Genomic DNA, 57,174 nt, shown 5'->3' with positions numbered 1-57,174 from the left:
CCGCGAGGTTATCGGCTCGGACGCCGCCTATCACCTGCCGTCGAAAGAGAACGGCTTCGGCCTGTTGAAGGTCGGCCCGCGCGACCTGGACCCGTTCCGCTGCTTCTACCTGTCGGCGCCGTTCGTCGTCCCCAAGCGCAAGTCGTCGACGGGCAAGACCCTCGACATGACCTTGACCAAGCCGCGGCTCTACACCTGGCAGTACCAGCCGCTGGACGAGGCGGACGCCCAAGCGCTGCAGGATATGTCGGCCACCGACGCCGAACCCGACGAGTTCCTTCTGCACGCCGACGGCTTCAAGAAAAAGAAGATCGTCGACGTGCTGCGCGAGTCCCTGATCGCCGCCGACCGCAAGGCACCGCACCTGCCGTGGCTGCCCCCGTTGGAGATCTCCGAGTCGGTCGATGAGCTGGTGGCTCGCTACCGGGGCAAGCCGTGGGACGTCGACTACGGCCGCAACCCCGGGCTGGTGTGGCCGCTGGCCGTCAAAGACATCCCCGAGGACGCCCAGCAGCTGGTTCACTGCGTCGACGTGTTGCGTAGCAACGTGATGGTGGTCGGCGCCAAGAGCCGCGGCAAGACGACGACGCTGATGACGCTGATGTGTTCGGCGGCGCTGATGTACTCCCCGGCGCGGTTAACGTTCTTCTGCGTCGGCGGCGCCACGCTGGGCTACGCCGAAACCCTGCCGCATGTGGCCGACATCGTCTCACCAGCCGACCGCGAGGGCGTGGAGCGCACCGTTGCGACCATGGCCGCGCTGATCAGCGCCCGCCAAGACACCTTCCGCCGCGACAAGATCGACATCAACGAGTTCCGGGAGCGACGCTTCGGTTCCGGCAGCGATAGCCTCGCGGGCACCGATCCCAATGACCCGTATGGCGACGTGTTCCTGGTCATCGACGACTTCTCCGACCTCTACGCCGCCGACACCATGCTCGGCGACCGGATCATCGCGCTCAGTGGTGTCGGTCCCGAGTACGGCGTGCACCTGATGACCAGTGCTTCCGGCTGGATTCACGGCCAGCGCCAGACGCTGCTGCAGAACTCCGACGTGCGCATCCAGTTGCGGCTGCAGAACCCCGGTGAGAACGAAATGGGCACGGCGTCTCTGGATGCCCGCGATGCCGCCAAGCGCACCGTGAACCGGCCCGGTTTCGGTCTGACCGAGTCGCTGCACGAGATGCTCATCGGGGTGCCGGAGCTGGCCGCCGAGGACGGCGCCCGGATCGGAACCCGAGAACTGGGGGCGCGGGTCGCCGAGGTCGCGGGCGTGACCAAGCACGCCACGCTCAAGCGGCTGCCGCCCGCGGTAGCGCTGTCGGAGATCCTGGCCTACGACGTGGCACAGCGTCCGCCCGCCCAGACCGCCCCGTCGATCGCGTTCATGATCGGCGAGCAGCACGATCTGCTGCCGGTGCCGCTGATGCTGTCCGAACATCCCGGGATGATGATTCTGGGGCGGGCACTATGCGGCAAGAGCGCCACCCTGGCCGCAATCGGTGAAGCGGTGATGGCGCGGTTCAGCCCGCAGGAAGCCCAGATCACCATCGTCGACCCCAAGACCGGACCGCTGCGCGACCTGCAGGGCGCCGGCTACGTCAATGCCTACGCCTACGACCAGGACGAGATCGACGAGGTGCTGACCACGTTGGCTCAGCAGGTTCTGCTGCCCCGGCTGCCTGCCAAGGGCCTGAGCCAGGAGGAGCTGCGCGCGCTCAAGCCCTGGGAAGGGCCGCGCCATTTCGTGTTGGTCGATGACGTGCAGGATCTGCGTCCGGCGCAGATCCATCCGGCCAAGCCCCCGGTGGGCGCGGCGTTGTGGAAGCTGATGGAGCGGGGCCGCCAGATCGGGCTGCACGTGTTCGCCACCAGGAACTCGTCCAACTTCGGCCAGCTGGAGATGGATCCCTGGGTTAAGACGCAACGCGCCGCCAAAGTGCCCACTTTGTTCATGGACAACGACCCACAGAACAAGGTCAATCGGATGGTGCGGGCACAGGCGTTGCCCGCGGGCCGGGGATTACTGGTCAACGATTCCGAAGTGGAAGGTGTGCTGGTCGGAGTGCCCTCGTCGATGATCCACGATTTCGAGCAGCAATAACCGGTATTTACATCATGAAGTGACGGCGGCCCCATATCGGTTTACGATCGACTCCGACCTGCCAACGTCGGCATATCAGCGATGAGGCTGATGAGGCATAGGGGAGGAATTTATGTTCTCTGTAGAACCGGAAGCAGTCCTGGCGTCATCGGGTGTCGAAGCGGGAATCACCGCTGAAACGGAGGCGGCCGCCTCCGCGGCCAGCCCGGCCCTGCTGGGCGTGCTGCCGATGGGTAACGACCCCGACTCCATCGCGTTCCAGGCCGCCCTGCTGGCATCCGGATCCGAATACCTGGGCATCGTCGCCGAGCATTCGGCGCAGCGCGGCCTGTTCTCCGGCGCGCAGGCCACCGCCTCGGGTGTGTACGGCGCCACCGAGGCGCTGCGAGCCGCCACCGTCGCACTCGGCGGCTAATCAGTGGCCGACCCGGGGTGGGCCGCCCGCACACCGGAGACCAACGACATGTTGCTCAGATCCGGCGCGGGCGTAGCGACCATGCTGACCAACGGGGCGGCATGGACGTCGTTGGGTGTGGCCCACCACGCGTCGGGAATCGCCTCGGCGGTCAACACGGCCTTGACGTCGATCGGTTGGATCGGCGCCGGATCGGAGGGATCGGTTCTCAACGCGACCCTGCTGAACGTGGCCCTGCACGGGCTGGCGGGCTGGGTGGATGTCAAGGCGCCGATCGTCGCGGCGGCGGTCGAGGCCTACCAGCTGGCCTACGGCAGCATGCGTACCACTCAGGAGTGCGAGGAGAACCGGGTCGAGACGGCCACCGACTACGGGATCAATCCGTCGGTACTGGGGGCGTTGACGCCGCGCATCACGTCGCTCGAATTCGAGTACTACGGCCTGTTCTGGCCCAATAACGCCGCGGTGGGCGCGTCCTACGGGGCGGTGCTGACCGCGCTCATCTCCAGCCTGACGGTGCCGGCACCGGTGGCCGGGATGGGCGCTTCACCCGCGGCTCCGGCGGCGGCGGCCAGCGCGGTCGGCGAAGCAGCATCGCAGGCTGCGGCCGGCGGTGCCATGCGCGCGGCCTACACCGGTACGTCCACGGCAAGTAATGCCGCCGGCCAGGGCGCCAACGCCGCCCAGGGCATGGGCTCGCAGATGAGTTCGATGCTGGGACCGGTCCAGCAGATCGGCTCGACGCTCATGCAAGCGCCGCAGTCGCTGATGCAGATGCCCCAGTCGATGATGAGCCCGATGCAGTCCCTGATGGGCATGTTCATGAACCCGAGCATGCTGGGCGGCGCTCTCAATCCGGCGGGAGCAGGCGGCATGCCGGCCACGGCGATGCTGGCCAATGCGACGTCCGCCCCCGGCGCGGGGGGCTTCGGGGGCGGCGGAGCGGGCGCGCCGGTATCAGCGTTCACCCGGCCCGTGAGCGCTTTCGAGTCCGGCGGCGGCCGTCCGGTCGGGTTGCGGCCCAGCGGCGCGCTGGGCTCCGTCGAGTCCCAGCGGGTGACGACCACCAGCGCCGGTGGCATGGGTGGCATGCCCATGGCCCACGGCGCGGGGGCAGGCGGAAAAGGCCAGGGCGACCGGTCCTCCGACCGGACCAACACGGTGCGAGTTGTCGACGACCGGGCGTGACCTGGGCGTTTGCTGAATACAGGGTGAATCGACACATCCGAGAGGAGCCAATACACTACCGCCAGCTACATCCCGCCGAACCCGGGGGGGTTGTTCTACAACCGAGGAGGAACCGATGGCAGCCATTGTCGTCACGCCCGAACTGATGCGGAACACCGCGTCGAAGTTGTCGCAGCACATCGAACACGCGCAGGCGATCGCCAACCAGTACCTGGCCGACCACGAGAACATCCTGGGTGCTGGGACGTGGGACGGTGGCGGCTCCAAGGCCTCGTACGCCACCGCCGCGCAGATCCACGAAGACATGCAGAAGGTCCTCACCGGTGGCCACCGCCTGACCGAGGGCCTCAACCAGGCCGCTGCCCTGATGGAGTCTCACGAGTCCCACTCCGAGCACGCCTTCCACTCGCTCTTCGGCGGACAGTCCGCCTAACCCCCGACCCCCGTACTCGAAAGGACAACGATCCCCATGGCAGACAGTGGCGGTATCACTTACAACCCCGGGCCCGTCTCCGACCACGCCCACAGTGTGGTCAGCAGCGCCGGCACCCTCGACCAGATCCACCAGGACTCCCACCAGCTCACCCAGATGCTGACCGAGTACTTCGCCGGCCACGGCGCCACCGGCTTCTTCGAAGCCCAGGCCCAGATGCTGTCCGGCCTGCAGGGCCTGATCGAGACCATCGGACAGCACGGCTCCACCATCGGCTCCGTGCTGGAAGGCGCCATTTCGACCGACCAGACGATCCAGTCGCTTTTCTGATCGACCCCGATCGTCACCGAGGTGGGGTGTCTGCGCGACCGGCGCAGATGCCCCATTTCGTGTGTCAGGCCGACTACCGCAACCACAGGTGAGACGAGGGTGACGTGCTGACTACGACGCTCGACGGGCTGTGGGTGCTGCAGGCGGTCACCGGGATCGAGACGCTCTGTCCCGAACTGGGTCTTCGTCCCCTGCTGCCCCGCCTGGACACCGCCGAGCGGGCGCTGCGGCACCCGATCGCCGAGGAACTCACCGCGATCGGCGTGCTCGATGACCAGGGCGAAGTGGACTCGATGGTCCGGGAATGGCTGACGGTGATCATGCGGCGCGACATCGCGCTGATGCTGAACCTGCATTTCCCCGGCCGTCCCACCGGCGATCCCCAGCACATGACCCGCGTCTCGATCAGCCGGTTCGCCTCCTGGTGGGTGGTGCTCGAACGCCACGACCAAGAGGTGCGGCTCTATCCCGCCGGCAGCGCCACCGACCAGGCGGCCGCGGGCGATCTGCTGGTCGGCCAGATCGAGCGGTTGTGCGGCGTCACCGAGGCCGCCAAGCTGCGACCGGTCACCCTGGACACCAAGGAGCTACTCGAGCGGGTCCGCGACCAGGACAGTCTGCGGAGGTACCTGGCGGCACAGCGGCTCGACATCGACCAGCAGCAGATCGTGGCGCTGGCCGCCGACCCGGAGCTGTCCGGGCAGGCCAACATCGTCGCGATCCAGCCGGGTGCCGGCCCCGAGGAACTGGCGCGGATGGCGATCGCGGACACGGCGGTGCTGATCTCGGACACTCCGTCGGGCCGCGTCTGCGTGGAGAACATCGACAACGGTGGCCGCCGCTACCAGATCGTCTCCCCCGGTACGCGTGCCGACGTCGCCAACGCCATCCTGCGGCTCATCGCTCGACTTCCCGCCGGTGCGGACTGGCATTCACATCGGCGCGTTGTATGACAGTGAATTCACATCTTCACCATTACCGTGCATTACCGTCCCCCATCAGAAACGTTGCAAACACGGAATCAGCAGCCGTGTTAACATCACGCACGTGACGAGCCCATGGAATAGCCAGAATATGCCTGACGAAGGCTCATCCGGGCGATGGGATCCGGCATCCAGCCACCGCTACCGGGATTCCGTATCGGACTCCATGCGCATTTCCGACCTGGCGACACCGCGCAAGATTCCGCCCGGATCGGGCTGGCGGAAACTGATCTATGTCGCGTCGGCGAAAGTTATTAATCCCGGCGAATCCCCGCGCGAACGTCATTACCGTGATTTGCGCAATAGAATTCGTCGGCACATCCGGCGTCAGTACGTGATCACGTTGGTGTCCGGAAAAGGCGGCACTGGTGTGACGACGATGACCGCCGCTATCGGCAGCGTGTTCCGGGAATGCCGACCGGAAAATGTGATCGCGATTGACGCCGTGCCGGGCTTCGGGACCCTGTCCGATCGCATCGACGAGCACCCGCCCGGCGACTACTCGGCCGTTTTGAGCGACACCGACGTGCAGGGATATTCCGATATCCGCGAGCACCTCGGGCAAAACGCCGTCGGCCTGGATGTCCTGGCCGGTAACCGCACCTCGGATCAGCTGCGTCCGCTCGTCCCGGCCATGTTCAGCGGAGTGTTGTCACGACTGCGGCGAACCCACAACGTGATCCTGGTCGACACCTCCTCAGACCTGGAGCACCCGGTCATGAAGCCGGTGTTGGAGAACACCGACACGCTGGTCTTCGTCTCCGGCATCACCGCGGACCAGTCCCGCCCGGTGTTGCGGGCGGTGGACTACCTGGCCTCGCAGGGCTACCACGAGCTGGTGTCGCGGTCCACGGTGATCTTGAACCACTCCGCACCGGGTGAAGACAGCGCCGCGGTGGCCTATCTGACCGAACGGTTCAGCAAAACCGGCGCCACCGTGGAGGTCATGCCGCATGACGCCCATCTGGCAAAGGGCGGAATCATCGACGTCCACAACGAGGTGAAGAAGAAGACCCGGCTGCGGTTATTTGAAATAACCGCCGGTCTGGCCGACAAGTTCGTGCCCGACACCGAAAGGTAAGCACGGTGACTTCTCCGACACCAGCTAAAGTCGCGTTTCCGGCACGCTGTGCGGTGAGTCTCGCCTACGACAAACACCTCGTGTCCCAGGTCTTCCCGGCCGGTATTCCGGTGGAGGAATTCTTCGAGGGAATGGTCGAGCTACTCGACGAGGATCTGCGGCACCACGGTTTCGACGGAGTGGCTCTCCCCCCGGGCAGTTACGAGCTGCACAAGGTCAACGGGGTCCGGCTGGACATCACTCGCAGCCTCGACGACCTGGGCGTACAGGACGGCGACACCCTGGTTCTAGTCCCGGCGGTGGGCGGCGACTCGTTCGAGCCGCAGTACGAGTCGCTGTCGAGCGCGCTGGCCGCGACGGCCCGCCGGCTCGGCGCGCAACCCGAGATCAAGTGCCAGGAGTGTGGGCACAAGGCCGACGAGCAGACCGTGACACGGCTGCTCAACGTCAAAGTCGATCGGATGTTCGCCCCGGTCACCGCGTTGACCGCCGCACACACCGCGCTCGGGCTGATGGCCATGGCGGTGGTCGTACTGTCGACGCTCGCGGTTCGGGCCCGGACGTTCAGCGACAGTTGGCCGCCCGCGGCGGTCCTGGCCGGCCTCGGCGCACTGCTGGCATTGGGTGCCACGGTGATCCGGCGGAATTGGCCGGCACGCGACGACTTGTTCAGCGGATTCGGCTGGCTGGCAGTACTCGCCCTGTCCTGCGCAGCATTGTGCGCGGCACCCGGTGCCCTGGGTGCGCCACACCTGTTGATCGGGGTGACGGTGCTGGCGTTGGGCGCGATCGGGCTGAGCGTGCTGCTGCGTTCGCAGACCGCGGTGGCCACCGCGATCGTCACCGCCGCGGGGGTCGGCGGGGCGGTGGCGGCAGCGCGGATGTGGCATCCGGTATCGCCGCAGGTGATCGGCATCTGCATGCTGTTGGGGCTGCTGATCCTGTTACGCATGTCGCCGACGATCGCGCTGTGGGTTGCCCGGGTGCGGCCGCCGTACTTCGGTTCGATCACCGGGCGGGACCTGTTCGCGCGGCGCGCCAACATGCCGATCGACACGGTCTCCCCGGTCAGTCCGGAGGACGGCGAGGACGACGAGGACGATCTGGTCGACATCTCGGCGCGCGGCGCCGCGATCGCGGCCTCGGCACGGTTGATCAACGCGGTCCAGGTCGGGATGTGTGTCGCGATCGCCACGGCGCTGCCCATCGCGGTCTGGATGGTGTTGGAACCGGGCGGCGCCCGGCCACGTGGTGCGCTAACGCTGTGCGGTCTGGTGGCGGGCCTGTTCATCACCCAGGGCCGCGGGTTCGCCGGCCGCGTCCAAGCGATCGCCCTGGTGGGCGGGGCGTGCGCGGCCGTGCTCACCGGAATCGTCAAATACGCGCTGGCGTACCCCGGCGACACCGCCGGCGGGTTCTTGTGGCCCGCCGCCGCCATCGCGATCTTCACCGGCCTCGGGGTGGCCGCCGGCCTGCTGGTCCCCGAGACCAAGTTCGTGCCCTGGATCCGGCTGGCCGTCGAATGGCTCGAAGTACTGGCGTTCATTGTGGTGGGGGTGCTTGGCGCTTGGCTGGGAGGACTGTTCGTGTGGGTGCGCAACTGAACCCCGTGCGCGCCCGCGGGGCAGCGGTCGCCTTGGTGATGCTGTTGGTGAGCCTGTCGAGCAGCCCGCCGCTGGCGCAGGCCATCGAGCCGCCGTCCGTCGATCCGGCTCTGGTGCCGGCGGACGGGGTGCCCGGGCCGGATCAGCCGATGCGCCGCTCGAATTCGTGCAGTATGCCGATCACCGTCAGCAACCCCGATGTGGCCCAGCTGGCACCGGGATTCGACATGCTGGGGATCGCCGCGGCGTGGCAGTACTCCACCGGCAACGGCGTGCCGGTGGCGGTCATCGACACCGGAGTCACACCCAACCCCCGGCTGCCGGCGATCGCCGGCGGCGACTACATCATGGGCGGCGCGGAGGGCCTGGGCGGTCTGCAGGACTGCGATGCGCACGGCACCATCGCCGCGTCGATCATCGCCGCGGCCCCGCTGGGCGTGCTGCCGATGCCCCGCCCGATGCCGGAAGTCCCGGCGTTCCCCCCGCCGGCCGGTCCGCCGCCAAGCATCGGCGAACCACTGCCGCCGGCCGATGTGCCCGGCCCACCGGCCCCGCCGCCGATCCCGGCTCCGGTGACCATCACCCAGGTGGCACCGCCACCCCCACCGCCGCCGCCCCCACCGCCGGAGGGTGCCGTGGCACCGGCCTCGGGGCCGGCCGATCCGCAGACCGAGGACGAGCCGGCGGTCCCCCCGCCGCCGCCCGGCGCCCCCGACGGTGTCGTCGGGGTGGCCCCGCACGCCACCGTCATCTCGATCCGCCAGTCGTCGCGGGCGTTCGAACCGGTCAACCCGCAACGGTTCAGCTACGACGACGAGCGGGTCAAGGCGGGCACGCTGGCCACGCTGGCCAAGGCCGTCGTCCACGCGGCCGACATGGGCGCCAAGGTCATCAATATCTCGGTGACGTCCTGCGTTCAGGTGGCGGCCGGACTCGACCAGCAGGTGCTGGGGGCGGCTCTCTGGTACGCGGCGACGGTCAAGGACGCGGTGATCGTCGCGGCCGCCGGCAATGTCGGCGAAGCCGGCTGCGCCGATAACCCGATGTTCGACCCGCTGAACCCGAGCGACCCACGTGACTGGAACCAGGTCAAGGTGATCTCGAGCCCGTCGTGGTTCTCCGATTACGTCTTGTCCGTGGGCGGCGTGGACGCCACCGGGGCACCGATCGACAAGAGCATGGCCGGCCCCTGGGTGGGGGTGGCCGCCCCGGCCACCCACGTGATGGGCCTATCCCCGCAGGGCGGTGTGCCGGTCAACGCCTACCCGCCGATTCGAGTGGGCGAGAAGAACATGCCGTTCTGGGGCACCAGCTTCTCGGCCGCCTACGTCAGCGGCGTGGCCGCCCTGGTGCGGGCGAAATACCCTCAGCTCACCGCACATCAGGTCATCAACCGGATCATGCAGACCGCACACAATCCGCCCGCGGGCGTCGACAACCGGGTCGGCTACGGATTAGTCGACCCGGTGGCGGCGCTGACGTTCAACGTGCCGGCGGGTGACCCGCTGGCACCAGGCTCGCAGCAGCGGGTGATCACCCCGGCACCACCGCCGCCGCCGCCGGACCATCGGGCCCGCACCGTTGCCCTGGCATTCCTCGGCGTGATCGCCGCGACCGTTCTGGCCGCCGCGATCACCGCGCGGATCCGGAGGGCCACCAAGTGAGCCAGAACCGGGTCCGGCTGACCGGGTTCCCGCCGTCGAGCAACCGGCGGCTGCTCTGCGCGACGACGGTCGCCCTGTGCGGTCTGGCGGGCTGGGCGCTGGGCGGGCTGATCGGTGTCGCGGTGGCGGTCGTGCTGGCGGTGCTGGTGGTGCTGGTGCCGTGGTGGGGGCAGCCGGCGTGGTCGTGGGCACTGCTGTGGTTGCGACGCCCCGCAAAGGCGGCCTGGAGCGAGCCGATCACGGTGGCCAACAACCGCGCCGGCGGCGGCGTCCGCATCCAGGGCGGTGTGGCGGTGGTGGCAGTCCACCTGCTGGGCCGGGCGCATGCGGCCACCGTGGCCACCGGATCGGTGAACGTGGAGACCGACAACGTCGTGGACGTCGCCGAGCTGCTGCCGATGCTGCGGCACGCACTCGGGTTGGTCCTGGAATCCATGAGCGTGATCAGCATCGGAGCCCGCCGGGCCACCACCGGCGACTACCCCCGGGTCTACGACACCGAGATCGGCACCCCGCCCTACGCCGGTCAGCGGGAGACCTGGCTGCTGCTGAGACTGCGGGTCATCGACAACACCGCGGCGCTGCGGTGGCGCACCACGTTGGGTGCCACCGCGGTCGCCGTCGCGCAACGGATTGCCGGCCTGCTGCGTTGCGAGGGCCTGCGCGCCCGGGTGGCCACCGCCAGCGACCTGGTCGAATTGGATCGGCGCCTCGGCGGTGGTTCGCTGCTGGCCGGCGCCGAGCGCTGGAAGACGCTGCGCACCGAGGGCGGCTGGGTGACGACCTATGCCTATCCGGCCCGCGACATCAGTGCCCAGCTGCTGGCGCAGGCGTGGACCCTGCCGGTCGATGAGGTGATCCAGAATGTCACGGTGTTCCCGGACGGGATGTGTACGGCCACCGTGACCCTGCAGACACCGCAGCCTGCCCCGACTCCCCCGTCGGTGGTGCTGCACCGGCTCAACGGGGAGCAGGCCGCCGCGCTGGAGGCCAACATGTGCGCTCCCCGCCCGCAGCTGCGCGGTCTGCGGCCCGGCCGGTTGCCGGCCAGCCTGCCCATCGAGATCGGTCCGTCGGGAGTCCTGATCGGCAAGCTGGCCAACGGCGACCGGCTGATGGTGCCGCTGACCGACTCCGGCGAGTTGAGCCGCGTCTTCATCGCCGCCGAGGACCTGATCGCCAAGCGCATCGTCATTCGGGCCGCGGGTGCCGGCGAACGGGTCTGCGTGCACACCCGGGACAAGGCCCGCTGGGCCAGCGTCCGAATGCCCGAAGTGGCTGTGGTCGGCGAATCCCGGCCGACGCCGCGCACCACCGTCAGCGTGGTGGACGGGCCGATAGCGCCGTCGCCGCGGCCGGCCACCGTGATCACCGTGGCACCCCCCGGGACACCGCCGCCACCACCGGATGCAGTCGAGGTGAGTATCGAGCAGATCGACCGGAACGCGGTACGGGTTGCGGCCGCCGGGAAATCGTGGCTGGCTACGGTGGAGTTGTTCCGGGCGGAAAACCGGTACTGCAGCCCGGAGGCGCTGGCGCCGATGTCGTCGCGATGACACCGCATCGCATTGGTTGTCAGCCGGAGACCCTGGACGCGCGACAGAGGACGACAGACATTGAGTGACTTGCTGGCGGCCCGTCGACACTTCGACCGGGCCATGGTGAGCATGGACGGGCGCTACGGCTCCCCCGACGCGTTAGCCGACTTCGTCGCCGCTACCGAGGCCGATCCCTCCATGGCCGACGCCTGGCTGGGCCGTATCGCCTGCGGCGACACCGAGCTGGACACGCTCAAGCGTCTCTACGCAAACAGCGACTGGCTGCACAAGGAGACCACCCGGCTGGGCAGGCACCTGGCCGCCCAGATCCCGCTGGGACCGTATCTGTCGATCACGGTGACCGACGCCTCGCACGTGGGTCTGGCCCTGGCATCGGCGCTGACCGTCGCCGGTGAATACGAGCGTGCCGACGCCCTGCTGGCCGACAAAGCCCTGCTCGACAGTTGGATCAACTATCAGTGGCATCAGCTCGGCCGCGCCTACCTGATGTTTGTCACCCAGCGCTGGCCGGATCTGCTGACCGTCGCCGCCGAGGAACTCCCCGACCGGGCGATCGTCATGCCCGCGGTCACCGCATCGGTGTGTGCCCTGGCCGGCTATGCCGCCGCGCACCTGGGCCAGGGCCGGGTGGCACTGGATTGGCTGGACCGCGTCGACATCACCGGGCAGACGCGCTCCTCGGAGCGATTCCCGGCAGGCGTGCTCACCGCGTCGATCAACCCCAGCGAGATCCCGTTGCTGGCTGCGGATCTGGCCTATCTGCGCGGCATGGTGCACCGCCAGCTCGGCGAGGAGGACAAGGCGCAGGTCTGGTTGTCCAAGGCGGCTATCAACGGTGTGCTGACCGAGCCGGCCAAGGCCGCGCTGGCCGAACCGAATCTGCGTCTGGTGGTCACCGAGGAACAGATCATCGACAGTCGCAGCGACCGTTGGGATGCCGGTTCGGCGAAGAGTCGCGCGGAACTCGACGAGCACAACGCGCTGGACCGCCGCGCTGAGCTGTTGGAGCAGGGTCGTGCCGAGCTGGAGAGGCAGGTCGGCCTGGCCGAGGTCAAGCGCGCGGTCAAGGCGTTGGAGGACCAGCTCGAAATCCGTGCCATGCGACTCGAGCACGGCCTTCCCGTGGAAGGCCAGACCAACCACATGCTGCTGGTCGGTCCCCCCGGCACCGGTAAAACCACCACCGCCGAGGCGTTGGGGAAGATCTACGCCGGCATGGGTATCGTGCGCAACCCGGAGATCACCGAGGTCCGCCGTTCGGACTTCTGCGGCGAGCACATCGGATCGTCCGGGCCCAAGACCAATGAGCTGATCGAAAAGGCGTTGGGCGGAATCCTTTTCATGGATGAGTTCTATTCGCTGGTGGAACGTCACCAGGACGGGACTCCGGACATGATCGGCATGGAGGCCGTTAACCAGCTGCTGATCGCGCTGGAGAAGCACCGCTTCGACTTCTGCTTCCTCGCCGCCGGCTACGAAGACCAGGTCGATGAATTCCTGACCGTCAACCCCGGTCTGGCCAGCCGGTTCAACCGCAAGATCCGGTTCGAGTCCTACACCCCCGAAGAGATCGTCGAGATCGGTGAGCGCTACGGTTCCAGTCGCGCCACTGTACTGAATCCCGAAGCACGCCAACGCTTCCTAGCGATGGTAACCACGATCCGCGGCTACGTCAGCCCACGCGGCGAGCACGGCATCAACGTCATGCACAACGGCCGGTTCGCCCGCAACGTGATCGAGGAGGCGGAACTGGCCCGCGACACTCGGGTGGCTGCCCAGAAACGGGCCGGGCAGCCGGTGACGATCGACGACCTCAAGACCATCACCGCCGTCGACATCGACTCGGCGGTGCGCGCCGTGTGCGACACCAAACGTGAGATGGCCGCCCTGAACTGGTAGGACTGCGGCCGCTGTCAGGCCGGGCTGATGCCGTAACGGGTCTCGAAGTCGGACTGGGCTTCCTCGCGCAATGCGGTGAACACCCGATTGAGCCGATCCGCCAACTCGCTGTGGGTGTAATCGCTGACCACGCACGGGTGTAGCGTCAGCTCGAGCAGCCGGCCGTCGGCGTTGGCCACGGCACGAACGTCGCCGAGATCGACACTGTAGGTTGTGTTCTCGGCCTCGGCGACCAGCGCTTCCCACTTCTCGGCGGCCTCACGCAGATCCCGCAACACGGACTCCACGAGGTCCTTGTCGCTGAGTTCCGCGCGGCTCTCCGCCCCCGACATTGGCTAAGTATGTCCAGCCGGTATGAACAGCGTCAATTCATCGATGCCCGTTAAATCTGTGAATCCCACGGGCCCGTGGGCGGTGCGGTGAGCGTCTGAAACCAGCTGTAGTGGTAGTTAGCCGAAACGGTGTCTCCGGTCGCCATACCCTCGGAGGCGGCCAACAGCATGCAGTTCAGCACCAAGGCAATGTCGGAGTCGGGATACTGCGCCAACAGCTGGTAGCGCATGGTGTCCAGATGCACACGCAGCAAGTCGATTTCGGCGTCGACCACCCCGGTTCCGGCGGCGCCTGCCTTCACCAGGGTGTTGGCCATCCGCGGCAGTCCTTCGCGCCAATGCGTGGCCTCGCTGAGTCGCCAGCCGAGATCGTCGATGGGCTCCAGCTCGCGGGGCGCTACCGAGGTCTCGGTGACCGCGAAATCACTGGCCCAACCGAGACGGTCGCCGGGACTGTAGCTGGCCGACTCCGTCGGGTTGCCCAGCATCTCGGTGGCGCTGCCATTGCGGCGGCCGGGTTCGAGCAGTTGCACCCCCTCGGGCAGCTCGATCCCGGACGGGACCCATCCGTGGGCGATGTCGGTGACCAGGCGCGTGGTGCCGTCGGCAAAGGCGCCGATCGCCCAGCGCAGTCCGGGTTCTTGGCGGGCGACGAAGGCCAGTAGGCGCTGGAGTCGCTGCTCGTCGGACTCGGCGACCATCGGCGCGACGGGCGCCGGCGCGACGGGTTCGGGTTCGGGTTCCGGTTCGGGTTCGGGTTGAGCCGCCGCAGGTGGTCGCGGGGCGGGGGGAGCCGGCTCGACCGGCGGCGCCACGACCGGCTCGTCGACCGCTTCGGTCCGGAAGGCGGGCGTGCGCGGCTGCTGGTCCTCGAGGCTGTCGATCACGGTCGGCCACGGGGCGAATAGCTCCGCCAGACGCTCCGGCTCCCATACCTCCGGCGTCGCGGGCACTTCGACGACCTGCGCTGCCTGCGGCGGCGTCTCGGAAGGCTCAGAAGTCACCGCAGCCGGCGGCACAGCCACCGGTGGCGGATCCAGTGGTGCCATCTCAGGCACGCCGGCAGCGCCGGATTTCGGCAGCCGATGCCGGGCCCGCTGGGCGGGTTTCTCCGAAGACTGCTCGGGCGGTTCGGGCGAGCGAGGCGCCGCGACGGGCTCGGCCGGGACCTCGGCGGGCCGCGACACCGGAGCCGGCGCCGGGACCGGGGCCGGAGCCGCGTTGAGACTGATGTACTCGCCGCCGAAGTCCAGGGCTTCCTTGTGGAGTTGGCGCACCGTCGACTCCACCCGGAGGACGGCGAAAGCTCTGGCGACGTTGATAACCCGGGTCTCCGCGGCCTGGCGTGCCGGACCGGTCAGATCTGATCGACTGATGGCGTGGAGCTTCTCGTTGGCCGAATGCGCGATGCGCTGCAGATCGGCATTGAGGTAGTCGGCGAGCGGGGCGGTCTCCGGGGTGATCGTCGCCAGCTCGGCGGGCCACAGTCCGCCGAGCACCCAGGAACTACAGTCGACCGGAGCGCTGAAGGCCGGGATCGTCAGTGATTCCCGGGCCGCGTTCCGGAGGCGCTGGCGCGCCGACCGCCGACCGAAGAGTGCCACCGCGCAAGCGTACCGTTGCCGTCCCGGCACTCTGATCCGAATTCGGCCGTCACCGGGACGCGTCGCCGACGGCACTCGGGCAACCTTCCACAGCCACTGCGCGCGGTGAATTGTCAGCCCCTGGGGCGGTCGGTAGCGTGCAAATCGTGGCTGATGTCGGGTCTCCGAGCACGGGTTGTGCAGCGCAGTTAAGCGAGGTTCTCGCGTTGCTAGAGCGGGCCCGAAAGCTGTTCGGCGACACGGTGGTTGATCCCCCCGCCGACATCGCGCCCAACGCAGATGCTGCCGGAAGGTGGGTGCTTTAGCCGCGGGTGTCCGCGCCTGGGTGCAATTTGTGGGCCAGCAGCCGCTCGGTAGCCAACCGCAGATCGTCAGTGGTGGGCACCGCGGCCGAGGGCACGTGCCCGGTCGTGACGATCTCTCCCCGGATCTCCAACGCCGCCTTGAGAAACGAGACGTCCGCGGCCAGCACGATCGCCTCCGCAAGGCGGTGCACGTCGGTGTCCATCACCGCCTCAGTGAGCACCACACTGTGCAGATAGCCGCCACGGCACGACCGGAAAAGCACATCCCCACTGGGGTGGATCGTGTCGAAAGCCGGATTCGGCTCAGTCATCGGTGCCCATCGGTGAGGTGCCCGAAGGCGTTGGCGGCATCGTCTTCATTCTTGTTCCACATCGCCACCGCACGGTGCAGATTGTCCGAGACAGTCGAATGTTCAGTCGACTGGTCGTCGTAGCAGTCCTTGCGTGCGTCGAGCAGCGAACCGGCCGCCTGGCGAAAATCGCCGTAGATCGGACCAAGCGAATTCAGGGTCGCCTGGATCCCCTCGTGTGAGGCCGCGACGGTGGACAGGTAGTCCGACGCCGCTTGATGGTTCCCAGCCGCGTTGGTCAGAACGTCCTGGTTGACGTGGATCTTCTCGGGCATGTTCCACCTTCCTGGCTAATCGACGATGACGGTTGGCGCCGCCTTTTTCAAGCGCATGAGGCCGCCGAGCGCGGTCGCCGGCCTGGTCGCGACCGGCTCGGCGGGCGGCGCGGGCTCCTGGGCCAGGGACGGCGCGTGCTGCCAACCCAGGAATCCGGGACCGCGCAGGTTCTCGGCCAAATGGACCTGCCCGTCAAGTACCGCCTTGCCGGCGCCCACAGCGAGGGCATGGCGGTCGGTGAATACGCCGATGTCTCCGGGACGCAGGCTGGCCACATCAACCGCTGCCAGCACCGGTGTTCCGGGCGGTGGGACGTGGATCCCTTGGCTGCGGAATGCCTCCACGACCGACTGTCCATCGGCGACGGCCTGCATCGCCGCAGCCAGTTGTGGGTTGGTCACGGTCGTGGTCTCGCCGTCGGGCAGCCGCACAGTGACCGGCCCCCGCTCCCCCGGCGCCTGCTCCGACGTGTCGCCGTCGGCGTCGGCGTCGGCGTCGGCGTCGGCGTCATCGAGAGGCTTGTCCGCCGCCGCTTCCTCGGCCCCGTCGTCATCCTCGGCGGGCAAGTCGCCACTGCCCCATCCGGGCGTCGGCCCGTTGATCGGAAGTCCGGAAGGCATAGCGGCCGGCATGGCCCCGAAGCCCGGACCGTCGGAACCCATGCCCGGGAACATCGGCGTCGCCAACTGCGGCAGCCGTTGCGGTGCCTCCTGGTCGTCCGTCGCGGGCTCATCATCGGCCAGTACATCCGGATAGGGCTCGGTGTCCGGATCCACCGGGAGCGTCTGGTCGTCCGCGGCGGGCGTCGGCTCGTGGCGATCCGATGGCACGCCGAGGTACAGCCCCGCCAACGCGGTGGCGAGCGCCTCCTTGGAGGCGTCGTCATCGTTCGTCTCTTCGACCACCTTGATGATCTGCCCGAGTCTGCCGACCAAGAATCTCTGGAATTCGCGTGCGCCCGCGGCGGTACTCAGGTCCCAGGAACGTGCGGCGCCGGCAATCTCGGCCTCGAGGTCGTCGAGGCGGCGTCGGCCTTCCAGCGTGGTCTTGTGCGCGTGGCGCAGCGCTTCGATGATCTGCCGGTCGAAGTCCGCGGCCGTTGACAGTTGCTGCGCCAGAGCAGCTTCGGCCAGCTTCATGGATTGCGCCGCACGGCCGTGTTGTTGGTCACCGGTCGAGCCCAGGCGGCTTAGCACGTCGTCGTAGCCCGAGGGCGGCAACGGCAGCGTCAGGGCCGCCTGGGCCACGCGGGTAGCCTCGCCCGCGCCGCCGGCCCGTTCAATGCGGTCGATCGCATCGAGCACGTCGTCGCGGGTTGCCATCTGCTCAGCCCAACATCGCTGCGGTGGGCCGACGCTCGGGAGCTGACCGCTTCATGGCCGGTGACTGTACCGAGGCCCACCGATGCCGACAATTCACCCGAGCATCAGGTGGGGACAGTGCGATCACGGCACCGGCCGCCGGATCGCCACATGCGCGCCCAGCGGGCTGATCTGCACGGTTGCGCCGGCGTGCGGGGCTTCGATCACCCGGTTGCCGCCGATCGCCAGCTGAACATGCCCGGTGCTGGGGAAGACCAGGTCGCCGGGTCGAATCTGGGAGCGCGGCACCGGGATTCCTTCGTAGATCTGCGTGTAGGTGGTGCGCGACAGCGGTACGCCGGCCTGGCGATACGCCCACTGAGTCAGCCCCGAGCAATCGAATCGGTCGGGCCCGGTCGCACCCCAGACATAGGGTCTGCCGAGCCGCGACAGTGCGGCGCGGACCGCCAGCCCGCCCCGAGTGTTGGGCAGCCGCAACCGGTCCACGCCCACGGGCCTTCGCCGCGCTCCCCGGTATCGCAGCCGCCGCAACCTTGCGCGGTGGGCCCGCGCGCGATGCTGGGCCGACACCACGTGGGCGTGTTGGGCGCGCAGCCGGGCCACCCGCCGGCGCATCGCTTCCCGATGCGCAAGCGGCGTGCTCGGGGTGAGCGCCGAGTCGGCGCGGGCGGCGGCGACGACACCGTCGGTCTGCTGGCGTGCCCGGGCGTGGTCGGCGACGGCGGCGGCCAGCACCGTGGTGGCCAGCGCATCGGTACGCGCGCTGGCCAGCAACCGATCTCGCTGGGCAAGCACCGCCATCCGGTACCGGTCATGCCCGGAGCCGGTGTCGGCGTTGGCGTTGCGCTGCAACAACTCGGCGTAGTGATCCAGCGCGGACTCCAGTGACGCGGGCCGTGGTTTGCCCGCGAACAGCTCATTGGCACGTGTCAGTAGCTCCAACTCACCGTTGCTCACTGTTATCCCCCTTCGTCGCCACCATCTGTCGCGTCCATGGATCCGTCGGCGAAGGCACGGACTCGGGCCAGCGCGCCGGGCGGGATCACACCCCTGTTGCGGATGTCCCACATCTCTTCGGGGCCGACACCGATCAACGCCGCGATCACCGGTTCGGGCAGCGAAGACTTCGCACACGCCCGGTCGAAGCGAGCGGTCAGACTGCCGGGCATCCGTTGCAGCAGGTCAGTGCGGGTAGCCTCCAGGGCCTGCAGGTGCGCCATCAGTCGGGCAGCGTGATCGGCGCCCGCGTTGACCGCCACCCGCCACGAACTGGCCGCGAGCATCTCCGCCTTCACGCACTGCGTGATCACGGAAAGAATATACGTCTCGTATTCGTCTGATGCTTCCGACGGCAGTCTCGCGATCACCGAACGCAGCGCATCGAGCTGTGCCTCGGCGTATCCCTCCAGCACTTCGGTGTCGCTGTGCCGGTCGACGACGATGGCTCCGGCGGGACGCGCGGCGGGCGCCTGCGGCCCGGTCGCGGAGATCAACTGGGCCAGTTCGGCGTCGGCATCGTCGGCCACCAGGAGCCGAGAATAGGTGCCCGGCGGTAGGCCGAGCCCATTTTCAACCTTCTGAACTGTACCTTTGTGTGGCTTGCGGGCGCCACGCTCGAGGTAGCTCAATCCCATGATGCTGACCCCGGTGGCCGCCGCCAGGTCGGCCAGCGACCAGTCGCGCGCCTCCCGCAATGCCCGAATGGCCGCGCCCGCCGCTTCGCGGCTCATTGTTGCGCCCCGGCCATGGACGGATAGTACACAGCCTGGCCCTTCACTACTTACATATATGTTTTTATCAACTTCTGTTGCGTTCGTCGTATTCGATCGTATACGTTTCCATCTACGTTATCCGATCTGTTCGCGAGGAGGACCTACCGATGGCACCCCCCTGCTCCGCCAATCCCGAACTGTGGTTCGGCTACCCCGACGCCGACGGCGCCGACGGGGCCGCCAAGGCCCGGGCCTACGAACAGTCCTCCACCGAGGCTCGGTTGCAGTGCCTGCGACGCTGCCCACTCGCGCAGCAACGCCGGTGCGCGGCGCTCGCCGTGGAACGCGGCGAGGAGTACGGCGTGTGGGCCGGCGTGAAGCTTCCCGGCGGCCAGTACCGCAAGCGGGCCGAACTCGCGCAGGCGCACACGCTGTTGCGCGCCATCGCCGCCGGCGAGGTCAACACCCGCGAGCTGCCCGACAACCAGACGCTGTTGACCACTCACGAACGCGACCAGCTGCCGGTGACAGCGACGGTTTTTCACCTGCCGACCGGGCGGCTCGGCCCTCGGTCAGCGGCGTGACCTACGCCCGCCGACGGCATCAGTCGGTAGGATCGCCACAGCGGTATGGCGCGCGGCGCGGAGGTGGACAGTTGAGCAACCTGGAGACCACCTCGACTGAATTCGCCTGTGCGGCAACGCCCGAGAATCATGTCGAGGTACTGCAGCCCCGTGAGGTGCCCCTGGGCGGAGCGCGTGCCATCGGAGTCCGGCGCACCTTGCCGCAGCGCGCCCGCTCGCTGATCGGCGCCTGGTGCTTCGTCGACCACTACGGACCGCACGACGTCGCCGACGGTGGCATGGACGTGCCCCCACACCCACACACCGGGCTACAGACGGCGACCTGGCTGTTCAGCGGGCGAGTCGAGCACCGCGACAGCGGCGGCGTGCGGGCGCTGGTGCGCCCCGGTGAGTTGAACTTGATGACCGCCGGCGCGGGAATCTGCCACTCCGAGGTCTCGGTCGACCCACAGTCGGCCCCTGTCCTGCGGGGCGTGCAACTCTGGGTGGCCCTGCCCGACGCCGCCCGACACAGTGCCCGCGACTTCAACCATTTTGCGCCGGAACGGATTTCGCTACCGGGAGCATCGGCGTTGGTGTTCCTCGGCGAACTGGCAGGGTACCGCTCCCCCGTCGCCACCTTCACTCCCCTACTGGGCGCCCAGCTCGACCTGGATCCGCGCACAGAGCTGGCACTGGACGTCGATCCCGCATTCGAACACGGCGTGCTGTGCGACCAGGGTGCCGTCAGCCTGGGCGGCACGGGTCTGGATTTCGGTGCGCTGGGCTATCAAGGCCCCGGTCGCACGGTGCTGCCCCTGCGCAACACCGGCGACTCCCCCGCCCGAATCCTGGTGCTGGGCGGGCTGCCGTTCGGCGAGGAGTTGGTGCTGTGGTGGAACTTCATCGGCCGCAGCCACGACGAGATCGTTGAGTTCCGTCGCCGCTGGCAAGACGGCGACGAGCAGTTCGGCCAGGTCAGCGGCTATCAGGGCCGCCTGCAACGGCTGCCCGCCCCGCCTATGCCCCCGCTGCGGCTACGGCCGCGCCGGCCCCACAGCCGCTAGCCGATCCCGCTCTCAACGGATGGTGCCCGCACCCGGGATCAGCGGCAGGTCCAGTGCCGTGACCCAGCCCGGCGGAAGATCATTGACCGCGGGCACCGCATTCAGCGCACGCATCCCGGTGGCCAGGCAGCCGGCCGTCGCCGCGTCGCGACCCGAACCATCGGTGAAGTGGAACGACGTCTCCTGCGAAATACTCGGCGTCCCTTCGATATCGACGCGGTAGACGTCGTCCTGGGTGCCCGCCGGCCAGTCCGGTGCGGCGTCTCGACCGATCCGGTTAACGTGCTCGAGTTGGATCCGGGTCTCGCCGCGGTAGATGCCGTTGATGGTGAACCGCACCGCCGCGACCTGGCCCGGCGCGATCACCCCCTTGGCGGTCGTGCGCTCGTTCGGCGTCACCCAGGTGTCCCAGGTGGTGGTGATCTCGTCCAGCTCGATCCCGGCGGCGTGGGCGATCATCGGCACGGTGCCACCCCAGGCGAAGATCAGTACCTCGGGGATCTTGAGCACGGGCTGGAAGTCGGGGTCCCGGCCGATGCCCATCTCGTTCTCATAGTCACCGGTGTAGTTGGTGTAGTCCAGCAGCTCCGAGGCCCGCACCTTGCGCACCTCGGCGCAGACCCCCATCAGGGTCATCGGGAACAAGTCGTTGGCGAAACCGGGGTCGATGCCGGTGGTGAAACACGATGCTCCGCCGTCCTCGCAGGCTTGAGTGATCGGCGCCAGCAAATCCGGCGGATTGAGCTTGAGGCCGGGCCATACCCACGGCGTCATCGCGGTGGAGCAGACGTCGATCCCGGCACGCAGGAACCGTGACATCAACGCGATGTTGTCGCCCGCGCGCGCGGCGGTCGGGCCGTAGTGCACCAGTGCGTCGGGCGCCAAGGCGATCAAAGCGTCGATGTCGTCGGTGGCGGTGACGCCGACGGGTGGTATCCCGCAGATCTCCCCGACATCGCGGCCCACCTTGGCGGGATCGCTGACGCCGACGCCGACGAGCTCGAACCGCGGATGTCTGACGATCTCGGGGATGACCAACTTGCCGACAAACCCGGTGCCCCAGACGACGATCCGCTTAACCATCTGACATCCTCTCGTCCCCCGGCGTCGCTTCAGGCTACGGCGTGAGCAGTACCTTCACCACGTCTCCGGATCGGGCCGCCACGGCGCGATAGGCGTCGGCGGCGTCGTCCAAGGCCATCTCGGTGGTGAAGATCCCGTCCACCGACAGCCGCCCGGATTGCAGCAGCGGCACCAGCTGCGGCCACGTCTGTTGTACCGGTGCGGTGGTCATTCGCAGGGTGACACTGCGCAGCAGAGCCGGCAAGGCCGGGAACGGGAAGGGCTGCAGGTCATGTACGCCGACCACCGAGACTGTCCCACCGGGCCGTACCGCCGTCAGCGCGTCGGACATGGTGGTGTCCGAGCCGACGGCGTCGATCACCGCATCCACACCGCGCCCGTCGCTGAGTTCCATGGCCGCGGCCGTGGTCGACGGCTCCGCCGGTGTCACTCCCATCAGGGCCGCCCGTTCCCGACGCTCACGCACCGGGTCGATACCGAGAACCGTTGCCGCACCGAGGAACAACGCACTGCGGGCCGCGCACAGGCCTACCGCCCCCAGTCCGATCACCGCCACCGTGCCGCCGACCGGGATATCGGCGCGCAGCGCGGCGGCCCAACCGGTGGCGAGGTTGTCGGTGAGCAACAGAGCTTCGGCGTCAACAATCCCCTCGGGAATGCGGGCGAGCTGAAAGTCGGCGCCCGGCACGGCAAGCAGCTCCGACTGAGCCCCACCCAGCAGGCCTGATCCAAAGATCTGCGGGCCCGAATGACACCGAATGGGATCGAGGGTCCCGCAACCGGCGCAGTGCCCGCAGCCCGCGACCGACGACACCATGACGCGGTCTCCGACCCGCACGGAGTTCACCTGCGAGCCGACGTCCACAACCGTGCCGATCGCCTCGTGGCCCAGCGGAACTGGATCGGCAATCGGGTAATCACCCTCGTAGAAGTGCAGATCGGAACCGCAGATCGCGGTCGCGGTCACCTCGACGACGGCGCCATCGACTCCGGGCAGCTCGGGATCGGGGCGAGTGTCGACTCGGATCGATCCGGGCCCGTCGATTACGACACTGCGCATGGCTTCATCCTTCAAATCCTGTGGCTAAGGCTTGTACTTTGCCGAGCACGTCCGGGTAGCGCTTCAGATGTGCGCCGCCGTTGACGTCAAAGGCCGATCCGGTGATCCAGCCGGCGCGTTCCGAGGTCAAGAACTCCACGGTCTGGGCGATGTCGTCGGGGATGCCGGAGCGCCCCAGCGGAGTGTTCTCGATGTACTCGTCGGTGAGCCCGGGCACCATCGCCAGACCGGCGACCAGGGGAGTGTCCACCAGACCGGGGGAGACCGCGTTGACCCGGATGCCGCGCGGGCCCAGCTCCAGGGCGGCCACCTGGACCAGCATCAGCACTCCGGCCTTGGCGCTGCAGTACGCGGCCATCGTGGTGCCGGGCTGACGCCCGTTGAGCGAGGAGATCGCGACCACGCTGCCGCCGTCTTCGAGATTGCGGGCCGCATGTTTGATCACCAGCATGGTGCCGGTGAGGCAGACATCGATGGTGGTCTGCCAACCCGAGAGCTCGATGTCGGCGATCGGGCCGATGATCGACAGGCCGGCGCAACTGACCACCGTGCGGAGCGGTCCGACTTCGCGGGCGACCGCGAATGCCGCTGCGACGCTGGCCTCGTCGGTCACGTCCGCGACGACGGGGGTGGCCATACCGGCGAGTTCGGCGGCCCGGGCACGTGCGGCCTCTTCGTTGATGTCGGCGATCACCACATGGTCGCCACGCGCGACCAGGGCGTGCGCGGTGGCTAACCCGATCCCGGAAGCGCCGCCCACGATCAGGGCCACGGGCTTTTGAGCCGTCATCGTCCCGCTCCCGTCGTCGTGGTGGTTCGGTAGGTGCGCTCCCGTTCGGGACGCTCCCACAGGTTGTCTAGACCGACGTCGGTACCGTCGGCGACCAACACGCGTTTGAGGATCTTGTTGGTTGCCGTCGCGGGCAGCTCCGCGGTCAGCCGGACATAGCGCGGCCAGGCCTTGGGGGAGAGGTCCTCTTGAGCGGCAAGGAAATCAGCGAACTCTTCCTCGGCCAGCAGAGCGCTGTCGCGCAACACCAACGCGGCCATCACCTGATCGCCGACATTACCGTCCGGCACGGCGTACACCGCGGCCTGGTTGATGTCGGGGTGGCGCATCAGGATCCGCTCGATCGGCGCCGCCGCCAGGTTCTCGCCGTCCACCCGCATCCAGTCGGCGGTGCGCCCGGCCAAATAGATCCAGCCGTCGGCGTCGGCGTAGGCAAGGTCGCCTGACCAATACATGCCGTCGCGCATCCGGTCTGCGGTGGCCTGCTCGTTGTTGTAGTAGCCCGAGAAGAAACCCGATCCGGCGGTGTTGACCAGTTCGCCGATCGCCTCGTCGGCGTTGATCAGCGCACCGTGCTCGTCGAAGACCGCCGGCGGGCACTCGCGGACGGGATCGCTCTTATAGATGGCGACGCCGGGGAATCCGCGTCCCACCGAACCGGGCGGGGTGCCTTCATCCCGGGTGATGGTGACGGCATTCTCGGTGGAGCCGAAGGCGTCGACCACGTGGACACCGAACCGGCGGGCGAACTCGCCGATGTCGCGTTCGGAGGCCTCGTTGCCGAAGGCGATCCGGAGCGGGTTGTCGGCGTCATCGGGCCGCTCGGGATGCGCCAGTAGGTAGGCGAACGGTTTACCGACGTAGTTCATATACGTGCCACCGTAGGCGCGGATGTCGGCCAAGAACCGCGAAGCCGAGAATTTCGCCGGCGCCATCGCCGCACCGGCGGCCACCGCCGGACCGAAGCCGGCCGCGATCGCATTCGAATGGAACAACGGCATGGACAGGTAGACGACGTCGTCGGCGCCCAACTCGAATCGCTCGGTGAGGCTCTGCCCGGCGACCAGCACCATGAAATGGCTGACCAGAACGGCTTTCGGGTCCCCACTGGTGCCCGAGGTGAAGATCAGCATGAATGGGTCCAGCGGCCCGACCTGCCGATGCGGCTGCAGTACCCCGGCCTCAGCGCACTCGCTGGCCCAGGCCGGGTCGTCGACGTCGATGATCGTGACGCCGGGCAGTTCCATGCCCTGTAGCAGCGCGCGATGTTCGGCGTCGACGAGCAGGATCTGCACATCGGCGGTGCGCAGATCCCCGGCGAGCGCCGATCCGCGGCGGGTGTCGTTGACCCCGCACAGGACGTAGCCTCCCAGCCCGGCGGCGGCGAGCGCGGTGAGCATCGCGGGGGTGTTGCCCAGCAGGGCGCCCACGTGCAGCGGCCGGCCGGTGTCGGCGCGCGCGAGCACCGCGGCCCCGTGGCGGGCCGCCCGGACGAGGTACTCCCGCCAGGACCAGCGGATCTGCCCGCCGTCGCCGTCGTTGTAGAGCACCGCCAGACCGGTATCACCGATGCGTTCGGCGAGCAGCTGCTGCATGGTCTCCGCCATCAGACCTCCTAACCCGTGACCGTAGCGGTCGCACCGGCCAGATGCCGGGCCAGAAACGCGATCTGGTGCTCGACGACGTGATCGAACCAGTCGCCACCGGCGAAGACGTCGAAGTGATCGCAGGGGTAGTGCCGCACTTCGGCGCGCGCGGCGAAGGCCGCTTTGGCGGCGGCCTGCGGGGGAGCCCCGCGGTCGAAATCGGCTATCTGCACCAGGATCGGGCAGGCGATGGCCTCGGCGTGCTTGGCCGCCGGACGGTAGCCGCCGAGCTGCACACCGACCTGGGCATCGATCTCGTTGCGCCAGGTCGGACCGGCCATCGCGGTGTAGGCCGCGTGGTAGCCGTCGGCGGTCAGGGTGGCCAGCTCCCCGGGCAGGCCCACCAGGGGGATGGTCGCGGGCGGCCCGCCGAAGCGTTGCGCCAGCGCACTGCGCCAGCCCGTTGCCGTCGAGCGCAGCATCGCTGCCGGGCGATGGTGCGGCAGTGCCGCGACCGCGGCGGCCGGTCCGCTGACCAGTGGTGTCAGCGCGATGGCGGCGGCGACGCCGGGCGTGGTGGCGGCCACCTCGAACACATGCCCGCCGCCCAGCGACACTCCCCACACCACGATCCGGCGAGGATCGACACCGGGCTGCTCAGCCGCGGCCGAGCATGCCGAGCGGAAGTCGTCGACCTGTTCTTGCATGGAGATCCGTTGGCGCGGTTGTGCTTCTGAGGCACCGAAATACCGGTAGTCGAAGGCAAAGGCGGCGAAACCGGCTTCGCTGAGTCGTTCGGCGAACGGGATCAGACCGGAGTCGACGGTGCCGCCCAACCCGTGGCCGAGCACCACGACCGGGGCGCCGTCGCCGTCGTATTGCGCCGCCGGGAAGAACTGCCCGACACACGTGGCGCCGCCACTGCCGAATCGGATGGTCGCGCTCATGCGGATGCCTCCATCTCGCGCACGCCGGCCCATCCGGGCACGCCGAGTTCGGCGGCGCGTCGGGTACCGCGCGGGATCTCCGCGGTGCGCATGTCGTGTTCGTAAAGGAAGTAGTCGAGTTGCTGGGTGTGGCGCGGGGTGTCGAGCATGTGGCCGGTGTACTTGCGCCGGTCCGCCTCGATCACCCGGCGCATTTCGGCGACCGACGGCAGCCGGTAGCGGCCGGCCGCGTAGGCGCCGATGAGGCGGGCCTGGGATTCGACGAACGGGAACAGCGTCGGGGTGGCTTGGGCGAATCCGGCGAACACCAAGTCGTCGATGCCCGGATAGAACATCCGCTTGTACAGGTCGATTCGATTGCCCGGTGCGCTGATGAACTCCGGGTCAAAGAACGGGAAGGTGATGTTGTAGCCGGTGGCGTAGATGATGACGTCGAATTGGCCGCTGGTGCCGTCGGTGAAGTGGACGGTATCGCCGTCGAGCCGGCTGATGTTGGGTTTGGGGATGACGTCGCCGGACCCCAGGCGCAGCGGCAGTTCCACCGATTGGGTGGGATGCGCTTCGAAGAACTTGTGGTTGGGGGTGGGCAGCCCGAGGTCCTCGGGGCGTCCGGCGATGATCGGCTGCGCCCATTGAGCGACCTTGCGCTGCCAGGAGAACGGCAGATACGGGCTGGTCCGGAAGTACTTGTCGGCGGGCTTGCCGGCCAGATACTTCGGCACGATCCACGCGCCCGAGCGGGTGGACAAAGTCAGCTCATTGTCCAGCGCCTTGGACGACAGTTCGACGGCGATATCGGCGGCACTGTTACCCAGGCCGACCACGAGGATCCGCTTTCCGCTGAAGTCCAGCGGCGTCTTGGGGTCGATGTAGTGGTGCGCATGCAACGTCTCGCCGCTGAATTCGCCCGGGAAGTCCGGTAGGCGTGGATCCCAGTGGTGCCCGTTGGCGACGATCAACAGGTCGAATCGGCGGCGTCCGCCGCCGGCCAATTCCAGCTCCCAACCGCCGCCGGGCAGCCGCTGGGCGTGGGTGACCTCGGTGTCGAACTCGATGTTGCGTTTGAGCTCGAACGCCGCCGCGTAGGACTCGAGGTACTCCTTGACCAGGGTGTGGTGCAGAAAGTCGGGGTAGTGCTCGGGCATGGGGAAGTCGCGGAACGACAGCTGATGCTTGGAGGTGTCGATGTGCAGCGACCGGTAGGCGCTGGAATGTCCGTTCGGGTTGCCGAAGGCCCAGTTGCCGCCGATGCGGTCGGAGGATTCGAAGCAGCTGTAGTCAACCGCGTAGTCGCTCAGCATCTTTCCGGCGGTCAGGCCGCTGATGCCGGCACCGATGATCGCGGTGCGGGGTGTGGGCATGGGGAACCTTCCGAGATCCGAGGTAGACAGGTTTGCAGAAGTGTCTACGTGACGCGTCGCAATAGTACACAGATCTGCAGATGTGTCTACCCCCTTGCTAGGCTTACCGACCAGGAGGTGGCCGTGAACGCAGCGTCAGCGTCACCCGCGTCCCCGTCCACAACGGATCGGCTTCTCGATGCAACCGAGAAACTATTGGCCGACAAGGGGATTCGGGCAACGACGATGATCGACGTCGCCCAGGCGGCGGGGGTGTCCCGGGCCTGGCTGTACCGGAATTTTCCGGATAAGCCGACGCTGGTCGGCGCGGCGATCATTCGGCTGATCGAAACCAGCTGGGCGCAGACCCGCGCCGAGCTGTCGACGCTCACCGGCTTCGAGGACCAGCTGGTGGCCGGCGTCCAGATCGGCCGACGCGCCTACGACGATCCCGGCACGCTGCTGATGCGGCTGCGCACCGCCGAACCCGAGGAGTTCACCGCGTGTGCCGGAACCGGGGTTCGCGGCTTGGTTCCCGATCTCGCGGGGTTCTGGCTTCCGTTCCTGGCGTCCGCGGCCGCCAGCGGCGACATTCACCCCGACACCGATCTACCCGAGGCCAGTGAATGGATCGCTCGGGTGATGATCAGTTTCGGCAGTGTCCCGGGAAACCACATGGACCCCGACGATCCCGCGGCGGTGCGGCAGCATCTGCGCCGCTACGTTCTACCGGCGTTGCGACAAGCGCCGACGCCCGCAACACCGCAGGGGAAGCGATGACCGAGTGGTTCTTGTACCTGCCGCAGACCAGACTCGGCCTCGACGACCTGGTGACGCGCGCACGGGCGGCAGAGGCGTCGGGTTTCGACGGTGTCGCGTTCCTGGACCACCTGGACACCCCGATGGCACCCACCGCGCCGCTGTGGGAGGCGATGACCGTGGCCACCTGGGTCGCCGCCCACACGCAGCGGATCAAGGTCGGCCACGTGGTGTTGTGCGACGGGTTTCGCCATCCCGCCGTGCTGGCCAAGCAGGCGACCACGTTGGCCGAGGCCTCTGGCGGACGCTTCGAGCTGGGGCTGGGTTCTGGCTCGATGCCCGATGAGTTGATCAAGTACGGCATCACCACCGCCGGTCCGCGGCAGCGCGTCGCCGCGCTGGGGGAGACGCTGGCGCTGTTGGGTGAGTACTGGAGCACCGAGGGGGAGCGGGCGCAGACTCCCGCTCCGACCCAGCCGATCCCGCTGGTGCTCGGCGGGGTGGGCCCCCGCATGCTGGAGCTGGTTCGCCGGTACGCCGATTGGTGGAACCTGCCGGCGACGCATGTGCACAAGTTGCCCGAGTTGCTGCCCTCGATCGGTTCCGCGCGCGCCTCGGTGCAGCAGATGGTCGGCTTCGCCCGACGCGACCAAGACGTGGCGGCGGTCTCGGAGACGGCGCAGCGGCGATACGGCCGGCTGGGATCGGGTCTGGTGTGCGGCGACGCCGCAACACTGGCCGAGCATTTCGATCGGCTCGAAGACCAAGGGGCACAGCGGTTCTATGTGTGGTTCGCTGATTTCGCGCCACCGGAGTCGATTGTCGAATTCGCCGAGACCGTGATCCGGGCGGGTGGCTGAGCCGTCGCTCGGCGGCGGGTCAGCGTGATCGACGCGGTGCGTTCCAGCGGATCTCGATGTCGTCGGCGGCGGTCATCGGCCCCTCCAGATCGTCAGTGACGCGAACGCCCACCCGCCGCTGGGTAGTCGCATCGACGAAGCTCAACGGCGGCGCCCCGTCCTGCAGGTACTTGTCTCCCCATTGCATCAGCGCCAGAAAGACCGGCAACAGGTCTTCGCCGGCCGGCGTCAGCCGATACTCGTCTCGGGCCCGCTGGCCGGCCTCCTGGTAGGGGACCCGCGTGATGATCCCGGCGGCCTCGAGTTGCTTGAGCGCCCGCGACACCGCCGGCGCCGAGGCGCCGATGCGTGCCACGAAGTCCTCGAATCGACTGGTGCCGTAGAAGCATTCCCGCACCACCAGGAACGCCGTCTTGGTACTGAGCACATCGAGCAGTCGTGCCACCGAACAGGCGTCGCCGGTGGACCAGCGCGTTCGGTCGCGCAACCGGGGTTCGAACTCCATGTGGTCCAGCTTACGTGACTAACACTTGCGTTATCCAGCTTGCCGTGCTTTGCTCTTACTAACGCAGTCGTTAGTCAGCAAGAGAGGGTCCGGAAATGGTTGCAGTACAGGGAAAGGTCGCGGTGGTCACCGGCGGACGGCGCGGACTGGGCGCAGCCCTGGTCGACGAGCTCTTGGCGCGCGGAGCCCGCAAGGTCTACTCGACCGCACGCACCGCATTCACCGATGAGCGCCCGCAGGTGGTGCCACTGGCGCTGGAGGTCGGGTCGCCCGAGTCGGTGGCGGCCCTGGCCGAGGCGGCCGGCGATGCCGAGCTCGTGTTCAACAACGCGGGCGTGCTGCTGCCCGACGCACTGCTGACCGGCTCCTTCGAGCGCATCAGCGAAACCTTCGACGTCAACGTGTTCGGGCCGCTGCGCCTGGCGCGGGCGTTCGCGCCGATCCTGGCGGCCAACGGGGGAGGGGCGCTGGTCAACATGCACTCGGTGCTGTCCTGGATGGCCGGCTACGGCGCCTACGGTGCGTCCAAAGCCGCCGCCTGGTCGGTGACCAACTCGCTGCGCATCGAACTGGCGGCGCAGCACACGCAGGTGGTCGGCATCCACGCCGGCTTGATCGACACCGACATGGTCTCCGCTCTGGACGCCCCCAAGGTGACGCCGGGCGAGGTGGCGCGGCGCATCCTCGACGGCGTCGAGTCCGGTGCCGTCGAGGTGCTCGCCGACGACATCAGCGGGAGCGTCAAGGCCGCACTGTCCGGTCCGGTCGAGAACCTGTCGGGCGACCTGACGCACTGAGCGCACTCAATCAACCAAGGAGTACCGCCATGCCGCTGTGGACAATTCACCACACCCCGGGCATCTTCAATGCTGAGCAGAAGCGCGAGCTGGCCGCCCGCATCACCGAGCACTACGCGAGTGCCGGGCTGCCGCGCTTCTATGTGGTCACCCTCTTCCAGGAGACCGCGCCGGAGGACTTCTACGTCGGTGGGGAGCCGACGCAAGTGGGCATTCGCGTCGTCATCGACCACATCGCCCGGCACGCCCACGACACCGAAGGCCGCCGGCGGATCGCCGATTGGATCAACGGGATTTTGGCGCCGACGCTGGATCGGCATCCGGGCGTGCACTCGGAGTTCCACGTCGATGAAACCAGCGAGGAACTGTGGATGATCAACGGGCTGGTTCCGCCGCCGGGGGGATCGGATGCCGAGAAGCGCTGGGCCAAGGAGAACGTCGTCTCGGCGTATTAGGGGGGCGGCACTCAGCGGTACCGCGCTGCCAGCGCGGCACCGATGGCGGCCAGATGATCACGCACGCCCTGCGGACCGGTCACCTCGAGCCATTCGATGAGCCCGGCGAGCTGGCCGGCGAGGGCGTATTCACTGTGGCCTCGAATCACCACCTCGATCCGGCCGTCGGACGCGGAACCGCCCACCTCCAGGCGGCCCCCGAGCACTCCCCGGAGCAGGCCAAGCCCGTCGGGAACACACAGCGCCTGGATTTCGAGCGGGGCGCGCTTGCGGTCGACCTCATCGGCGATCTCACGCCAGCTCTGCGCAAGGTCGAAACCCCGGGGCCGCCGCACGGGGTCTTCGGTCAACACAACCGACGAAACCCGGTCGATCCGGAAGGTCCGTCGACCGGCCTCCGTGTGGGAGACCAGATACCACGCGGGGCCCTTGGCGACGATGCCCAGGGGGTGAACGGTTCGCTCGGTCACGGCGCCTTTGCTGTCTGTGTAGCCAAGCCAGACCTGCACTCCGCTGATCACCGCCTCTTGCAGCGCGTCGAGAAACCGCGGTGGCCGCGGCGCGACCTGGGTGGCGCCCCAGAGCCGTGGATCGACGACCACGGACGCCGCGGCGGCCTCCGCCTGCGCCCGGAACGGCTCGGGCAACGCGCGGACGAGCTTGCGCAGCGCGGCCTTGACGTCCGGCGTGGCCGTCGACGCGGGTCCGGCCACGAGAAACAGGGCGCGAGCCTCGCTTGCGGTCAGCCCCGAGAGGTCGGTCCGAGCGCCGCCCAGCAGACGCCACCCGCCCCCTCGCCCCTGCACCGAGTACACCGGGATCCCGGCGACACTGAGCGCTTCGAGGTCGCGGCGGGCGGTGCGCTCGGACACCTCAAGCTCCCGGGCGACCTCCAGCGCGGTTACCTGCTTGCGCTGCTGCAGCAGCAGCAGGGTGGCCACCAGCCGGTCAGCTCGCATCCCAGCAGATTCCCACACAAACTGGCCAATAGATGTCCGGTTATGGTCGCAACCATGGCGCCATGACCACACCGACCAGTTCCCCAGCAGCCCCTCTGACCGACCCGCGGCCCCTCCTCGACCGTGCCGTTGCCACCGCCGGCGCCGTTATCGCCGGCGTCCGCTCCGGCCAGTTCGCACACCTGACGCCCTGCACGGAGATGAACGTGCAGACCATGCTGGCTCACCTGGTCGGCGTTCTTAACCGCATTGCCGCGCTCGGCAACGGCGAGGACCCCTTCGCCGTCGCCGAACCACAGGTCTCCGACGACCGCTGGGCCGACGCGTGGCAGGAGTCCGGCAGACGCGCCGCCGACGCCTGGGGCGATGACGCCGTCCTCCAACAGCCCATGGCGCTGCCGTGGATCCAGGGCAGCGGCGCCGACGTCTTGGCGTCCTACCTCTCCGAGATCACGGTCCACACCTGGGACCTCGCAGCGGCCACCGGTCAGCAGCCTGACTGGGACGACACAGTGATCGCCGCCGCGTTGCAGTCGGCACATCGGATCTTGCCGGCCGAGAACCGCCGGGCGCTCTACGAGCAGATCTCGGCCGCGATGGGGCTGGACGAGGTGGCCATGCCGTTCGCCGAAGCTGTTCCCGTCCCCGACGACGCCCCCGCCATTGACCGGCTCATCGCCTGGAACGGCCGCGACCCGCTCTGGTGACCGGAGAGAATCCATCGCGTCCGCCATATGGCTCAACGAAACAGAAAACCCCGGCCATACCGGCCGGGGTTTTCCACATTGTGGGCGAAGGGGGACTTGAACCCCCACGTCCCGAAGGACACTGGCACCTGAAGCCAGCGCGTCTGCCATTCCGCCACTCGCCCGAGCAACCGGGGGAGCGTATCACGGGTCCCCCGCCCCCTTAAAAATCGGCTCCGGACCTGCAGCCCAGACCGCCTAGCCTCCACCCAAGGCGCCGTGATCCCTTCGTGACCTGGTCTTATCCGATTCTCCGCCGTAGAAGGGTGCCGCCCTGGCACCCCGGGTCGATACCATGTCCAGGGCGGATGCAGCTGAGCGACACGCCGCAGCAGCGTCCCCGATAGGGCCAGTGACGGCGGAGAGTAAGGCGGGTAGCAGCTTGGACAGCCAGCGCGGGCTGGTTCATCGCATCGAGCGCAAACTCGAATCCGCTGTGGAGGATGCGATGGCCCGGGTCTTCGGAGGGGAAGTCCTCCCCGAGGAAGTGGAGGCTGCGCTGCGTCGCGAAGCCGCCGCCGGGGTGCGCTCCCTGACCGGAAATCAACTTTTGGCGCCCAACGAATACGTCATTACCCTCGGTAGGGACGACTACGAGAAGGTGGGCGCCGACCAGGATCTGACGTCGACGGCATTCGCCCGCCATCTGGCCGGGTACATCGGCGAACAGGGGTGGCAAACGTATGGTGATGTGGTTGTCCGGTTCCAGCAGTCGCCGAATTTGCGAACCGGCCAGGTCCGCGCACGCGGCGGCGTCAACCCTGACGCCAGCCCCCACGAGACGCTCAACGAATCCCGCCCGCCACAATCAGTTCATGCGTTTACCGCAGAATCAGGAGTGCCACCGATGACCGATAACCCGAGCTACCGCGGCGCCCACGGGCAGGATCGTCCCGGCGACGAGTACTACGACCCCCGCTACGGGCGGCCCGCCGACGATGCTCGCGGCGGTCAGGACCCCCGTGGCCCCTACGCTCCCGAACCCGACCACTACCAGCAGGATCAGCGCGGCGGCTACCCCGACCAGGGCCAAGGCGGTGCCTACGCTCCGCCCCGTCGCCCCGAGCAGGGCGGCTACCCGGAGCAGGGCGGCTATCCCGAGCAGGGCGGCTACCCCGGCCAAGGCGGCGGCTACGCCCCTCCCGCCCCGCCGGCCCAGCCCTACGAGCAGCGTCCGCCCAGCGGCTACGGCGCACCCGCCGGCTATGAGCAGGGCTACCCCCAGCACCAGCCTCCGGCCTACCCGGCCGGCGGCCAGCCCGGATACGGCTATGGCGAAGCCCCTCCGGCCCGCCAAGACGACTACTCGCAGCCGGGGGCCTACCCCGAGGGCCAGTACGAGCAGCGCCCTGCCTACCCCGACCAGGGTGGGTATGACCAGGGTGGCCAGTCCTACGGCCGCCAGGACTACGGCCAGCCCGGGTACGGCTACGGCGAGGCAGCTCCGGCCCCCGCCGGTTACGACTACGGCCAGCCCGCACCCGGCGGCTACGGCGAAGGTCAAGGCACCCAGGGCGGCTACGACTACGGCCAGCAGGCTCAGGGCGGTTACGGGGAGGCCCCGGGAGGCGGCTACGGCCAGCGCGCCTACTCCGCACCGGCGTCGGTCACCCTGCAGCTCGACGACGGCAGCGGCCGGACCTACCAGCTGCACGAAGGCGCCAATGTGGTGGGCCGCGGCCAGGACGCCCAGTTCCGGTTGCCCGACACCGGGGTGTCGCGCCGTCACCTCGAGATCCGCTGGGATGGCCGGGTGGCCCTGCTGTCGGACCTGAACTCGACCAACGGCACCACGGTGAACAACGCCCCCGTCCAGGAATGGCAGCTGGCCGACGGCGACGTCATCCGGCTGGGTCACTCCGAGATCATCGTACGGGTCCACTAGGTCGGGGCGGCAGCGTCCACTCGAGGCGACAATCCCATCCAGCAAAGCGCTGCCGCTTTGCCCTACGGCCCCCCGCGCCCAAGTATCGTGACTTTGCCGAAGTGCTCCGCCGTCAGGAGCACGCCATGGGCTGTGCGACAACGGAGAGGACGCCGGATGCAGGGACTGGTGCTGCAGCTGACGCGAGCCGGTTTTTTGACGTTGTTGTGGCTGTTCATCTGGTCCGTGCTGCGGATTTTGCGGACCGACATCTACGCGCCCACCGGCGCCGTGATGGTCCGCCGCGGGCTGTCGATCCGCGGCGTGCTGCTCCCGCCGCGCCAGCAACGGACCACTGCGCGGCATCTGGTGGTGACCGAAGGACCGCTGACCGGGGCGCGCATCGCGCTCGGCGATCAGCCGGTTCTGGTGGGCCGCGCCGACGACTCCACGCTGGTGCTCACCGACGATTACGCCTCCACCCGGCACGCTCGGCTATCTCAGCGGGGCACGGAATGGTATGTCGAAGATCTGGGTTCGACCAACGGGACCTACCTTGACAGGGTGAAGGTGACCACTGCGGTACGGGTTCCCGTCGGCACGCCGATACGAATTGGCAAGACCGCGATCGAGCTCCGCCGGTGAGCCTGGTTCTGCGGTACGCCGCCCGCAGCGACCGCGGTCTGGTGCGCTCCAACAACGAGGACTCGGTGTATGCCGGGGCCCGACTGTTGGCATTGGCCGACGGCATGGGCGGGCACGCGGCCGGTGAAGTCGCGTCGCAACTGGTGATCGCCGCGCTGGCGCACCTGGACGATGACGAGCCCGGTGGCGACCTGCTGGCGAAACTGGAAAACGCCGTGCAAGAGGGCAACTCGGCGATCGCGGCCTACGTCGAAGAGCACCCCGAGCTCGAAGGCATGGGCACCACGCTGACCACGATCCTGTTCGCCGGACCCCGGCTCGGGCTGGCCCACATCGGCGACTCCCGCGGCTACCTGCTGCGCGACGGCGAGCTCACCCAGATCACCAAGGACGACACCTTCGTACAGACCCTGGTCGATGAAGGCCGCATCACCTTGGAGGAGGCACACAGCCATCCGCAGCGCTCGCTGATCATGCGCGCCCTGACCGGCCATGAGGTGGAGCCGACGCTGATCATGCGTGAAGCGCAGGCCGGTGATCGCTATCTGCTGTGCTCCGACGGTCTGTCGGACCCGGTGAGCACCGAGACGATCCACGAGGCGCTGGAGATCCCCGACGTCAACGACTGCGCGCTGCGGCTCATCGAGTTGGCGCTGCGCGGCGGCGGCCCGGACAACGTCACGGTGGTGGTGGCCGACGTTGTCGACGTCGACTACGGCCAGACCCAGCCGATCCTGGCCGGGGCGGTCTCCGACAGCGACGACGACCACGTGATCGCCCTCAACACCGCTGCCGGGCGGGCGTCGGCGATCTCCCCGCGCAAGACGGTCGCCAAGCGCGTGCTGCCGCGTATCGAAACGCCGGATCGCCCACCGCGCTCCCGGCGGCGCAAGTTCATCGTCGCGGCGCTCCTGCTGATACTGCTGGGTGCCGGGCTCCTGGTAGGACGCGCGGTGGTGCGCACCAACTACTACGTCACCGCCTACGGCGGCACGGTGGCGATCATGCGCGGTGTGCAGGGATCCATCCTGGGCGTGCCGCTACAGGAGCCCTACCTGCTCGGCTGTCTGGACAGCAAGGGCGCGCTGGTGCAGATCAGCTTCAAGCAGTCCGGCGACAAGCTGGCCTGCCGACTGATGACGCTGCAGGACCTGCGCCCGCCGGCCCGCCAACAGGTCAGCAACGGCCTGCCCGCCGGCACCCTCGACGACGCGATCACCCAACTGCGCAATCTGGCCCGCGATTCCCTGCTGCCGCCATGCCCGCACGGCACCACCACAGGCACCAACTCGACGCCGCCGCGCACGCCGGCCCCCGGTCTGGTTCCGACCGGTCCGCGGCCCGGCCCGCCGCCCCCTTCCGGAAAGTCGCGTCTGCCCACCCTGACCAACCTGCCGCCGGCACCTCCAGAACCGGGGACCGACTGCCGGGCGGCATCATGACCCGCGCCGGCGACGACGCAGGGCGGAGCGATGAGCCGGACCGGGACGACGTGAACACCGCGCCGCAGCCGCCGGTGACGCTGACCCCGGCGCTGCCGGATCGACGTAACGCCGAACTGCTGCTGCTGTGCTTCGCCACCATGATCATCGCGGTGGCGATGCTGATCGTCGAGGCCGGTCACGAGCAGGGCCTGCGTCTCGACCTGGTCGGTTACGGGGTGGCGTTTCTGGTGCTGTTCGGCTTCGCGCACCTGGTGATCCGGCGGTCGGCGCGGTATGCCGACCCGCTGCTGTTGCCCGTGGTGGCCCTGCTCAACGGCCTCGGGCTGGTGATGATCCACCGCATCGATCTCGGGGTCGGGATCGACGGCGCCGACGCGCGTCCCGGCGCGAGCGCGCAGATGTTGTGGACACTGGTCGGCGTAGGCGTCTTCGCCCTGGTGCTGGTGGCCCTCAAGGACCATCGCCAACTCTCCGGCAGCGGCTACGTCTGCGGCCTGGCCGGCCTGGTGCTGCTGGTGATCCCCGCCCTGCTGCCGGCCTCGCTGTCCGAGCGCCAGGGTGCCAAGATCTGGATTCGGTTGCCGGGCTTCTCAATTCAGCCCGCCGAATTCTCCAAGATCTTATTGCTGATCTTCTTTGCCGCGGTGCTGGTGTCCAAGCGCCGGCTGTTCACCAGCGCCGGCAAGCACGTGCTGGGCATGAACCTGCCCCGGCCCCGCGACTTGGCGCCGCTGCTGGCCGCCTGGGTGATCTCGGTCGGAGTCATGGCGTTCGAGAAGGACCTCGGCACGTCGCTGCTGCTGTACGCATCGTTTTTGGTGGTGGTGTACCTGGCCACCCGCCGGTTCAGCTGGATGGTGATCGGCATGCTGCTGTTCGCCGCCGGCAGCGTGGCCGCCTACTTCCTGTTCAGCCACGTCCGGGTGCGGGTGCAGACCTGGCTGGACCCCTTCGCCGACCCCGAGGGCGTCGGCTATCAGATGGTGCAGTCGCTGTTCAGCTTCGCCACCGGCGGCATCTTCGGCACCGGGTTGGGCAACGGACAGCCCGGTTATGTGCCCGCGGCGTCGACGGACTTCATCATCGCCGCATTCGGCGAGGAGCTGGGCCTGGTCGGGCTGGCCGGCGTGCTGATCCTGTACACCATCGTGATCGTGCGCGGGATGCGGACAGCGATCGCGGTGCGAGACAGCTTCGGCAAGCTGTTGGCCGCGGGCTTGGCCGCCACCTTGGGCATTCAGCTGTTCATCGTGGTCGGCGGGGTGACCAAGCTGATTCCGCTGACGGGGCTCACCACCCCGTGGCTGTCCTATGGCGGATCGTCGTTGCTGGCCAACTATGTGCTGCTGGCGATCGTGCTGCGCGTCTCGCACGCCGCCCGCCGACCGCTGAGCACCCATCCCGTGCGTCCGACTCCGATCGGCGACACCGGCACGGCGGTGATCGAGCGCGTATGAATACCTCCCTGCGCCGCGTCACCATGACCCTGATGGCGCTGATCGTGCTGCTGTTGGGCAACGCCACCCTGACCCAGGTCTTCGCCGCCGACGGGCTGCGCGCCGACCCGCGCAACCAGCGGGTGCTGCTCGATGAATACTCTCGGCAGCGCGGCCAGATCACCGCCGCCGGGCAGCTGCTGGCGTACTCGGTCGCCACCGACGGCCGGATCAAATACCAGCGCATCTACCCCGACCCGGCGGTGTATGCGCCGGTCACCGGGTTCTACTCGCTGCGGTACTCCAGCAGCGGCCTCGAGCGCGCCGAGGATACCGTGCTCAACGGGTCGGATCCGCGCCTGTTCGGGCTGCGGTTGGCCGACTTCTTCACCGGCCGCAGCCCGCGCGGCGGCACCGTGGAGACCACCATCCGGCCCCGGGTGCAGCAAGCCGGCTGGGAGGCGATGCAGAAGGGTTGCACCGGCGGCTGCCGCGGTGCGGTGGTGGCCCTGGAGCCGTCCACCGGCAAGGTCCTGGCGATGGTGTCAGCGCCGTCCTATGACCCCAACCTGCTGTCCTCGCACGATTCGGCCAAGCAGGGTCAAGCCTGGCAACAGCTGCGCGACGACCCCACCTCGCCGCTGACCAACCGCGCCATCAGTGAGACCTACCCGCCGGGTTCGACGTTCAAGGTGATCACGACGGCGGCGGCGCTGCAGGCCGGCGTCAGCGAGAACGAGCCGCTAACCAACGCGGCGCGCATCGCACTGCCCGACAGCACGGTCACGCTGGAGAACTACGGCGGCACCACCTGCGAGGGCGGCAACGAGCAGACCGTTCCGCTGCGGATGGCGTTCGCACGTTCCTGCAACACTGCCTTCGTCCAGTTGGGTATTCGTACCGGCGTGGACGCTCTGCGCAGCACTGCCCAGGGATTCGGGCTGGATATCACCCCCGAGCCCATGCCGCTGCAGGTCGCGGAGTCCACCGTCGGCCGGATCGGCGACGCCGCCGCGCTCGGCATGACCAGCATCGGACAGAAGGATGTCGCCATCACCCCGCTGAAGAACGCGGTCATCGCGGCGTCCATCGCCAACGGCGGGCTGACCATGCAGCCGTATCTGGTCGACGGCCTGGAGGGTCCGGACCTGGCGGGCATCGCCACCACCCAACCGCGCGAGCAGCGCCGTGCAGTGTCCTCGCAGGTCGCGGCTAAGCTAACTGAACTAATGATCGACGCCGAAAGAATGACCCAGCAGGAGGGGGCCATCCCGGGCGTACAGATCGCGTCGAAGACCGGCACCGCCGAACACGGTCCCGATCCGCGGAACACACCGCCGCACGCGTGGTACATCGCCTTTGCCCCGGCCAGCGCCCCGAAAGTGGCCGTTGCCGTCCTGGTCGAAGACGGTGGCGACCGCTTGGCCGCCACCGGCGGTGCCTTGGCCGCACCGATCGGACGCGCCGTGATCCAAGCCGCCCTGCAGGGGCGCTCATGAGTCCACAGGTCGGCGCGGCACTGGCCGGGCGTTATCGGTTGCAGCGGCTCATCGCCACCGGCGGTATGGGCCAGGTGTGGGAGGCCGTCGACAACCGGCTGGGCCGGCGCGTCGCAGTCAAGGTGCTCAAGCCGGAATTCTCCTCGGACCCCGAGTTCATCGAGCGGTTCCGCGCCGAGGCCCGCAACACCGCGATGCTCAACCACCCGGGTATCGCCAGTGTGCACGACTACGGCGAGACCGAGCTGGACGGCGAAGGCCGCACCGCGTTCCTGGTGATGGAACTGGTCAACGGTGAGCCGCTGAACTCGGTGCTCAAGCGGACCGGGCGATTGTCGCTGCGGCACGCCCTGGACATGCTGGAGCAGACCGGGCGGGCACTGCAGGTGGCGCACAGCACCGGGCTGGTGCACCGCGACGTCAAGCCCGGCAACATCATGATCACGCCCACCGGGCAGGTGAAGATCACCGACTTCGGCATCGCCAAGGCCGTCGACGCCGCCCCGGTCACCCAGACCGGCATGGTGATGGGCACCGCCCAGTACATCGCCCCCGAGCAGGCCCTCGGCCAGGACGCCACCGCCGCCAGTGACGTCTATTCGCTGGGTGTGGTCGGCTATGAGGTGCTCTCCGGCCGTCGACCGTTCACCGGCGACGGTGCGCTGACCGTGGCGATGAAGCACATCAAGGAGCCACCCCCGCCGCTGCCGGCCGAGTTGCCGCCCAACGTGCGGGAACTGATCGAGATCACGCTGGCCAAGAACCCGGGGATGCGCTACCGCAGCGGCGGCCCGTTCGCCGACGCGGTGGCCGCGGTGCGATCCGGACGGCGTCCCACCCGACCCAGTCAGGCACTGCCCGCCGGGCGCGCCGCCCCGTCGGCCATCCCATCGGGTGTCGTCACCCGGGCCGCGCCACCGGTGTCGGCCCGGGCCACCGCGGCACGCCGGGCCCGGCCCAGCACCGGCACCCATCGCACGCCCCCGCCACGGCGCACGTTCACCGCCGGGCAGCGCGCGCTGCTATGGGCGGCCGGGGTGCTTGGCACTCTGGCGATCATCATCGCGGTGCTGATCGTGGTCAACGCCAAGAGCCCGGGCGGCTCCCTGGCACCGGCCACCGTCACCGACACGGGGGCGCCACTGACCAGCTCGTCGAGCCCTGAATCGTCCTCGGCGACACCGCCCGCGCACTCGTCGGGTTGGACCTGGCACGGGACGTCGCGATGACCACGCCGCAGCGGCTCTCCGACCGCTACGAACTCGGCGAGATCCTTGGCTTCGGCGGGATGTCGGAGGTGCACCGCGCCGTCGACACCCGCCTGCACCGCGAGGTCGCCGTGAAGGTGCTGCGCGCCGACCTGGCCCGCGACCCCAGTTTCTACCTGCGCTTCCGGCGGGAGGCGCAGAACGCCGCTGCCTTGAACCACCCGGCGATCGTCGCCGTCTACGACACCGGTGAAGCCGAGACCCCCGCCGGTCCGCTGCCCTACATCGTGATGGAGCTCGTCGAGGGCGTCACACTGCGCGACATCGTGCACAACGACGGCCCGATGCCGCCGATCCGCGCCATCGAGGTGATCGCGGACGCCTGCCAAGCGCTGAACTTCAGCCACCAGCACGGCATCATTCACCGCGACGTCAAGCCGGCCAACATCATGATCGACATGCACAACGCGGTGAAGGTCATGGACTTCGGCATCGCGCGTGCCGTCGCCGACGCCGGCAACAGCGTCACCCAGACCGCCGCCGTGATCGGCACCGCCCAGTACCTCTCGCCCGAACAGGCTCGCGGCGACACCGTCGATGCCCGCTCCGACGTGTACTCGCTGGGCTGCGTGCTGTACGAAATCCTCACCGGCGACCCACCTTTCGTCGGCGACTCACCGGTGGCGGTGGCCTACCAGCACGTCCGCGAAGACCCGGTGCCACCGTCGCAGCGGCTCCCGAGTCTGCCCGCCGATCTGGACGCCGTGGTGCTCAAGGCGCTGGCGAAGAATCCGGACAATCGCTACCAGACCGCCGCCGAGATGCGTGCCGATCTGGTGCGGGTCCACAACGGGGAGACGCCCGAAGCTCCCCGCGTGCTCACCGCGGCCGACCGTGCCTCGATCATGACGCCGCGCACCGGCGACGGTATCGGCGCGCAGACCGACCCGCTGCCGCGCCAGGAACTCGATTTCGGTCACGAGCGGCCGGGCTCGGTGGGCCGCTGGCTGATCGCCGCGATCGTGCTCGCCGTCCTGACCGTCATCGTCACGGTGTCGATCAACACGTTCGGCGGCCGCACCCACCAGATCCAGGTTCCCGACGTCAGCGGCCGGGCGTCCGTCGACGCGATCGCCGAACTGCAGAACAAGGGCTTCAAGACGCGCACCGAGCAGCGCGCCGACTCCACCGTCCCGCCCGACCATGTGATCGGCACCGACCCGCCCGCCGGCGCCCCGGCGAACAAGGGCGACAAGATCACCGTCGACGTGTCCTACGGGCCGGAGCAGCGCCAGCTTCCCGACGTGGCGACCCTGAGCTACGCCGACGCGGTCAAGAAGCTCACGGCCGCTGGGTTCGGCAAGTTCAAGCAGGTCAACTCGCCGTCGACCCCGGAACTCAAGGACAAGGTGGTCGGCACCAACCCGCCGGCGAATCAGACCACAGCGGTCACCAACGAGATCATCATCGTGATCGGCAGTGGCCCGGCCACCAAGCCCGTTCCCGACGTCACCGGCCAGACAGTGGATCTGGCGCAGAAGAACCTGACCGTCTACGGCTTCACCAAGATCACCGAGGTGACGGTGGACAGTCCGCGGCCGGCCGGCGAGGTGATCGCCACCAGCCCGCCCACCGGTGAGACGGTTCCGGTGGACGCGGTGATCGAGCTGCGGGTGTCGCGGGGCAACCAGTTCGTGATGCCGGATCTGGCCGGCATGTTCTGGACCGACGCCGAGCCGCAGCTGCGAGCCCTGGGATGGACCGGGATGTTGGTCAAGGGCGCCGACGTCGATGCCGGCGGGTCCGGGCACAACCGCGTGCTCTACCAGAGCCCCGCGGCCGGACAGGGTGTGAACACCGACGGCAACATCACGCTGCGCTTCGGCCAATAGTTAGACCACCGGGGCCGGGGCCCTCCCGGCGACGGCGGTCCGCACGGTCCCCGCGATCTCGTCCTCGAGCCGACGCACCAAAGCGTCGTCGCAGGCATACCCGCAGTAACCCAGCCAGTTGGCCAGCATCCGGTGACCGCCCTCGGTGAGGATGGACTCCGGGTGGAACTGCACCCCGTGGATGGGCAGCTCGGTGTGCCGCACCGCCATGATGACCCCGCCGCGGGTGCGCGCCGTCGCCTCCAGAACGGGGGGCAGCGTCTCGGGCAGGATCGTCAACGAGTGGTAGCGGGTGGCCGTGAACGGATCCGGCAAACCCTTGAGCACGCCGGCATCGGAGTGAAAGACCGTGCTGGTCTTGCCGTGCAGCAGCTCCGGCGCCCGGCCCACGGTGCCGCCGAAGGCCACGCCGATCGCTTGGTGCCCCAGGCAGACCCCCAGCACGGGGATCCCCGCGGCCGCGCACGCACCGACCAGCGCGATCGAGGCCCCGGCCCGTTCGGGCGTGCCCGGTCCGGGGCTCAGCAGCACCCCGTCGAAGTCGGCCACCGCGGCGGCCGGGTCGGCGAGGCGGGCGTCGTCGTTACGCCAGACGGCAGCCTGCACACCCAGCTGGCCCAGATACTGGACCAGGTTGAACACAAAGCTGTCGTAATTGTCGACGACGAGGATCCGCACGACCAACAGGCTACCGCCGTGTTAATGGCGACGACCCGCTGCGCCCGGCTCGCCGCGCTGGCGATCGTCGCTTGCGGCGCGGTCACCGGTGTCAGTAGTCGACCGGCCCGGCCGGCACGGCATAGCGCATCCGGGCGACGGCCGGCGTTTCGGCGACCACGAGGTCGGTACCAACCTGCTCGCTGTAGCCCAGACCGAACCGGATCACGTACTGCTTGTACAGCGTGATCAGGGGATCGGCGGCCAAGGCGGCCTGCATCGCGGCCGGGTCACCGATCGCGGTCACCACATACGGGGGGCTGTAGGTTCGGCCGTCCAAGAGCAGGGTGTTGCCCACGCAGCGCGGCGCCGACGCCGCGGTGATCCGCTGGTCCTGCATCTGCACTGCCTCGGCGCCGGCGCTCCACAACGCGTTGAGCACAGCGGAGATGTCCTGTTGGTGCACCACCAGGTCATCGGGGGAGGCGTCCCGGGGGAACCGGCCGTTGGCGTCGCGCTGGGCGTCGGTGAGTGTGACCACCAGGCCCGGCCCGTGCATCGCCTCCAGCCCGGCGGCCTCGGCGAGTTCCTCGCTGCGTTTGCGCATCGCCGACAGGGCAACCCCGGAGCCTCGGCCGTGCACGGATCCCACACCGGCTGCCAACGCGTCACGTTGCGCGGTGAGTTCTTCCACCGTGGCCTGGGTCGCGCGGACCAGATCGACCAGCCGGGGGGCGTCGCCGCGCCGGATCTCTTTGCCGCCGGAGACCCCGTGCGTGGCCGCCAGCAGCAGGCCGGCCAGTAGGCAGACCAGCGGAACTCCGAGCCGCCACGGGGAACGGCGGCCGGACGACGGCAGCCCCCTCTGCTCCATCGGCTCTCCCGTTCTCGGCTGGGTTATCCTGCTGGGCTAATCTCGTACCGACCCATACTCGCAGCTTCACGCCGCACTTTCCCGAGGTACCGATGCCCAAGTCCAAGGTTCGCAAGAAGACCACCAGCTTCACCCCCTCGTCGGTGAGCCGTACCCCGGTCAAGGTCAAAGGCGGCCCATCGAGCACATGGTTCGTCGCACTGTTTTTGGGGCTGATGCTCCTCGGACTGGTGTGGCTGATGGTGTATCAGCTGGGGGCCACCGGGCTAGACGCCCCCGCGGCGCTCAACTGGATGGCTGAGCTGGGCCCGTGGAACTACGCCATCGCGTTTGCCTTCATGATCACCGGGCTGTTGCTCACCATGCGCTGGCACTGAGCTGCGCAGACGCGGTATTTCGGTTATGACGGGCCGCCGCCGATGCCAGCTGGGCAACCATCCACCTGCCCAATCACATCGATGTGATTTATCCCCACTGTGGACAACTCCTGTAGATAACTTTGAAACCCGCAGGTCAAAATGACTCAGGACGGGCATGGGCAGACGGAGTGGTCACCACCGGCCGGCGGAATCGCCGGTTGCGCGCTTATCGGGGCGGTATTGGCCATCGGCGCCGTGACGGTCGCCACAGATACACCGGGGCGTGCCTTGGCCAGCATTGCCGGCGTCGGCCTGATGGTGTTTGCCGGGTTGTCCTGGCGAGCCCGGCCCAAGCTTGCGCTGACGTTCGACGGCCTGACGGTGCGCGGTTGGTGGCGCACCCGGGTGCTCACCCCGGACAGCCTCACTCGGCTTCGGGTCACGGAGTATCAGCGCATCGGGCGCAAGCATCGGCTACTGGAGATCGAGACTCTCGATGACGAGTTGCTGATTTTGTCGCGGTGGGATTTGGGAACCGACCCGCGCGAGGTGTTCGAAGTACTGTCAGCGGCCGGTTACACCGGCCGCTGACAACAGTTGCGCGTCGCTGCTAGGCGACGGTGATCGACTCGATGACGACGGGCTCGGTGGGCCGGTCGGCACGGTCGGTCGCGGTGGTGGCGATGGCGTCCACGACGGCCTGCGAGTCCGCGTCCACGACCTCACCGAAGATGGTGTGCTTACGGTTCAGGTGCGGGGTCTGGCCCACGGTGATGAAGAACTGCGAGCCGTTGGTGCCCGGTCCGGCGTTGGCCATCGCCAGCAGGTAGGGCTTGTCGAACACCAGCTCGGGGTGGAACTCGTCCTCGAACTTGTAGCCGGGGCCGCCGCGACCGGTGCCGGTCGGGTCGCCGCCCTGGATCATGAACCCGCCGATCACCCGGTGGAACACCGCGCCGTCGTAGAACGGCCCCGACGAGCCGCCGGAGGCGTTGGTGGTCGAGTACTCCTTGGTGCCCTGGGCCAGGCCGACGAAGTTGGCCACGGTCTTGGGGGCGTGGTTGCCGAACAGCGCGATCTTGATGTCGCCGCGGTTGGTGTGCAGCGTGGCAGTTGCGGTGGCAATGGAGCTGGAGGTCATGGGATCACAGTCTGCCATTCGCGGCGTGGTGGGCTGCGTCACGGGTAGCGTTGTGCCATGCGCCTGGCGACCGAGACCCCGCTGACCCACCGAGAGCGCCTGACACGGGGGCTCGCCCATACCGCTGGCGGGCCGGTGGATGTAGCGCTTGGCGCCGCGGGTCTCAGTGGCGCCGCCGTGCGGCGCGGGGCGGGGGAGTTACGCCGGCGTTATCGGGAGAGCCAACTGTCCGACCGCGTCGCCGAGGCCGCCGAAGCCGCGGCCCGGGAATTGGCGGCCGCCCAAGAGGCCGTTGCCGGCTTCCCGGAGCTGTTGGAGGGTCGTGCCCCTCGCCGTCATGTTCGCCGATCCTGGGTGATCGTGGCGGCCGCCGGCGCGGCACTGCTGGCGGGCGGGGTGGTGGCGGTTTTGATCCGCCGCTCGAACCGGCCGCAGGAGTCGTCGCCACGCCCACCGAGCGTGGATGCACAGCAAAAGATTTAGTACGCAGGGCGACGCTTTCGCGGCCGCATTGTGGAGCCTAGGAGATTCGAACTCCTGACATCTGCCTTGCAAAGGCAGCGCTCTACCAACTGAGCTAAGGCCCCTGGTGGGACTCGTGGGCCTAGGAGGACTCGAACCTCCGACCTCTTCGTTATCAGCGAAGCGCTCTAACCGCCTGAGCTATAGGCCCGTAGTCGTCTAACGACCGAGCGAGATTACCGCACCAAACGCCCCCCGACCAAAATGCGACTAAAAGGCCAGGGCAGGCGGGCGGTCAGTCCCGGTCGGCCAGGGTCACCTCCACACCGCCGACCACGTCGGTGCTGAGGTTGTAGATCACCACGCCGAGGGTCGCCATCGCGGTCAGCACCACGACATTCACCAGCCCGATCAGCGCGGCGCCGCCGAAAATCGAACCGGCGGAAACCAGTTCGGCGGCACTGTTGTTGGTCAACAGGTCGCCCACGTTGCTGTTCAGCTTGCTCCAGACGCCCATGGCACCCAACGCGACGTACAGCACTGCCACCGCGATCATCCAGACGAAGAACAGCGCCGTCGACAGCAGCAACGACACCTTGAGCGCGCTCCAGGGGTCGATCCGGCGGATCTGCATGCTGGCCCGCAGCGGCCCGCGCGTGCCCGCCGCCACCTGCGGGCGGCGGGCCGGAGACCGTCGCTGCGCCGGTTCAGACAGATCCGGCAGCTCGCTGGCGTAGGCGTCGTCGGGCTGGGCGGGCTTCACCGGTGGCGCGGCCTTGGCGGCCGGCTGCGCCGGTTGAGCCGGCGGCTTGGCGGGCTGGGCCGGCGGCTTGGTCGCAGCCGGGGGCTTGGCCGCGGCCTGCGGCGGCGCGCCGGGCGCGGGAGGCGCCGTCGGGGCAGCCGTACCGGACACGAACCGGCGTATCCGCTCGTCAACGCCGGCGGAGTGCGCCCCGCCGTCGCCGGGCCGAGCCGGTGCGGGCGGGCGGGCCGGGCCGCCGCGCTGCCACGGCGGGGCTTCCCCGGTCTCGGTGATCCGGCCGGGACGGCCCGGGGGCCGTTGACCCTGCTCGGCCGGACCGTTTCCGGCCGACTCCGCCTTGCCCCCGTTGCCCGGGTGCCCCGGCTCGTTCGGTGCGCTCACCCACGACTCCTTACCTGCGTATCCCCACCGCGCCGCGGCCGGGTCTGACATCGGGTCTAGCTACCCGAGTCCTCGTCGGCCGCCTCTTCGTCGGCGTTCCGCGCAATCGCTATCAGTGTGTCGCCCTCACCCAAGTTCATCAACCGAACGCCCTTAGTCTGCCGTCCGGCCTTGCGAACCTGCCGTGCGGCGGTGCGAATCACGCCGCCACCGGAGGTGATCGCGTAGAGCTCGCTCTCGTCGTCGACGATCAGGGCCCCGACCAGCGAACCGCGCTTCGGGTCGTACTGAATGGTCAGGATGCCCTTGCCGCCGCGGCCCTGCGCGGTGTACTCCTCGATCGCGGTTCGCTTGGCGTATCCGCCAGCCGTGGCCACCAGCAGATAAGTGTCCTCGCGGACCACGTTGAGCGACAGCAGCCGGTCATCGGCGTTGAACCGCATGCCCTGCACACCGGAGGTGGCGCGCCCCATCGGCCGCAGCGCGTCGTCGGTCGCCGAGAACCGGATGGACTGACCGTTCGCCGACACCAGCAGCAGGTCCTCCTCGGCGGAGCACAGCACCGCGCCCACCAGTTCGTCCCCGTCGCGCAGGTTGATCGCGACAATGCCGCCGGACCGGTTGGAGTCGAAGTCGGTCAGCTTGGACTTCTTGACCAGACCGTTGCGGGTGGCCAGCACCAGATACGGCGCGTCTTCGTAGCTCTTGATCTGGATGACCTGAGCGATGCGCTCTTCGGGCTGGAAGGCCAGCAGGTTGGCGACGTGCTGGCCGCGTGCGGTGCGCAACGCCTCCGGCAAGTCGTAGGCCTTGGCTCGGTACACCCGGCCCTGCGTGGTGAAGAACAGGATCCAGTCGTGCGTGGAGCAGACGAAGAAGTGCGCGACGATGTCGTCCTGCTTGAGGCCGGCTCCCTGTACACCCTTACCGCCGCGCTTCTGGCTGCGGTACAGATCGGTCTTGGTGCGCTTGGCGTAGCCGGTCTCGGTGATGGTGACGACCACGTCCTCACGGGCGATCAGATCTTCGTCGGCGACGTCACCGTCGGCGGCGATGATCCGGGTGCGGCGGTCGTCGCCGTGCTTCTCGACGAGCTCCGCCAGCTCGTCGTGCACGATCGCGCGCTGCCGTTCCGGCTTCTCCAGGATGTCCTTGAGATCGGCGATCTCGGCCTCGATCTTGGCCAATTCATCGATGATCTTCTGGCGTTCCAGCGCCGCCAGCCGGCGCAGCTGCATGTCCAGGATCGCTTGCGCCTGAATGTCATCGATGTCGAGCAGCTCGATCAGGCCCTGGCGAGCGATGTCGACGGTCTGCGATGCCCGGATCAGGGCGATCACCTCGTCGAGGGCATCGAGGGCCTTGACCAGACCGCGCAGGATGTGGGCCCGCTCCTCGGCTTTGCGGAGCCGGTAGCGGGTGCGTCGAACGATGACATCCAGCTGATGGGCCACGTAGTACCGGATCATCTGATCCAGTCGCAGAGTGCGCGGCACCCCGTCGACGATCGAGAGCATGTTCGCGCCGAAGCTGGTCTGCAGCTGGGTGTGCTTGTAGAGGTTGTTCAGCACCACCTTGGCCACCGCGTCGCGTTTGATCTCGACGACGATGCGCAAGCCCACCCGGTCGCTGCTCTGGTCTTCAATGTTGGCGATTCCCACCAACTTTCCGTCACGCACCTGCTCGGCGATCGACGTGATGAAGTTGTCGTGGTTAACCTGGTACGGCAGCTCGGTGATGACCAGCAGGGCCCGCCCGCGCGAGTCCTCCTCGATCTCAACGACGCCGCGCATCCGGATGGAGCCCCGCCCGGTTCGGTAGGCGTCATTGATGCCCTGCGAGCCGACGATCAGTCCGGAGGTGGGGAAGTCCGGGCCCTTGACCCGCTCCATCACCGCTTCCAGGGTGCTCTCTTCATCGGCCTCGTGATTGTCCAGGCACCAGAACACCGCTTCGGCGAGTTCGCGCAGGTTGTGCGGCGGGATGTTGGTCGCCATGCCGACCGCGATACCGCCGGAGCCGTTGGCCAGCAGGTTCGGGAACCGGCTCGGCAACACCGTCGGCTCTTGCACCCGACCGTCGTAGTTCGGGACGAAATCGACTGTTTCCTCGTCGATTTCGCGGAGCATCTCCATCGCCAGCGGCGTTAGTCGCGCCTCGGTGTAACGCATGGCGGCCGCGGGGTCGTTGCCCGGCGAACCGAAGTTGCCCTGGCCGTCGACCAGCGGGTAGCGCAGCGACCACGGTTGGGCCATCCGGACCAGGGTGTCGTAGATGGAGGCGTCGCCGTGCGGGTGGTAGTTGCCCATCGTCTCGGCAACCGACCGTGCGGATTTCGCGTGGCTGCGGTCGGGACGGAACCCGGAGTCATACATCGCGTAGAGCACGCGGCGGTGCACCGGCTTGAGACCGTCACGCACCTCGGGCAGTGCACGGCCCACGATCACGCTCATGGCGTAATCGATGTAGCTGCGCTGCATCTCCTGCTGGATGTCGACCGGTTCGATCCGGTCCACCGAATCGTCTCCGGGTGGCAGCGTGGTGTCTGTCATCTATTCCTCGTTCTGTGAAGAAGTCAGTCAGGTCAGATGTCGCGAAATCTCGTCAACGTCGCTCGGCGTCGCCCGACATCGCGGTCCATCTCTAAACGTCCAAGAAGCGAACGTCTTTCGCGTTCCGGGTGATGAAGCTGCGGCGGGCCTCGACGTCCTCGCCCATCAGGATCGAGAACAGCTCGTCCGCGGCAGCGGCATCGTCGAGGGTGATCTGACGCAGCACCCGCACACTCGGGTCCATCGTGGTCTCCCACAGCTCCTTGGCGTCCATCTCACCGAGACCCTTGTACCGCTGAATGCCGTCATCCATGTTGATCTTCTTGCCGGCGGCTTTGCCGGCTTCGAGCAGACCGTCACGTTCGCGGTCGGAGTAGGCGAATTCGGCGTCGTTGCCGCGCTGCCACTTGAGCTTGTACAGCGGCGGCTGCGCCAAGAACACGTGCCCGTGCTCCACCAGCGGCCGCATGAAACGGAATAGCAGGGTGAGCAGCAGCGTGGAGATGTGCTGGCCGTCGACGTCGGCGTCGGCCATCAGCACGATCTTGTGATAGCGCAGCTTGGCGATGTCGAACTCGTCGTGAATGCCGGTGCCCAGAGCGGTGATAATCGCCTGGACCTCGTTGTTCTTCAGCACACGGTCGATGCGCGCCTTTTCGACGTTGATGATCTTGCCGCGCAGCGGCAGGATCGCCTGGAACATCGAGTCGCGCCCGCTCTTGGCCGAGCCGCCGGCCGAATCACCCTCCACCACATACAGTTCGGACTTACTCGGGTCATTCGAGCGGCAGTCGGCCAGCTTTCCGGGAAGTCCACCCAGATCTGTTGCGCTCTTGCGCCGCACCAATTCTCGGGCTTTTCGGGCAGCCATCCGGGCCTGCGCCGAAGAGACCGCCTTGTTGATGATGGTCTTGGCTTCGGCGGGGTTCGCCTCGAACCAGTGGCCGAGCTGCTCATTGCAGACCTTCTGCACGAACGACTTGACCTCGGTGTTGCCCAGTTTGGTCTTGGTCTGACCCTCGAACTGCGGCTGGGACACCTTCACCGAGATAACCGCGGCCAAGCCCTCGCGGATGTCGTCACCGGTGAGGTTGGGATCCTTGTCCTTGAGCAGCTTCTTGTCTTTGGCGTACTTGTTGACCACGCTGGTCAGCGCCGACCGGAAGCCCTCTTCGTGGGTGCCGCCCTCGGCGGTGTTGATGGTGTTGGCGAAGGTGTGCACCGACTCCGAGTAACCACCGTTCCACTGCAGAGCGATCTCGACTTCGTGTCCGGTTCCCTTGCCGTCGAAGTCGACGATGGTCGGGTGAATCGCGGTCTTGCTGCGGTTGATGTGTTGAACGAAATCGCGCAGGCCGCCCGGGTAATGGAAGACCCGGTGCTTGACCTTGTGCGGGGCCACGGCCTCGGCGGCCTGCTCCTCGGCGGTCTTCGGTGCTTCGGCGGTATCGCTGACCACTTCGTCAACGACCTCTTCGACGCGTACCCGCTCGTCGGTCAGGTCGATGGTCAGGCCCTTGTTGAGGAACGCCATCTCCTGCAGACGTCGTGCGACGGTCTCGAAGTCATAAGTAGTGGTCTCGAAGATATCCGGATCCGCCCAGAACCGGATGGTGGTGCCGGTCTTCTTGCTCTTCTCACCCTTGCGCAGGGTTCCCGGCACCGACTTGTCGTAGCTCTGGAACCACTCGTAGCCGTCCCGGAAGATGTCGGCTTCCAGGCGGGTCGACAGGGCGTTGACCACCGAGACACCCACACCGTGCAGACCGCCGGAGACGCTGTAGGCGCCTTCTTCGAATTTTCCGCCGGCGTGTAGCACGGTCATGACGACGTCCACGGTGGGCACGCCGGTGGCGTGCATGGCCACCGGGATGCCTCGACCGTCATCGGTGACCTCGACGCCACCGTCTTCGAGGATCCGGACGGTCACCTTTGAGGCGAAGCCGGCCATGGCCTCGTCGACCGCGTTGTCGACAACCTCCCAGATCAGGTGGTGGAGACCGCGTTCACCGGTGGAGCCGATGTACATACCGGGTCTTTTACGGACTGCTTCGAGGCCTTCGAGAACCTTGATCGAATCGGCACCATATTTGTTTTGGGCAGCCACGGTCGGGGAGCTCTCCTCAGGTTCGCAAGTCAGCATTCGACGCATCACTCTGGTGCATGCGCGGGATACTGAGCCAGTCTACCTTGGGGCCCCGACGGCGAGCATTTTCTTCGGGTGTTTCTGCCTACCTGATTGCGCCGTGGCGCCGATATCGCGGTTTGCCTCGTGTCCGGCCGGTGGCCGGAGCGATTTTTTTGCTCGTAGCGCCACACAGGCGCCAGATTCCGGCGGCGGCTCAGCCGTAGGTGTCGCGTGGGCCCCGACCGGAGACGTGTAACGGCCCTTTGCGCCAGGACGGCGCCGTCGGGCCGGTGATCTTCAGCGTCTTGACCACGCCGTCACCGACGGCGGCGGCGATCTTGGCCAGCAATTGGGCCTGGACCAGGCGTAACTGGGTGGCCCAGGCCGTCGATTCGGCCGCGATGCTCAGCACCCCATCGGAGAGCCGTGTGGGAGTTGCATGCGATGCGATGTCGTCACCGACCACGGAGCGCCATTGACCCAGCACCGTGCCCTCAGCCACCTGGGCAGACCAGCCCCGGGATTGCGCCAGATCGCGGGTGGCCGCGCCCAGGCTCTGGGGATCCCGGCGATCCGGTCCCGGCCCCGACCAGCGGCGGCGACCGCCGCCGGTTCCCGGCGTCCGGCGGCGCAGCGGAGCCCGGCGGCCTTGCCCGACATCTTTGCCCTGGCTGCGGGCCGCTTCCCGCGCTTCGGCCAGTGTCCGGCGGACAAGGTCCATGCCGGTCAGGCCTGCCAGGTGCGCCGGTGGCTGCAGAGCCGGTTCATCTTGCGATTCGTCGAAGTCGGTCACGAGGCTTCGTCCATTAATCCCGACACCCTGCCCTCGTCGCCTTCGGTCACCGCGATCCGAATACGGCGGGCTTGCCAGTCGCCGGGGACGTCTTCGGGGACGGCCGCGGTGATCAAGACCTGCTCCGCGGAAGCGGCGACGCCAGCCAGCGCCCGGCGCCGCGCGGCGTCCAGTTCGGCGAAGACATCGTCGAGCAACAGCACAGGTTCGGCGCCTTCACTGCGGAGCAATTCATAGGAAGCGAGTCGCAGCGCCAGAGCCATCGACCACGACTCACCATGGCTGGCAAAGCCTTTCACCGGTCGGTCGCCGAGCCGCAACTCCAACTCGTCGCGGTGCGGGCCCACCAGGCACACCCCGCGTTCCAATTCCGCGCTGCGGCGGCGCGCCAACTCCGCGAGCAGGGCTTCTTGCAGTTCGAGTGCACTCTGGTTCTCGACACCGACCGGGATCTCGAGTTTTGGGCGATAGGCCACGGCGGCAGTTCTGGTTCCGGGCGCCAGCAGTTGGTAAGCCTTCTCGACTTCCGGCGCCAACTGGTTGACCAGATCGATACGGGCGGCCATCAGCTCCGCGCCGTGCAGTGCCAATTGGGAATCCCACACATCGAGGGTGTCGAGCACCGCTCGGTCACCGCGGTGCAGTGCGCCCGGGGCACTTTTGAGCAGTGCGGTGCGTTGTCGTAGCACCTTGTCGTAATCGGCGCGCACCCCGGCGATCCGCGGCCGGCGCACACTGGCCAATTCGTCGAGGTAGCGGCGGCGCTCACCGGGATCCCCGCGCACCAGCGACAGGTCTTCGGGGGCGAACAGCACCGCGCGCAACACCCCGACGACTTCGCGGGCGTGTCGCACCGGCGCCCGGTTAAGCCGCACCTTGTTGGCCCGACCTGCGGCGATCTCCAGATCGACGGCGAGTTCGCGGCCCTCATTCACCACGATTGTCGACACCACTGCGCGGGCGGCGCCAGATCGAATCAATGGCGCGTCCGTGGCCACCCGGTGGGATCCCAGAGTGGACGAATACCACAGTGCTTCAACTAGATTGGTCTTCCCAAAGCCGTTCGGTCCGACCAGCACCGTCGCGCCCGGTTCCAGTTCCAGATCGACGTGCGCCCAGGACCGGAAATCCCGCAGGCCCACGTGGCGGACATACACCGAGAAACCAACCCCTCCCGTCGTCGCTGCCCGCGCCGATTAGCCGGGCAGACGAACCGGCATCAACAGGTAGACGTAGTCCGACGGCACCGCCGGGAACGGACCATCACCGATCAACGCGGGATCTTCGGCACTGGCCGGGCGCAGCACCGCCGGCTTCTTCGGATCCGTGAAGCCCATCGACACCTTCTCGCTGTGCAGCGATCCCAACCCATCCGTGAGGTAAGTCGGGTTGAACGCAATGGTCAACGGCTCGCCGACAAACTCGATCGGCAAATCCTCCTCGGCACGACCGACATCTTCCGCCCCGGCCGACAGTCGCAGAGTGCCCTCGGACAACTCCATGCGCACCTGGGCGCCCCGGTCGGCCACCAATGCCACACGCTTGATCGCCTCGGTGAGCTCAGCGACACCGATGGTGGCGACGGCAAGATGCTCGCTCGGCAGCAGCTGCCGGAACTTCGGGAATTCGGCATCCAACAGTCGAGTGGTGCTGCGCTTGCCAGCGCTGGTTATGCCCAGCAGGCCCTCGTTGCCGACCGAGGCACCAGCGCCCAGAGCCAGGTGCACCTCGTTGCCGTCGCTGCTGGCCTTGGCCGCTTCGGCGAGGGTCTTCGCCGGGACCAATACCGCCGCTTCGGTACCGGGTGCGGCAGACCAACTCAACTCGCGAACGGCCAGGCGGAAACGGTCGGTGGCAGCCAAAACCACTGTGTTGCCCGAGATTTCGACACGGATACCGGTCAACATGGGTAGCGTGTCGTCGCGGCCGGCGGCCACGGCTACCTGGCTGATGGCCTCGGCGAACACATCCGAGGACAGCACGCCCGTTTCGTCCGGCAGTGTCGGCAGCGTGGGGTAGTCCTCGACGGTCATCGTCGGTAGCGAGAACCGGGCATTCCCACAGGTCAAGGCGACCCGAGTGGACTCGACCTGGACTTCGACCGGCTTGGCAGGCAGCGCCCTGGTGATGTCCGAGAGCAGTCGTCCTGATACCAAAACGCTTCCAGGAGAAGCGATCTCAGCAGCAAGCTGAACTTCGGCGGAGACTTCGTAATCGAATCCGGACACGGTCAGACCGTTGTCGGATCCCGTCAGCAGTACTCCGGCCAACAGTGGCACCGTGGGCCGGGCCGGCAGAGACTTCGCCACCCACGCCACCGCGTCAGCGAAGTCATCCCGGTCCAGGCGGAACTTCAAGTCGGTCAGACCCGCGTTCGTGGTCGCCGCGTCCATAACGTCCTCTCGTCACCCCGATATCGAGCTCTACCCTGCGGCGACTGGTGAACACCCCCACCCGCGGCCGTGCAACGCCCCACGCCGAAGTGTAAGAGCGGTAGGTCACCAACCGTAGAGCCTGGACGGCCTTCTTGAAAGTTAAACCTCGACACCGAGCGGCTCAGCATGGCCTTGGCCACCGACGAGCTTGGCCGGTTGTGAACAGCCCGGGTTGACCCGAATCCCCAACGACCTGTTTTTAAAAAGAATCGAGGGATAACTCCCAGTATTAGTAGTAAGTCCTGTGGATGCTGGGCACAGCGTGGCATCGCTGCTGCTGAGCGGGGGCACGGGGTTGGGGAAGAACAGTGAACGACACGCCCGGGCCGGCCGACACGGCTGTGCATGACGGAGCCGGTGTGGATCGACTGACGGTTCGTTATCGGATCGTGGACAGGTTCTCCGCAACGGTATCCACAGGGCTCGACCGTGACGGGTGGTACGAGTGGGTCCAAAGTTTTTTGTAAGAACGACGGACTACAACGCCGGGAATCAGCGCTTGGCGCGCTGCCGGATCCGGGTGGTGAGCTCTTTGACTTGATCGAAGACCTCGCGACGCTCGGCCATCTCCCCGCGGATCTTGCGCTCGGCGTACATCACCGTGGTGTGGTCGCGCCCAAATGCCTGGCCGATCTTGGGCAGCGACAGGTCGGTCAGCTCCCGGCACAGATACATGGCGATCTGGCGCGACTGCGCGAGCGGCCGGGTCTTGCCGGGCCCGCGCAGCTCCTCGACGGAGGTGTCGAAGTACTCGGCGATGACAGCCATGATGATCGCGGCGCTGATCTGCATGGTGCTGGCGTCGGCGATCAGGTCACGCAACACGATCTCGGCCAATGCGCGGTCGATCGGGGTCTTGTTCAACGAGGCGAATGCGGTGACGCGGATCAGCGCACCCTCGAGTTCGCGGATGTTGCGTTCGATGCTGGTAGCGATGAGTTCGAGTACGTCGCCGGGCACGTCGAGACGGTCCATCTGCGCCTTCTTGCGCAAAATGGCGATCCGGGTCTCCAGATCCGGCGGTTGGACGTCGGTGATCAATCCCCACTCGAAACGGGTGCGAAGCCGATCCTCAAGGGTGGCAAGCTGTTTCGGTGCGCGGTCGGAAGTGATCACGATCTGCTTGTTGGCGTTGTGCAGTGTGTTGAAGGTATGGAAGAACTCTTCCTGGATACCTTCTTTGCCCTCGATGAACTGGATGTCATCGACCAGCAGGACATCGATGTCGCGGTAGCTGCGCTTGAACGCCACCTTGCGGTCGTCGCGAAGAGAGTTGATGAAGTCGTTGGTGAACTCTTCGGTCGAGACGTACTTGACGCGCATCCCGGGGAAGAGCCGCTGGGTGTAGTTGCCGGCCGCGTGCAGCAGATGAGTTTTACCCAGACCGGATTCACCCCAGATGAAGAGGGGGTTGTAGGCGCGTGCCGGTGCTTCGGCGATGGCCAGCGCGGCGGCGTGAGCGAACCGGTTGGAAGTGCCGATGACGAAGGTGTCGAAGGTGTAGCGCCGGTTGAGGCTGGCGCCGTCGGCGGTAGGCGAATCCTCACTGGGCCGTTCGGTGAAGTAGTTGGGCCAGTCGTATTCGACGTCGGTGGTGTCGTCGTCTTCTTCGTCGGCGCGTGCCTCTACACCGCTATCGGTGCCGGACGCGCTGGGTTGGTCCTCAACGGGCTGCGGCGAGATCCGTACCCCGAGTTCGATGGCGTGACCGAGGCGCCGACTGAGTGCATCGGTGATCTGGGTTCGCAGATGCCGTTCGATCTCGTTTTGGACGAAGCTGCTCGGAACCGCCAGCAGAGCAAAACCCTCGACGATGGCCAGCGGGTGGACCAGCTTGAGCCAGGCCTTCTGCTGGGGAGTCAGTGTCGGCGCCGCACCGTTGGTCGGCGGGGCTTCACCGTTGAGTTCGGCTACTACCTCGTCCCAGAGACTGAGGAACGCAGTGCCGGGGTCCTCACTCAA

General features: G+C 67.8%; 53 protein-coding genes and 3 tRNA genes (1 of these 56 only partly in view). 28 read left to right on the top strand and 28 right to left on the bottom strand.

All coding sequences use genetic code 11. The features are described from left to right. From eccCa to eccA, 11 genes are all read left to right on the top strand, one after another. A protein-coding gene (gene eccCa, locus ACKY0X_RS00280; RefSeq protein WP_409427841.1) for a type VII secretion protein EccCa crosses the window boundary here: on the top strand, positions 1-2,104 show its 3' portion. 2,036 nt of this gene lie to the left of the window's left edge; the window shows 2,104 of its 4,140 coding nt (coding positions 2,037-4,140); its start codon lies beyond the left edge, outside the window; the stop codon is at positions 2,102-2,104. 112 nt (positions 2,105-2,216) lie between these two features. Then, entirely contained in the window at positions 2,217-2,519 is a 303-nt protein-coding gene (locus tag ACKY0X_RS00275; protein WP_065041723.1) for a PE domain-containing protein, read from the top strand. Between the two features lie 3 nt (positions 2,520-2,522). Beyond that, positions 2,523-3,707 (top strand): PPE family protein, encoded by a 1,185-nt coding sequence (locus ACKY0X_RS00270; RefSeq protein ID WP_409427840.1) that lies wholly within the window; start codon positions 2,523-2,525, stop codon positions 3,705-3,707. A gap of 115 nt (positions 3,708-3,822) precedes the next feature. Continuing rightward, a complete protein-coding gene (locus ACKY0X_RS00265; protein ID WP_065041725.1) occupies positions 3,823-4,140 on the top strand; it encodes a WXG100 family type VII secretion target in 318 nt (105 codons plus the stop codon). 36 nt (positions 4,141-4,176) lie between these two features. Beyond that, a complete protein-coding gene (locus ACKY0X_RS00260; RefSeq protein WP_065041726.1) occupies positions 4,177-4,470 on the top strand; it encodes a WXG100 family type VII secretion target in 294 nt (97 codons plus the stop codon). Between the two features lie 104 nt (positions 4,471-4,574). Then, positions 4,575-5,423, top strand: a complete 849-nt coding sequence (locus ACKY0X_RS00255; RefSeq protein ID WP_409427839.1) for an ESX secretion-associated protein EspG — start codon at positions 4,575-4,577, stop codon at positions 5,421-5,423. Positions 5,424-5,517: 94 nt separating this feature from the next. Beyond that, positions 5,518-6,534, top strand: a complete 1,017-nt coding sequence (locus tag ACKY0X_RS00250; protein ID WP_105295449.1) for a MinD/ParA family protein — start codon at positions 5,518-5,520, stop codon at positions 6,532-6,534. Positions 6,535-6,539: 5 nt separating this feature from the next. Then, the gene (eccD, locus tag ACKY0X_RS00245) at positions 6,540-8,138 is read left to right on the top strand and encodes a type VII secretion integral membrane protein EccD (protein ID WP_409427838.1); all 1,599 of its coding nucleotides are present in this window, start codon (positions 6,540-6,542) and stop codon (positions 8,136-8,138) included. Between the two features lie 38 nt (positions 8,139-8,176). Next, positions 8,177-9,802, top strand: coding sequence for a type VII secretion-associated serine protease mycosin (gene mycP / locus ACKY0X_RS00240; protein ID WP_409429752.1), 1,626 nt, complete (start codon positions 8,177-8,179; stop codon positions 9,800-9,802). Then, positions 9,799-11,358 carry a type VII secretion protein EccE gene (gene eccE / locus ACKY0X_RS00235; protein WP_409427837.1) on the top strand — a complete coding sequence of 520 codons (1,560 nt, stop codon included), beginning with the start codon at positions 9,799-9,801 and terminating at the stop codon, positions 11,356-11,358. The genes mycP and eccE overlap by 4 nt, the downstream gene beginning before the upstream one ends. A gap of 102 nt (positions 11,359-11,460) precedes the next feature. Then, complete coding sequence (eccA, locus tag ACKY0X_RS00230) at positions 11,461-13,260, top strand: type VII secretion AAA-ATPase EccA (RefSeq protein ID WP_409429751.1); 1,800 nt, start codon at positions 11,461-11,463, stop codon at positions 13,258-13,260. 14 nt (positions 13,261-13,274) lie between these two features. On the opposite strand, the gene ACKY0X_RS00225 is transcribed toward eccA, so the two are convergent. The 7 genes from ACKY0X_RS00225 to ACKY0X_RS00195 all read right to left on the bottom strand — a co-directional run bounded on the left by ACKY0X_RS00225 (position 13,275) and on the right by ACKY0X_RS00195 (position 19,179). After that, positions 13,275-13,592 carry a DUF2710 family protein gene (locus ACKY0X_RS00225; protein ID WP_409427836.1) on the bottom strand — a complete coding sequence of 106 codons (318 nt, stop codon included), beginning with the start codon at positions 13,590-13,592 and terminating at the stop codon, positions 13,275-13,277. Positions 13,593-13,642: 50 nt separating this feature from the next. Beyond that, complete coding sequence (locus ACKY0X_RS00220) at positions 13,643-15,196, bottom strand: DUF5631 domain-containing protein (protein WP_409427835.1); 1,554 nt, start codon at positions 15,194-15,196, stop codon at positions 13,643-13,645. Positions 15,197-15,497: 301 nt separating this feature from the next. Continuing rightward, positions 15,498-15,812: a DUF2694 family protein gene (locus ACKY0X_RS00215; protein WP_409427834.1), complete on the bottom strand. Its 315-nt coding sequence runs from the start codon at positions 15,810-15,812 to the stop codon at positions 15,498-15,500. Then, positions 15,809-16,126, bottom strand: coding sequence for a type VII secretion target (locus ACKY0X_RS00210; protein WP_409427833.1), 318 nt, complete (start codon positions 16,124-16,126; stop codon positions 15,809-15,811). The genes ACKY0X_RS00215 and ACKY0X_RS00210 overlap by 4 nt, the downstream gene beginning before the upstream one ends. A gap of 15 nt (positions 16,127-16,141) precedes the next feature. After that, positions 16,142-17,449, bottom strand: coding sequence for a DUF4226 domain-containing protein (locus ACKY0X_RS00205; RefSeq protein ID WP_409427832.1), 1,308 nt, complete (start codon positions 17,447-17,449; stop codon positions 16,142-16,144). Between the two features lie 123 nt (positions 17,450-17,572). Continuing rightward, a complete protein-coding gene (locus ACKY0X_RS00200) occupies positions 17,573-18,406 on the bottom strand; it encodes a C40 family peptidase (protein WP_409427831.1) in 834 nt (277 codons plus the stop codon). Positions 18,407-18,408: 2 nt separating this feature from the next. Beyond that, entirely contained in the window at positions 18,409-19,179 is a 771-nt protein-coding gene (locus tag ACKY0X_RS00195) for a helix-turn-helix domain-containing protein (protein ID WP_409427830.1), read from the bottom strand. 149 nt (positions 19,180-19,328) lie between these two features. On the opposite strand from ACKY0X_RS00195, the gene ACKY0X_RS00190 reads away from it, so the two are divergent. Together ACKY0X_RS00190 and ACKY0X_RS00185 are read left to right on the top strand one after the other, a co-directional pair. After that, entirely contained in the window at positions 19,329-19,745 is a 417-nt protein-coding gene (locus ACKY0X_RS00190) for a WhiB family transcriptional regulator (protein WP_409427829.1), read from the top strand. Positions 19,746-19,816: 71 nt separating this feature from the next. Next, positions 19,817-20,791 (top strand): pirin family protein, encoded by a 975-nt coding sequence (locus ACKY0X_RS00185; RefSeq protein WP_409427828.1) that lies wholly within the window; start codon positions 19,817-19,819, stop codon positions 20,789-20,791. A 12-nt stretch (positions 20,792-20,803) separates the two neighbouring features. Here ACKY0X_RS00185 and ACKY0X_RS00180 read toward each other — a convergent pair whose 3' ends face one another. Genes ACKY0X_RS00180 through ACKY0X_RS00155 form a run of 6 tightly spaced genes read right to left on the bottom strand, consistent with a single transcriptional unit; the run spans position 20,804 to position 27,618 of the window. After that, complete coding sequence (locus tag ACKY0X_RS00180; protein WP_409427827.1) at positions 20,804-21,874, bottom strand: dihydrodipicolinate reductase; 1,071 nt, start codon at positions 21,872-21,874, stop codon at positions 20,804-20,806. 34 nt (positions 21,875-21,908) lie between these two features. Continuing rightward, entirely contained in the window at positions 21,909-22,934 is a 1,026-nt protein-coding gene (locus tag ACKY0X_RS00175; protein ID WP_409427826.1) for a zinc-binding dehydrogenase, read from the bottom strand. A 4-nt stretch (positions 22,935-22,938) separates the two neighbouring features. Beyond that, a complete protein-coding gene (locus ACKY0X_RS00170) occupies positions 22,939-23,724 on the bottom strand; it encodes an SDR family NAD(P)-dependent oxidoreductase (RefSeq protein WP_409427825.1) in 786 nt (261 codons plus the stop codon). Beyond that, positions 23,721-25,331 carry a fatty-acid--CoA ligase FadD1 gene (gene fadD1 / locus ACKY0X_RS00165; protein WP_409427824.1) on the bottom strand — a complete coding sequence of 537 codons (1,611 nt, stop codon included), beginning with the start codon at positions 25,329-25,331 and terminating at the stop codon, positions 23,721-23,723. Before fadD1 ends, ACKY0X_RS00170 begins: the two co-directional genes overlap by 4 nt. A gap of 8 nt (positions 25,332-25,339) precedes the next feature. Next, positions 25,340-26,257 carry an alpha/beta hydrolase gene (locus ACKY0X_RS00160; RefSeq protein ID WP_065041326.1) on the bottom strand — a complete coding sequence of 306 codons (918 nt, stop codon included), beginning with the start codon at positions 26,255-26,257 and terminating at the stop codon, positions 25,340-25,342. Then, positions 26,254-27,618: a flavin-containing monooxygenase gene (locus ACKY0X_RS00155; protein WP_409427823.1), complete on the bottom strand. Its 1,365-nt coding sequence runs from the start codon at positions 27,616-27,618 to the stop codon at positions 26,254-26,256. Before ACKY0X_RS00155 ends, ACKY0X_RS00160 begins: the two co-directional genes overlap by 4 nt. A gap of 117 nt (positions 27,619-27,735) precedes the next feature. Between ACKY0X_RS00155 and ACKY0X_RS00150 the strand changes: the two genes are divergently transcribed. Both ACKY0X_RS00150 and ACKY0X_RS00145 read left to right on the top strand, forming a co-directional pair. Then, positions 27,736-28,377 (top strand): TetR/AcrR family transcriptional regulator, encoded by a 642-nt coding sequence (locus ACKY0X_RS00150; protein WP_409427822.1) that lies wholly within the window; start codon positions 27,736-27,738, stop codon positions 28,375-28,377. Next, positions 28,374-29,216 carry an LLM class flavin-dependent oxidoreductase gene (locus ACKY0X_RS00145; RefSeq protein WP_409427821.1) on the top strand — a complete coding sequence of 281 codons (843 nt, stop codon included), beginning with the start codon at positions 28,374-28,376 and terminating at the stop codon, positions 29,214-29,216. The genes ACKY0X_RS00150 and ACKY0X_RS00145 overlap by 4 nt, the downstream gene beginning before the upstream one ends. 19 nt (positions 29,217-29,235) lie before the next feature. Here ACKY0X_RS00145 and ACKY0X_RS00140 read toward each other — a convergent pair whose 3' ends face one another. Continuing rightward, positions 29,236-29,721, bottom strand: coding sequence for a winged helix-turn-helix transcriptional regulator (locus ACKY0X_RS00140; RefSeq protein ID WP_409427820.1), 486 nt, complete (start codon positions 29,719-29,721; stop codon positions 29,236-29,238). Between the two features lie 95 nt (positions 29,722-29,816). On the opposite strand from ACKY0X_RS00140, the gene ACKY0X_RS00135 reads away from it, so the two are divergent. Next, positions 29,817-30,518, top strand: coding sequence for an SDR family oxidoreductase (locus ACKY0X_RS00135; RefSeq protein WP_409427819.1), 702 nt, complete (start codon positions 29,817-29,819; stop codon positions 30,516-30,518). Positions 30,519-30,547: 29 nt separating this feature from the next. Beyond that, the gene (locus ACKY0X_RS00130; RefSeq protein WP_409427818.1) at positions 30,548-30,973 is read left to right on the top strand and encodes a tautomerase family protein; all 426 of its coding nucleotides are present in this window, start codon (positions 30,548-30,550) and stop codon (positions 30,971-30,973) included. An 11-nt stretch (positions 30,974-30,984) separates the two neighbouring features. Here the strand turns inward: ACKY0X_RS00130 and ACKY0X_RS00125 are convergent, their stop codons facing one another. Continuing rightward, positions 30,985-31,932, bottom strand: a complete 948-nt coding sequence (locus ACKY0X_RS00125; protein ID WP_409427817.1) for a helix-turn-helix transcriptional regulator — start codon at positions 31,930-31,932, stop codon at positions 30,985-30,987. A 62-nt stretch (positions 31,933-31,994) separates the two neighbouring features. Between ACKY0X_RS00125 and ACKY0X_RS00120 the strand changes: the two genes are divergently transcribed. Beyond that, on the top strand, positions 31,995-32,639 hold the full coding sequence (locus tag ACKY0X_RS00120) for a TIGR03086 family metal-binding protein (RefSeq protein ID WP_409427816.1): 645 nt from the start codon (positions 31,995-31,997) through the stop codon (positions 32,637-32,639). A gap of 81 nt (positions 32,640-32,720) precedes the next feature. Here ACKY0X_RS00120 and ACKY0X_RS00115 read toward each other — a convergent pair. Further along, positions 32,721-32,803: transfer RNA gene (locus tag ACKY0X_RS00115), tRNA-Leu, on the bottom strand. Positions 32,804-33,060: 257 nt separating this feature from the next. On the opposite strand from ACKY0X_RS00115, the gene ACKY0X_RS00110 reads away from it, so the two are divergent. The 7 genes from ACKY0X_RS00110 to pknB all read left to right on the top strand — a co-directional run bounded on the left by ACKY0X_RS00110 (position 33,061) and on the right by pknB (position 42,667). Next, on the top strand, positions 33,061-34,563 hold the full coding sequence (locus tag ACKY0X_RS00110; protein ID WP_409427815.1) for an FhaA domain-containing protein: 1,503 nt from the start codon (positions 33,061-33,063) through the stop codon (positions 34,561-34,563). A gap of 156 nt (positions 34,564-34,719) precedes the next feature. Further along, a complete protein-coding gene (locus ACKY0X_RS00105; protein WP_065039771.1) occupies positions 34,720-35,187 on the top strand; it encodes an FHA domain-containing protein in 468 nt (155 codons plus the stop codon). Beyond that, positions 35,184-36,629 carry a PP2C family protein-serine/threonine phosphatase gene (locus ACKY0X_RS00100; RefSeq protein WP_409427814.1) on the top strand — a complete coding sequence of 482 codons (1,446 nt, stop codon included), beginning with the start codon at positions 35,184-35,186 and terminating at the stop codon, positions 36,627-36,629. The genes ACKY0X_RS00105 and ACKY0X_RS00100 overlap by 4 nt, the downstream gene beginning before the upstream one ends. A gap of 50 nt (positions 36,630-36,679) precedes the next feature. Continuing rightward, positions 36,680-38,089 (top strand): FtsW/RodA/SpoVE family cell cycle protein, encoded by a 1,410-nt coding sequence (locus ACKY0X_RS00095; RefSeq protein WP_409429750.1) that lies wholly within the window; start codon positions 36,680-36,682, stop codon positions 38,087-38,089. Then, complete coding sequence (pbpA, locus tag ACKY0X_RS00090) at positions 38,086-39,567, top strand: D,D-transpeptidase PbpA (protein WP_409427813.1); 1,482 nt, start codon at positions 38,086-38,088, stop codon at positions 39,565-39,567. Before ACKY0X_RS00095 ends, pbpA begins: the two co-directional genes overlap by 4 nt. Continuing rightward, positions 39,564-40,796, top strand: coding sequence for a protein kinase domain-containing protein (locus ACKY0X_RS00085; RefSeq protein WP_409427812.1), 1,233 nt, complete (start codon positions 39,564-39,566; stop codon positions 40,794-40,796). The genes pbpA and ACKY0X_RS00085 overlap by 4 nt, the downstream gene beginning before the upstream one ends. Continuing rightward, positions 40,793-42,667 carry a Stk1 family PASTA domain-containing Ser/Thr kinase gene (gene pknB, locus ACKY0X_RS00080; protein ID WP_409427811.1) on the top strand — a complete coding sequence of 625 codons (1,875 nt, stop codon included), beginning with the start codon at positions 40,793-40,795 and terminating at the stop codon, positions 42,665-42,667. The genes ACKY0X_RS00085 and pknB overlap by 4 nt, the downstream gene beginning before the upstream one ends. Here the strand turns inward: pknB and ACKY0X_RS00075 are convergent, their stop codons facing one another. Next, positions 42,668-43,345, bottom strand: a complete 678-nt coding sequence (locus ACKY0X_RS00075) for an aminodeoxychorismate/anthranilate synthase component II (RefSeq protein WP_065039767.1) — start codon at positions 43,343-43,345, stop codon at positions 42,668-42,670. A gap of 91 nt (positions 43,346-43,436) precedes the next feature. After that, positions 43,437-44,198, bottom strand: a complete 762-nt coding sequence (locus ACKY0X_RS00070) for a DUF881 domain-containing protein (protein WP_409427810.1) — start codon at positions 44,196-44,198, stop codon at positions 43,437-43,439. Between the two features lie 92 nt (positions 44,199-44,290). Here ACKY0X_RS00070 and crgA point away from each other — a divergent pair, with 92 nt between their 5' ends. Then, on the top strand, positions 44,291-44,575 hold the full coding sequence (crgA, locus tag ACKY0X_RS00065; protein ID WP_024442104.1) for a cell division protein CrgA: 285 nt from the start codon (positions 44,291-44,293) through the stop codon (positions 44,573-44,575). 141 nt (positions 44,576-44,716) lie between these two features. Then, positions 44,717-45,148, top strand: coding sequence for a PH domain-containing protein (locus tag ACKY0X_RS00060; RefSeq protein ID WP_409427809.1), 432 nt, complete (start codon positions 44,717-44,719; stop codon positions 45,146-45,148). 19 nt (positions 45,149-45,167) lie between these two features. On the opposite strand, the gene ACKY0X_RS00055 is transcribed toward ACKY0X_RS00060, so the two are convergent. Beyond that, positions 45,168-45,716: a peptidylprolyl isomerase gene (locus tag ACKY0X_RS00055; RefSeq protein ID WP_078058862.1), complete on the bottom strand. Its 549-nt coding sequence runs from the start codon at positions 45,714-45,716 to the stop codon at positions 45,168-45,170. 39 nt (positions 45,717-45,755) lie between these two features. Here ACKY0X_RS00055 and cwsA point away from each other — a divergent pair, with 39 nt between their 5' ends. Continuing rightward, a complete protein-coding gene (cwsA, locus tag ACKY0X_RS00050; protein WP_409427808.1) occupies positions 45,756-46,181 on the top strand; it encodes a cell wall synthesis protein CwsA in 426 nt (141 codons plus the stop codon). A gap of 31 nt (positions 46,182-46,212) precedes the next feature. Here cwsA and ACKY0X_RS00045 read toward each other — a convergent pair. The 9 genes from ACKY0X_RS00045 to dnaA all read right to left on the bottom strand — a co-directional run bounded on the left by ACKY0X_RS00045 (position 46,213) and on the right by dnaA (position 57,174). After that, positions 46,213-46,285 (bottom strand) — tRNA-Ala (locus tag ACKY0X_RS00045). 12 nt (positions 46,286-46,297) lie between these two features. Then, positions 46,298-46,371, bottom strand: a tRNA-Ile gene (locus tag ACKY0X_RS00040). Between the two features lie 84 nt (positions 46,372-46,455). After that, a complete protein-coding gene (locus tag ACKY0X_RS00035) occupies positions 46,456-47,304 on the bottom strand; it encodes a DUF3566 domain-containing protein (RefSeq protein WP_409427807.1) in 849 nt (282 codons plus the stop codon). Between the two features lie 56 nt (positions 47,305-47,360). Further along, positions 47,361-49,856, bottom strand: coding sequence for a DNA gyrase subunit A (gene gyrA, locus ACKY0X_RS00030; protein WP_409427806.1), 2,496 nt, complete (start codon positions 49,854-49,856; stop codon positions 47,361-47,363). 91 nt (positions 49,857-49,947) lie between these two features. Beyond that, the gene (gyrB, locus tag ACKY0X_RS00025) at positions 49,948-51,999 is read right to left on the bottom strand and encodes a DNA topoisomerase (ATP-hydrolyzing) subunit B (RefSeq protein ID WP_409427805.1); all 2,052 of its coding nucleotides are present in this window, start codon (positions 51,997-51,999) and stop codon (positions 49,948-49,950) included. Between the two features lie 199 nt (positions 52,000-52,198). Next, positions 52,199-52,777 (bottom strand): DUF721 family protein, encoded by a 579-nt coding sequence (locus ACKY0X_RS00020; protein WP_409427804.1) that lies wholly within the window; start codon positions 52,775-52,777, stop codon positions 52,199-52,201. Beyond that, positions 52,774-53,934, bottom strand: coding sequence for a DNA replication/repair protein RecF (recF, locus tag ACKY0X_RS00015; RefSeq protein WP_409427803.1), 1,161 nt, complete (start codon positions 53,932-53,934; stop codon positions 52,774-52,776). Before recF ends, ACKY0X_RS00020 begins: the two co-directional genes overlap by 4 nt. Before the next feature lie 39 nt (positions 53,935-53,973). Further along, complete coding sequence (gene dnaN / locus ACKY0X_RS00010; RefSeq protein ID WP_409427802.1) at positions 53,974-55,170, bottom strand: DNA polymerase III subunit beta; 1,197 nt, start codon at positions 55,168-55,170, stop codon at positions 53,974-53,976. 534 nt (positions 55,171-55,704) lie between these two features. Continuing rightward, positions 55,705-57,174: a chromosomal replication initiator protein DnaA gene (gene dnaA, locus ACKY0X_RS00005; protein ID WP_409427801.1), complete on the bottom strand. Its 1,470-nt coding sequence runs from the start codon at positions 57,172-57,174 to the stop codon at positions 55,705-55,707.

Origin of the sequence: Mycobacterium sp. SMC-11, from assembly GCF_046250095.1 — a bacterium.
In the GTDB taxonomy this organism is placed as follows: domain Bacteria; phylum Actinomycetota; class Actinomycetes; order Mycobacteriales; family Mycobacteriaceae; genus Mycobacterium; species Mycobacterium heraklionense_A.
Note: the sequence above shows the minus strand (reverse complement) of the source record. Positions and strands in the feature narration are given on the sequence as shown.

Coding starts and splice junctions, on each gene's coding strand:
- ACKY0X_RS00275 (WP_065041723.1), top strand. CDS start 2,217: ATGTTCTCTGTAGAACCGGAAGCAGTCCTGGCGTCATCGGGTGTCGAA.
- ACKY0X_RS00265 (WP_065041725.1), top strand. CDS start 3,823: ATGGCAGCCATTGTCGTCACGCCCGAACTGATGCGGAACACCGCGTCG.
- ACKY0X_RS00260 (WP_065041726.1), top strand. CDS start 4,177: ATGGCAGACAGTGGCGGTATCACTTACAACCCCGGGCCCGTCTCCGAC.
- mycP (WP_409429752.1), top strand. CDS start 8,177: ATGCTGTTGGTGAGCCTGTCGAGCAGCCCGCCGCTGGCGCAGGCCATC.
- eccA (WP_409429751.1), top strand. CDS start 11,461: ATGGTGAGCATGGACGGGCGCTACGGCTCCCCCGACGCGTTAGCCGAC.
- ACKY0X_RS00225 (WP_409427836.1), bottom strand. CDS start 13,592: ATGTCGGGGGCGGAGAGCCGCGCGGAACTCAGCGACAAGGACCTCGTG.
- ACKY0X_RS00215 (WP_409427834.1), bottom strand. CDS start 15,812: ATGACTGAGCCGAATCCGGCTTTCGACACGATCCACCCCAGTGGGGAT.
- ACKY0X_RS00210 (WP_409427833.1), bottom strand. CDS start 16,126: ATGCCCGAGAAGATCCACGTCAACCAGGACGTTCTGACCAACGCGGCT.
- ACKY0X_RS00205 (WP_409427832.1), bottom strand. CDS start 17,449: ATGGCAACCCGCGACGACGTGCTCGATGCGATCGACCGCATTGAACGG.
- ACKY0X_RS00195 (WP_409427830.1), bottom strand. CDS start 19,179: ATGAGCCGCGAAGCGGCGGGCGCGGCCATTCGGGCATTGCGGGAGGCG.
- ACKY0X_RS00190 (WP_409427829.1), top strand. CDS start 19,329: ATGGCACCCCCCTGCTCCGCCAATCCCGAACTGTGGTTCGGCTACCCC.
- ACKY0X_RS00180 (WP_409427827.1), bottom strand. CDS start 21,874: ATGGTTAAGCGGATCGTCGTCTGGGGCACCGGGTTTGTCGGCAAGTTG.
- ACKY0X_RS00175 (WP_409427826.1), bottom strand. CDS start 22,934: ATGCGCAGTGTCGTAATCGACGGGCCCGGATCGATCCGAGTCGACACT.
- ACKY0X_RS00170 (WP_409427825.1), bottom strand. CDS start 23,724: ATGACGGCTCAAAAGCCCGTGGCCCTGATCGTGGGCGGCGCTTCCGGG.
- fadD1 (WP_409427824.1), bottom strand. CDS start 25,331: ATGGCGGAGACCATGCAGCAGCTGCTCGCCGAACGCATCGGTGATACC.
- ACKY0X_RS00160 (WP_065041326.1), bottom strand. CDS start 26,257: ATGAGCGCGACCATCCGATTCGGCAGTGGCGGCGCCACGTGTGTCGGG.
- ACKY0X_RS00155 (WP_409427823.1), bottom strand. CDS start 27,618: ATGCCCACACCCCGCACCGCGATCATCGGTGCCGGCATCAGCGGCCTG.
- ACKY0X_RS00145 (WP_409427821.1), top strand. CDS start 28,374: ATGACCGAGTGGTTCTTGTACCTGCCGCAGACCAGACTCGGCCTCGAC.
- ACKY0X_RS00140 (WP_409427820.1), bottom strand. CDS start 29,721: ATGGAGTTCGAACCCCGGTTGCGCGACCGAACGCGCTGGTCCACCGGC.
- ACKY0X_RS00135 (WP_409427819.1), top strand. CDS start 29,817: ATGGTTGCAGTACAGGGAAAGGTCGCGGTGGTCACCGGCGGACGGCGC.
- ACKY0X_RS00130 (WP_409427818.1), top strand. CDS start 30,548: ATGCCGCTGTGGACAATTCACCACACCCCGGGCATCTTCAATGCTGAG.
- ACKY0X_RS00125 (WP_409427817.1), bottom strand. CDS start 31,932: ATGCGAGCTGACCGGCTGGTGGCCACCCTGCTGCTGCTGCAGCAGCGC.
- ACKY0X_RS00120 (WP_409427816.1), top strand. CDS start 31,995: ATGACCACACCGACCAGTTCCCCAGCAGCCCCTCTGACCGACCCGCGG.
- ACKY0X_RS00105 (WP_065039771.1), top strand. CDS start 34,720: ATGCAGGGACTGGTGCTGCAGCTGACGCGAGCCGGTTTTTTGACGTTG.
- pbpA (WP_409427813.1), top strand. CDS start 38,086: ATGAATACCTCCCTGCGCCGCGTCACCATGACCCTGATGGCGCTGATC.
- ACKY0X_RS00085 (WP_409427812.1), top strand. CDS start 39,564: ATGAGTCCACAGGTCGGCGCGGCACTGGCCGGGCGTTATCGGTTGCAG.
- pknB (WP_409427811.1), top strand. CDS start 40,793: ATGACCACGCCGCAGCGGCTCTCCGACCGCTACGAACTCGGCGAGATC.
- ACKY0X_RS00070 (WP_409427810.1), bottom strand. CDS start 44,198: ATGGAGCAGAGGGGGCTGCCGTCGTCCGGCCGCCGTTCCCCGTGGCGG.
- crgA (WP_024442104.1), top strand. CDS start 44,291: ATGCCCAAGTCCAAGGTTCGCAAGAAGACCACCAGCTTCACCCCCTCG.
- ACKY0X_RS00060 (WP_409427809.1), top strand. CDS start 44,717: ATGACTCAGGACGGGCATGGGCAGACGGAGTGGTCACCACCGGCCGGC.
- ACKY0X_RS00055 (WP_078058862.1), bottom strand. CDS start 45,716: ATGGCAGACTGTGATCCCATGACCTCCAGCTCCATTGCCACCGCAACT.
- cwsA (WP_409427808.1), top strand. CDS start 45,756: ATGCGCCTGGCGACCGAGACCCCGCTGACCCACCGAGAGCGCCTGACA.
- gyrA (WP_409427806.1), bottom strand. CDS start 49,856: ATGACAGACACCACGCTGCCACCCGGAGACGATTCGGTGGACCGGATC.
- gyrB (WP_409427805.1), bottom strand. CDS start 51,999: ATGCTGACTTGCGAACCTGAGGAGAGCTCCCCGACCGTGGCTGCCCAA.
- dnaN (WP_409427802.1), bottom strand. CDS start 55,170: ATGGACGCGGCGACCACGAACGCGGGTCTGACCGACTTGAAGTTCCGC.